Source organism: Curvibacter sp. T50 (assembly GCF_057219955.1).
The window spans coordinates 1766382-1824052 of sequence record NZ_JBXVVU010000001.1; the positions used below are offsets into that span (position 1 = coordinate 1766382).

Consider the following 57671-nt stretch of genomic DNA (forward strand, 5'->3'; position numbering starts at 1 on the left):
GCGGCTCCGGCGAAGAAGGCTGCGGCTCCGGCGAAGAAGGCTGCGGCTCCGGCGAAGAAGGCTGCGGCTCCGGCGAAGAAGGCTGCGGCTCCGGCGAAGAAGGCCGCGGCTCCGGCGAAGAAGGCCGCTGCTCCGGCGAAGAAGGCCGCGGCTCCGGCGAAGAAGGCCGCGGCTCCGGCGAAGAAGGCTGCGGCTCCGGCGAAGAAGGCTGCGGCTCCGGCGAAGAAGGCCGCGGCTCCGGCGAAGAAGGCTGCGGCTCCGGCGAAGAAGGCCGCGGCTCCCGCAAAGAAGGCTGCGGCTCCGGCAGCACAGACCACGCTCAATCCGCAGGCTGCCTGGCCGTTTCCGACAACCAACAAGCCCTGAGCGGTACCGGCCTGTCGTTATGACCAAACGGCGCCGAGAGGCGCCGTTTTCTCTGATTCGGCTTCAGGCTTTATCCATCCCTGTGCCGCCGCTCGAAGACCGTCATGTCGGCGGGACTGAGCTCCGAAGTGCATCCGGGATCGCATAGTTCTGGGGACCACGTTGGGCAATTTTCAGCGCGCCAACCTGATTGCCGAGTCGCGCACATTCCACCAGACTCCATCCACGCTCGAGGCCGAAGAGCAAGGCGCCGCGCCAGGCATCACCGCAACCCGTCGGATCGAGCACCCGCTCCGGTGCTACCGGTTCGACCATCCGCCTGTTGCCGCCCTCCCAGACCTCACAGCCCTCGCTACCCAGCGTGATGAACATGCCCTTAACCCGAAGGGACAATTCCGCCGGTTCCAACCCGGTTCGGTCACAGAGCATCTTTCCTTCGTAGTCATTGACTGTGACCCAGGTAGCGAGTTCGACAAAATGCCGCAATTCCTCGCCATTGAACATCGGTAAACCCTGTCCGGGATCGAACACGAAGGGAATACCTGCCCGGTGCAATTGCTCCGCATGCTCCAGCATGGCCTGCCGCCCGTCCGGTGCAACGATGGCCAGGGAGACCCGTCCATCGACCGGAACCGTCGTTCGATGGGCCAACGCCATGGCACCCGGGTGAAACGCCGTGATCTGGTTGTTGTCCCTATCGGTCATGATCATCGCCAACGCCGTATAGTTATCCGGCAGGACGCGAATCTGGTCACAACAGATCCCCAACGCCTCAAAGCGCGCCAGGTAATCCGCCCCATCGGCACCCACGGTCGCCATCGGAAGCGGCTCCCCGCCAAGCATTTTCAGGCTGTAGGCGATGTTGCCGGCACAGCCGCCAAAATCCCGGCGCAATGCCGGCACCAGAAACGAAACATTCAGGATGTGCAACTGGTCGGGAAGAATCTGCTCCGCGAACCGCCCCTCGAAACCCATGATCGTGTCATACGCCAGGGACCCGCATACCAATACCGCCATATCGTTCCATCTTTCCGTTGCAAGTAAGAAATTGTCGGCCGACCGAGATCCGAACACCGATCAGGGATAAAAGACCACGACCCGATAGCCACCGATCACCGTCCCTGGTGGTGGGTCAACCGCCAAGGTGAGCGAGACCGACTTCTCTGTGGCCGCTGGGAACTCCGTCGCCCAGCCAAGTTGAGTGGAGTCAATGACCTTGCGGATGACGGCGCGGTCCTGCAGGTCGGTCAGGGTCAACTCCACGGCCGGCGCAGCGACCGCGAAGGCCGAAACATTGCGCACGCCCACTGTCAGGCGGTAGATGTCTGATCGCAAACGACTGAAAGCCGATGCGTCAATGACCACCGAATCGATCCGGCGCCAAGGCCGGACGACACACCCGATGGGTGCGCAGAGCGCATCCAGCCCGGGCCGAAGTCCCGGCCACTGTGATGCCAGGCGGTCTCGCTCCTGAAGCGCAATCTGCAGGAACAAACCGGCAAACAAGAGTACCGCCGAAAGAACCATGCCCAGACGGACTGAGCGACGGCGCCAGAATTCCCGCTGCCGGGCCTGCCGAACAAACGATACATCCGCCGTCTCTTCGACCCCGGCTGGCGCAATTGCCGGCGCCGAGGCGACGGTGGCGCGCGCTGCGACAGGCGCAGGCTCCACCCGAGCGGCGGGCTGCGCATTGCCCCAATCAGCAAAATCGATATCGGGTGCTGCCGGAGCCGGGCGGCTCGCGGTGGTATCGGCCCGCGATGACGGTGCTGCAGTGGCAGTACCGGTCGGAACCGACCGGGTCGCAACCTGCGCCGGATCGGGCTGCTCACCGGGCGATACGGCAGGCCCGGGTGTGCGGCTCGGCTCCGGACTCACGGAGTCCTTCAGGTACAACCGGGCGTCGAATACATCGCCACAGTGCCCGCAGCGCACCCACCCTTCGGAGATGCGCAACTGGTCCGGAACGACCTTGAACATCGTCGCGCACGAGGGGCAGCGGGTGATCATGTTCATCGGCAACCCATTGTACGGAGCGCCCCGGCTCAATCAACACTGCGCCGCCATGAGAATCCAGCCTTCTTCCCGATCTGCGACGTGCAGGGCCGCCCAGGGTCGATAAGCCTCGATCAATTCGTCAGCCTGGCGCTCCAGAATGCCGGCAAGCACCAGCGCGCCGCCCGACGCGACGTGAGCACACAGCAGCGGCGCGAGCACCTTCAGCGGTGTTGCCAGTATGTTGGCCAGCACCAGATCGTAGTGACCGCTGGCCAGTTCCGGAGAACCCGCGCGCAACACAACTCCGTTCGCGTGGGCGTTTTGGCCCGTGGAGGTCACGGCAGCGGGATCGATATCGACCGCGTCTACGTCGGCGGCCCCCATCAGCGCCGCACCAATGGCCAAGATTCCCGATCCACATCCATAGTCGAGCACGCGGGGACCCGGCAAAGGCCGCGTGGCAATCCATCGCAGACACATGCGTGTTGTCGGATGGGTACCCGTCCCGAAGGCGAGCCCCGGGTCCAGTCGGATGACCTCGCGGGCTCCGGCGGGCGGCTCATGCCAGGTCGGAACAATCCAGAAACGGGGGGTGATCTCGACCGGCGAGAACTGCGACTGGGTCAACCGGACCCAATCCTGGTCGGGGACTTCGGCCACCGACACCACCTGGCACCCAACGAAAAAATCCTGGGCGGCCAGCAACTGCGCCGCGTCGCTGGCGGCAGCCGCCGAATGAAACAGCGCCCTCACCCGCGAGCGCTGCCAGCCATCGGCGGGCGCCGGCATACCCGGTTCTCCGAACAGGGCCAGTTCGGCATCCGTATCGGCGTCGGCGTCTTCCACCGAAACACTCAGGGCATCCAGCGCATCCAGCGCTTCGCCGATCGGCTCGACTCGGTCTTCGGGGCACTGTAGCGCGAGTTCAAACATGGGAGGATTTTCCAGAAGTGGGAACACGGCGACCGATACAACCCGAGCGTCGGACCGAGGTCCGTCGCCTCAGCAGCAGCGGTGCATCACCGTGCGCGGTGTTCGAGCCAGTGCTCCAGATAATGGATGTTGGTTCCACCCGCCATGAACTTGGCATCCACCATCAGGTCGCGGTGCAGGGGAATATTGGTCTTGATTCCTTCGACGACCGTCTCCGCCAGGGCGGTCTGCATGCGCGCCAGCGCCTGTTCGCGGGTGTCGCCGAAGACAATGATTTTGCCGATCATCGAATCGTAGTTCGGCGGAACAAAGTAATTGTGATAGGCGTGGGAGTCCACCCGCACCCCCGGACCGCCCGGCGCATGCCAGAGGGTGATCCGACCCGGAGAGGGTGTGAACTTGTAGGGATCCTCGGCATTCACCCGGCATTCGATGGCATGTCCGCGCATCTGGATCTGGCGCTGGGTGAAAGGAAGCTTTTCCCCGGCGGCGACCAGAATCTGTGTGCGGACAATGTCTACACCGGTGACCCATTCGGTCACGGGGTGTTCCACCTGGACCCGGGTGTTCATTTCGATGAAGTAGAACTCGCCGTCTTCGTAAAGAAACTCGAAGGTTCCCGCGCCGCGGTAGCCGATTTTCTTGCACGCCGCCACACACCGGTCGCCAATACGTTCGATCAGACGACGCGCGATGCCAGGGGCCGGTGCCTCTTCGATCACTTTCTGGTGGCGCCGTTGCATCGAACAGTCCCGCTCGCCCAGATAGACAGCGTTCTTGTACTTGTCGGCCAGAATCTGGATCTCGATATGGCGCGGGTTCTGCAGGAATTTTTCCATGTAGACCGCCGGATTGCCGAACGCCGCCCCTGCCTCGGAGCGTGTCATCTGGACTGCGTTGATGAGCGCCGCTTCGGTGTGCACTACCCGCATGCCGCGCCCGCCGCCACCGCCGGCGGCCTTGATGATGACCGGATATCCGATCGTCTTGGCAATCCGGCGGATCTGCACCGGGTCTTCCGGCAGTTCACCGTCTGAACCCGGGACACACGGTACGCCAGCACGAATCATGGCCTGCTTGGCAGCCACCTTGTCACCCATGATGCGGATGGACTCCGGGGTCGGCCCGATGAACTGAAAGCCGCTGCGCTCCACCCGTTCGGCAAAGTCGGCGTTTTCACTCAGGAATCCGTAGCCGGGGTGTATGGCCTCCGCATCCGTTACCTCCGCGGCGGAAATGATGGCCGGCATGTTCAGGTAGCTCAGCGACGACGCTGCGGGCCCGATACAGACCGCTTCGTCGGCCAGCTTGACGTATTTCGCGTCGCGGTCGGCCTCCGAATAGACCATGACCGCCTTGATTCCGAGCTCCCGGCAGGCACGCTGGATACGCAGTGCGATCTCGCCCCGGTTGGCGATCAGAATTTTCTTGAACATTGCGCTTTCGCGGACCGGGTTACTCGATGATGAAAAGGGGTTGACCATATTCGACCGCCTGACCGTTTTCGCCCAGAATCTTCGTCACCGTACCACTCTTGTCAGCCTCAATCTCGTTAAGGATCTTCATGGCCTCGATGATGCACAAGGTGTCACCTTCCTTCACGGCGCTGCCCAGTTCGACAAACGGGGCAGAACCCGGGCTGGCGCTGCGGTAGAAGGTGCCGACCATCGGCGACTTGACCAGGTGGCCTGCGACTTGCTCCGGCGCTGCGGCAACCGGCTCGGTCGGCAAGGGGCCGACGGCAGTCAGTGCTGACGCGACGGGAGCCGCTGGCAACACGGCCCCCGGTGCGGACGGGGCTGCTGCCATGACCACGGGTGCGCCTGCCGAAGGGACCGCCTTGACGATACGGACCTTCCCCTCGGCTTCGGTGATTTCCAGCTCGGATACGTTGGACTCCGAAACCAGATCGATCAGCGTTTTGAGCTTGCGTAAATCCATTGTGGTCTCCAAAAGATGACTTGCCTGGAATTTACATCAATTTCCGTCAATTTCAGACAATTCCCATGAAACGCAGTGATTTGCGCCCATCACGATGGCGATCAAGACGATGCGAGCGCCACCCAGGAGCGCAGGTCGTCTGCGGAAACCTTGCCCATTTTACGGTGCTGCACCCTTCCGTCCGCGCCAAAGACAACGGTAAACGGCAATCCGCCGGACAGATTGCCCAGCTGCTTGCCCAGTTCCGCACCGGACGATCCGGCTATGGCGACAGGAAACGCGAGCGGCTGGCGCGCGAGAAAAGCTGCAACCGCCTCGTCACGATCGACGGCGATACCAACAACTTGCCATCCTTTTGCGATGTTTTGACGATAAAAGTCGTTCAAAAGGGGAAGCTCCTCGATACAGGGCGGACACCACGTCGCCCAGAAGTTCACCACCAGCGGACGCCCCTGAAACCGGCGCAAATCCAGCAAGGCGCCGTCGGGTTGGGGAAGTTTGAGGGCCCAGACCAGTGAGGCAACACCCTCGTCGACGGCAGGCAATCGGTAGCGCCACCAGGCGAGGCCGGCGCCGGCGCCAGCGGCTGCCAATGCAACTCCGGACATCAGCCAGCGGCGGCGGGAACCGACTTCAGCCGGTATTGAGTGGGCGGGAGTGGTCACGGCGCGTCCTGACCCATTCGCTGGAGCAGCGCCGCACGATCACCCCGCGGCCGCCTCCCCTGACGGTCGGCGCGCAGCGCGCCACGAAGATCATCGTGGTCATGAATCATCAGATGTATCCCCACGTGTTGGGCCAGCGCGTCACAGCGCACCTGCAGACTGAGCGCGTCGACGGGATCGCCCTGGAATCCCGTCACCCGGGTGACCTGGTACGCCAGACCTTTGTCAATCAATGCGATTTCCGCCGATTTCGGATCATCACAGAACAATTGCAGATAAATGTCGCTATTTCTGGTGGCAATCCCAGACCACACCGCCCCACCGATATGAGGCCGAAACTCCTGCAGCCGCTCCATCCAGGTCAAGGCCAGCTCGCGCAGGCTCTGCAATTCCCGAGGCTGGGTGTCCGCACAGAACACGGCAATATAGTCGCGCACCGCGGCTTCGACCGTGTCGTTGTCCGGCAAGGCGGTTCGTGGCGGCAGGCGTAACTCCCGCAGGGCTTGCCGCTTCGCTGCGCCCATCCCGAGCCCGTCCTGCACCACCAGCCGCGCTGCGACATGAGCCAGTTCGCTTTGTGCGTTGTCCATGGGAGCGATTGTGCCCGCTGCCACGAATCCCCGGTCGCTTGCGGTCATGGGCAGCGGGTGAGCCCACAAACTGCACGCCGTTTCTTGATGACGGATCGCACCAACGAGGGCGAAATTCGCATTTCGGGCAGGAGGATATTCATCGACAGGCGCACGACAACTTTATTTTTCATAGCATCAGATGACCTTTCTACGCTGGGTACGACCTCAAAATGAACCAAAACGGCGATCGGGGGGCGGTTTGGCTGCCAGGGCGCGGCGCCGACCCGTCTGACGGTACCTGGCAACCCTAGAATCGGCCCATGCACATTCATATTCTTGGCATCTGTGGCACCTTCATGGGCGGGCTTGCCGCCCTCGCGCGGGAGGCTGGCCACACGGTCACCGGCTGTGACGCGGGCGTCTACCCCCCGATGAGCGACCAGTTGCGGGCTCTGGGCATCGAACTGATCGAAGGTTTTGATGCCGACCAGATGGCGCTGCGGCCCGACATGTTTGTGATCGGCAACGTCGTCAGCCGCAGCCGGCGTGCCGACGGCAAGCCGAAGTTTCCCCTCATGGAAGCCATCCTTGACGCGGGCGCGCCCTACACCAGTGGCCCCCAATGGCTGTCGGCGCAGGTTTTGCAAGGCCGCCACGTACTGGCAGTCGCCGGCACCCACGGCAAGACCACCACCACGTCCATGCTTGCCTGGATTCTCGAAGAGGCGGGCCTCCACCCCGGCTTCCTGGTCGGCGGCGTTCCACTCAACTTCGGCGTCTCCGCTCGCCTGGGTGGACCGCAGGCCCGCCCCCAGGACGGATCAGCCCCCTCGGGGGGCAGCGACCCGCGCAGCGGGGGAGCGTGGGGGCCCGGCGAGCCGGCGCCGGGCCGTCCCCAAGACGGATCAGCCCCCTCGGGGGGCAGCGACCAGCGCAGCGGCGGAACTTGGGGGCCCGCGTTCGTCATCGAAGCCGACGAGTACGACACCGCATTTTTCGACAAGCGCAGCAAGTTCGTCCACTATCGGCCCCGAACCACCATTTTGAACAATCTGGAGTTCGATCACGCGGACATCTTCCCTGATCTTGCCGCTATCGAACGGCAATTCCATCATTTGCTGCGAACCGTCCCATCCACCGGGCGCATCGTGGTCAACGGACTGGAAGAAAGCCTGGCCCGCGTGCTGAGCCAGGGTTGCTGGAGCGAGGTGCGCAGCTTCGGGGCGGCCGTCAGCGATTTTCAGGCCCATGGCGAACCGGGCCGGTTTGATGTGGTCCGCCACGGCGATCACGTGGGCACGGTGGCATGGCAACTCGGCGGGGTCCACAACCAGCTCAATGCGCTGGCCGCCATTGCCGCAGCCGAACATGTCGGCGTGCCACCCGCCGTTGCGGCCAACGCGCTGGGGCGTTTCCAGAACGTCCGCCGCCGCATGGAAGTGCGGGGCACCGTCCGTGGCATCACGGTTTATGACGACTTTGCCCACCATCCGACCGCGATCCGCACCACGGTGGACGGGTTGCGGCGGCAGATCGGGTCCCAAGGCCGCATCCTGGCGATCTTTGAGCCCCGCAGCAACACCATGAAACTGGGCACGATGAAATCCCAGCTACCCTGGAGCCTGGAGGGTGCCGATCTGGCGTTCTGCCACAGCGGCGGACTGGACTGGGACGCCCGCGCCGCCCTGGTGCCCATGGGGGACCGCGCCCATGTTGCCGACGATCTGAACCGACTGGTGGCCGAAATCACCCGCTGCGCCCGACCGGGCGACCACCTGCTGTGCATGAGCAACGGCGGGTTTGGCAGCATTCACGACCGCCTGCTCAAAGCACTACAAATTCAGTAGCAATAAAAGACCGTTTTACGCTGGGTAGTGCCTGAAATAGCCTGGAATCGCCTCTTTTGCGGCACCCAGGCACCTGCGAAGCGCCTGCGGGCGGGTCAGAAGGACACCGCCATGGTGGCCAGATCGACCGTGACCGCCGGCTTGGCCAATGCGCCGCTGACTGCGCGGGCAAACGCGCCTCCCCAGGTCGCATCGGCCAGTCGGGTGGGGCCGGCTGCCTGTGCAATGACCAGTACCTTGTCCGCCAGAAGGACTTTGCCACTGGCGCGAAGCGGCTCGCATTCCAGCGTTGTGAACTGCTGGTCCAGCCACAACCGCGCCGCCTCGTGGGGCATGGGCTGGACTTCTTCCAGATCAAAACGGTAGTCATGGTCGGCATCCACGAACACCCGGACAAAACTGTGCATCTTTACTCTCCTGCGTCACAAATCACTGTCCGGTACTGTAATGCCGCCATAGGGCAAAACGTCGGTTCGGCTGCGAGGCGGTGCGGTTTTCTTGATTTCGGGCAAGAAACACCGCCCCTGCCCACCGGGGTTCACTGCCCGCGGCGCGCCTTGACCCCCGCAGCAAGGATTTGCAAGGCGGTTTCCGAGTCTTCCCAGCCCAGGCAGGCATCCGTGATGCTCTTGCCGTATTCCAGAGCAGACACCTCGTCTTTGCCCGGGGTGAACTTCTGCGCGCCGGCACGAATGTGGCTCTCGATCATCACACCGAACACCTGGTGCGAGCCTGCGCTCAACTGACCGGCAATGTCACGGGCCACTTCCAGCTGGCGTTCGTGCTGCTTGCTGCTGTTGGCATGGCTGCAATCGACCATGAGCGAAGGTCGCAGGCGGGTTGCCTCCAGCTCCTTGCATGCCGCAGCCACACTGGCAGCGTCATAGTTGGTGCTCTTGCCGCCGCGCAGGATCACATGGCAATCCTTGTTGCCGTTGGTGCGCACGATGGCGACCTGCCCGTTTTTATGCACCGACAGGAAATGATGCCCCCGGGCTGCGGCCTGGATGGCATCGGTAGCAATCTTGATGTTGCCGTCGGTTCCGTTTTTGAAACCGATCGGCGCCGACAGGCCGGAAGCCAGTTCGCGATGCACCTGGCTTTCCGTGGTTCGCGCACCGATGGCGCCCCAGGCGATGAGGTCGCCAATGTACTGGGGGCTGATCACGTCGAGGAACTCACTGCCGGCCGGCAAGCCCAGGCGGTTGATCTCGATCAGCAACTGGCGCGCGATCCGCAAACCTTCGTCGATGCGGCAGCTTTCGTCCAGGTAGGGATCGTTGATCAGCCCCTTCCAGCCGACGGTCGTGCGGGGCTTTTCGAAGTAGACCCGCATCACCACTTCCAGGGTATCGGCATAGCGGTCACGCAAGGGTTTCAGGCGCCGGGCATATTCCAGCGCTGCCGCGGGGTCGTGAATGGAGCACGGCCCGATCACAACCAGCAAACGGTCGTCTTTTCCGGCCATGATCTTCTGGATATGGCGCCGGGTGTCGCCAATAAGCCTTTCAACGGCCGTGCCGCGAATGGGGAAGAAGCGGATGAGGTGTTCCGGAGGCGGCAGCACGGTGATGTCCTGAATACGTTGATCGTCGGTCTCGCTGGTTCGGTCGGCCGGATGCGATTGCCAGACATCGGTGGCTTTGGTCGGTTTGGTGCTCATGGGCTGCTCCTGGAACTGAAAAAACGATGGGTCAAAAAACAGAAAACCGCCGGGCCTGGTGGCTGCGGCGGTTGTCATCGAGGGGTCGGCAATCTACAGCTTCGCCTCTCGTCCGCCAAGGACAGAGAACCAAAAGTAAAAGTAGAAAGCGAAGCGACTCACCATGGCGTCAATGTAGCACAGGAGTGCCCATCGTTTCCTGACAGAGCGGCCTTCGCCGACAACACCGGGGCGTCCGGCCCACGGTCAGGCAGTTCCGCCCACCGTCAGTCCGTCGATGCGCAGCGTCGGCTGGCCCACACCGACGGGCACACTCTGGCCTTCCTTGCCGCAGGTTCCGACGCCGGTATCGAGTCGCAGGTCATTGCCGATCAACGAAACCTTCTTCAGCGACTCCGGGCCGCTGCCGACCAGGGTCGCTCCCTTGACCGGGTACTGAATTCGGCCGTTTTCTACCCAGAACGCCTCACTCGCACTGAAAACGAATTTGCCGCTGGTGATATCGACCTGGCCGCCGCCGAAGTTGGTGGCATACAGCCCGCGCTTGATACTGGCCAGAATCTCGGCCGGGTCCCGCTCGCCGCCCAGCATGTAGGTATTGGTCATGCGGGGCATCGGCAGATGGGCATAACTCTCCCGCCGCCCGTTTCCGGTCGGCGCCACCCCCATGAGGCGGGCGTTCATCGCATCCTGGATGTAGCCGCGCAAGATTCCGTCCTCAATCAGCACATTGCGCTGCGTCGGGCAGCCTTCGTCGTCCAGGTTGAGGCTGCCCCGTCGATCGGCGATGGTTCCGTCATCAAGCACGGTCACCCCTTTGGCCGCGACGCGTTGACCGATGCGTCCACTGAAGGCGCTGGAGCCCTTGCGGTTGAAGTCCCCTTCCAGACCGTGCCCGACGGCCTCATGCAGCAAAACCCCGGGCCAGCCGGGGCCCAGAACCACCGACATTTCACCCGCTGGCGCCGGCCGCGACTGCAGGTTGGTCAACGCCGCCTGAACAGCCGCATCCACGTACTCAGCCAGCCGCTGGTCATCGAACCAGGCCAGACCAAAGCGGCCGCCGCCACCGCCGGAACCCAGCTCGCGACGCCCCCCCTGCTCGGCAATTACCGTGACCGACAGGCGGACCAAGGGTCGTACGTCGGCACCCAGGGTGCCATTCGAACGCATGACCATCACCACGTCGTATTCGCTGGCGAGGCCAGCCATCACCTGGACAATGCGTGGATCCTTCGCCCGCGCCATCTGTTCAACCCGGCCCAGCAATGCGACCTTGGCCGTGCTGTCGAGCGTTGCGATCGGATCGCTGCCGTCATACAAGGTCCGGCTGGGGGCCACGCGGCGGGTTGGCGCCCTGACCCGGCCTCCCTGACCGGCGGCCGCGATCGTCCGCACCGTTCGGGCCGCATCCATCAACGAGGACTCCGAGATGTCATCCGAATAGGCGAAGGCGGTTTTCTCGCCACTGACGGCTCGGACACCGAATCCCTGGTCGATGCTGAAAGAGCCTGTCTTGACAATACCCTCCTCCAGGCTCCAGCCTTCGCTGCGGGTGTACTGAAAGTACAGGTCGGCATCGTCGACACGATGCGCCGCAATGGTGGCCAGCGCCTTGGCCAGATGGCGTTCGGTCAGACCAAACGGCTCCAGCAACAAGGTCCGGGCCTGGTCCAGGCGTTCAATGGTCGGTTCGCGCGAAATCATTCAGCGATTGTAGGCAGCGAAAGAAAAAAAGGCCGCAGTGCGGCCTTTCGCCATCGAGCACCGGGGCTCAGGCGGCGCTCTGGTCGTCCGTGACGGCACCGGGCCCGTTGGACTTGCAGGAGGCAATGCCGTCGTCGCGCGCCTTCTCACTGGCGTACATCTGGCTTTGGCCGATGACCTGCCCGTTGCCCGCCTTGAGCGTGAAATAGGGTGACCCGTCCTTGCCGTTCAGGCGAGCATATCGGGCGTCGTCGCCAGAATTTTTCTTGACGGACTCGATGCCGTTGAGCGCGCTGGCCTTGGCCTCGTACATCTCGCTGGTCAACAGCGTCTGGCCGTTGGACGCATTCAGGGTAAAAAAGAATTTGCTGTTCTTGGACTTCTTCAGAACGAACTTGCCTGCCATCGGTTTCTCCTGATTTCGCCAAGGCACAGTTGGCGCTTTCGCATTGTGGCGCGGCACGACGCAGCGGCGCAAGCGCCGCCCCATGCCGCGTGTGGCATTGCACGCCGCTGTGGCGGTTTGGCATCGCCAGTTCAGCTTTTTGCGATGTGCCGAAACAGCACCGAATCGTCTTCCCCGGCCAGGCCATCGTCACAGGCGCGCGCGAACACGGACGCCACAGCAGCACCCAGGGGGCCGTGAAAACCCGAACTTGTGGCCCCCTCCATGGCCAGGCGGGTGTCTTTGGCCAGCAGACTCAGGTGCGCGCGGGGCGCGGCGTCACCGGCCAGCACGCGCCGCAACCGGTCCCCACCGATCCAACTCTGGCCGCTGGATTGCTCGATCACATCCAGTGTGACCGACAGGTCCAGTCCCCAGGCCTGAGCCAGTGCCAGGGCTTCGCAGGCGGCCACCAGGTTGGTGCCGGCAAGCAGGTTGTTGACCAATTTGGTCCGGGCGCCATCACCCAGACGGCTCCCAACCCGAAAAACCCGTGACGACAAGGCCTGCAGCAGTGGTTGATGGGCGGAAAAAACGGGGTCGGAACAGGCCACCATCAGGCTCATGCTGCCTTCTCGCGCACGCGCCGGGCCACCCGACATCGGCGCGTCAATCACCGTCAGGCCGCGCTCCTGCAAGCGCAGGCCAATACGGACGACATCGTCCGCACCGATCGTCGGACACAGCAGCACCGCCGCGCCGGCCGCCAGACCTTCGGCGACCCCACCGGCACCGAACAGGACCTCCCGCGTCTGCGCTGCGTCAACGACCGCCACGATCACGGCGCCCGCGCCGTCAGCGACGGCAGCGCCGTTGGCACATGCTACGGCGCCTAGCGCCTGCAGCGGCTGAACGCGGGCATCGACAAGGTCACACACCCGCACCGTCCAACCCAGCTCCAGCAAGCGCCCGGCCATGGCCCCACCCATATTGCCCACCCCGACAATGCCTACGGGAATGGGTACTGACGCCGTGTTGTGGTCCGGTCTGCTGGCTGTCATCGTGCCCTCTCAGCTTTGCACCAGGCGTTTGGATTTGGCAATGGACATCAGAATCCCCAGGCACAGGCCCAGTGTCACCATCGCGGTACCGCCATAGCTGATGAAGGGCAATGGGACACCCACCACCGGCAGGATGCCGCTGACCATCCCCATGTTGACGAAAGCGTAGGAGAAAAAGATCATCGCGACCGCACCCGCCAGCAAGCGCGAAAAAAGGGTCGGCGCCTCCAGAGCAATCGTCAATGCCCGGACCACCAGGAAGATGAACAGGCCGATCAGCACCAGATTGCCCGCCAGTCCGAATTCCTCCGAATAGGCCGCAAAAATGAAATCGGTCGTACGCTCGGGAATGAACTCCAAGTGGGTCTGGGTACCTTGCATCAGCCCCTTGCCCAGCATTCCACCAGAGCCAATGGCGATCATGCCCTGGATGATATGAAAGCCCTTGCCCAGGGGATCACGCGTGGGATCGAGCAGCGTGCAGACACGGTTCTGCTGGTACTCCCGCAATACGGGCCAGCGAACGCCTTCGGCGCAGATCGAAGGCTCAAAGGCCACCAGAAGACCGATTCCCAACAGTCCCAGCACCACAGGGGGTATCACCAGGCGCCAACTGAGTCCGGCAAAAAATATCACCGACAGCCCGGCGCCGAGCACCAGCAGCGACGTTCCCAGGTCGGGCTGTTTCATGATCAAGGCCACCGGGACCGCCAGCAGCATCCCGGCCACCGCAAAATCCAGCGGCCTGAGCTGCCCCTCGCGCTTCTGGAACCACCAGGCCAGCACCAGTGGCACCGCAATTTTCAGGATCTCGCTGGGCTGTATGACGACGCCGATGTTGACCCAGCGTTTGGCCCCCTTCTTGGAGATGCCGAAAAGCACCACGGCGATCAGCAAAGCAACGCCCAGGGCGTACAGCGGCACCGCCAAGGTCATCAGGCGCTGAGGCGGGATCTGTGCCACCACAAACATCACCAGCGCGGCAATGAGCATGTTGCGGCCATGATCGACGAAGCGGGTCCCGTGGTCGTAGCCCGCCGAATACATGATCAGCAGGCCCGTGCAGCACAGCGCGAAGACAACGAAGGCCAGCGGGCCGTCATAGCCGCGCAAATGCGGGGCCAGCCGCTGCCAGAGAGACGGTTTGTCGATCACGATGGGCATTCCCGATTATCCTGCGCCAGCGCTCCGGTCACGCCTATCATGGACCCATGCGCACCACCCACCTGCTGTATCTGCACGGATTTCGCTCCTCGCCCCAGTCGATGAAAGCGCTCAAAGTCGGGCAACGGGTCCGCGAGACCCACCCCGAAGTGGTCTGGTCGTGTCCGCAACTGCCCCCGTCGCCGCAAGCGGCGATGGCCGGCGTACTCAGCGGGATTGCCACCTGGCCCAGGGAAACGATGGCAGTGATCGGCTCGTCCTTGGGCGGGTTCTACGCCGCCTGGGTCGCCCGTCAGACCGGCTGCCGGGCAGTGCTGCTGAACCCGGCGGTTCACCCGGCACGCGATCTGGCACGACATATCGGCGAGCAGACAGCGTGGCACAACAGCAAGGAGCGCTTCTTTTTCATGCCAGAGTATGTGGACGAACTGCGTTCGCTCGAGGCCGCCGCGGACCCCGACCCGCAACGGATTTTCCTGGTGGCTGCACAGGGCGATGAAGTACTGGACTGGCGCGAGATGGTCGCGCGCCACCCCTCAGCCCGCCGCAAGTTGCTGGCTGCCAGCGATCATGCGCTGTCCGATTTCGACGACCATATCGACGAAGTGCTGGAGTTCCTGGACTTGTGATGACCGGCGCGGTAACGGCCCCATGGGACAATCCTGGTCATGTATGTATTGTTTGAAGAAGCCGGGAAATTTCACGCCGGACGGGTGCTGTCGGAGGCCGACAGCAGCGCCCAGGTCGAGCTCGACAGTGGCAAACGGGTCAAAGTCAAGGCGGCGAATCTGCTGCTGCGGTTTGAAAAGCCGGCGCCGGCCGAACTGCTGACGCAGGCGCGTCAGGCTGCTGCGGAAGTCGAGCTGTCACTGGCCTGGGAATGCGCTCCACAGGAGGAGTTCGGATTCGCGGAACTGGCGCGCGACTACTTTGGCTCGACCGCTACGGCTACCGAGCAGGCGGCAGCGCTGCTGTGCCTTTTTGAGGCGCCACACTACTTCCGACGCGCCGGCAAGGGTCGGTTCCGCAAAGCTCCGGCCGAAATCGTGCAGCAAGCGCTGGCCGCCATAGAAAAGCGGCGCCTTGTCGCCCAGCAGGTCAGCGAATGGGCCGGCGCGCTGGCCGCCGGCACGTGCCCGGGCCCGGTACGCGAGCAGCTGTTCCGCATCCTGTTCCGTCCGGACAAGAACGCGCCCGAATACAAGGCCGTCGTGGAAGCCAGTCGTGCTACCCAGACGGCACCGCTGGCTCTGCTGCAGCGCGCTGGCGCCATCACATCGGCCTACGCTTTTCACTGGCAGCGCTTCCTGTTCGAGTTTTTCCCGCGTGGCGTCGGCTTTGCGCCGATGCGGGCGCCCGCGATCACTGAGGAACTGCCTCTGGCACCGGTGCAGGCCTATTCGATCGATGACTCCCACACCACGGAAATCGACGACGCCCTTTCGGTTCAGGGCCTGGGCAGCGGCACGGTGGTGCTCGGCATACACATTGCCGCGCCGGCCTTGGCCATTGCGGCCGGCAGCCCCATCGACCTTGTCTGTCGCCAGCGCCTGTCGACGGTTTACATGCCGGGCTACAAAATCACCATGTTGCCCGACGAGGTGGTTCAGGAATACACCCTTTCCGAGGGGCGCGCCGTCCCTGCGCTGTCGCTGTATGTCACCCTGGATGAAGCCACTCTCGAAATCACGGGATCGGAAACCCGCATCGAACGGGTGCCGATCGCGGCCAATCTGCGCCACGACCAGCTGGACGCGGTGGTAACAGCCGAATGGCTCGAAAATCCGCGCTTTGAGCATGAAAACGGTCAATACCCAGCGCAAATAGGTCGCGAAACGCTATCTTTTTTATATCGTCTGGCACAATCCCTGAAGGCCCGCCGCGAAGCGGTCCGCGGCAAGCCCGAGACGTTCAACCGCCCTGATTACACCTTCCGCCTTGAAGGCAACGAAGGCGAACCCACGGGTGAAGAGACCGTACGCATCACCACCCGCCGGCGCGGTGAACCGCTGGACCTGATCGTCGCCGAGGCCATGATCCTGGCCAACAGCACTTGGGGCAACTGGATGGCGGAGCTCGGGGTGCCGGCCATCTATCGCAGCCAGGCCAGTCTGGCGCCGGGCGTGAAGGTGCGCATGGGAACCAAGGCGTTGCCACATGCTGGCATTGGCGTCAGGAGCTACGCCTGGAGCACATCGCCCCTGCGCCGCTACACCGACCTGGTCAACCAGTGGCAGATACTTGCCTGCGTGCGTCATGGCCGGGCGGCAGCGCTCGCAGCGCCCTTCAAGCCCAAGGATGCCGAGCTCTTTTCGATCATCAGCGCTTTCGACGCGGCCTACACCGCCTACAACGCCTACCAGGCGGCGATGGAGCGCTTCTGGACGCTCAAATATGTGCAGCAGCAGGGTATTCGCGAACTGGATGCCAGCCTCGTCCGCGAGGCGCCCGGTGGTGCCTGGCTGGTCCGCGCCGATACGCTTCCACTCGTCTTTCCGGTGCTCGGCGGTCAGAACCTTTCGCGGGGCGCCCGGGTACGGGTGCAGCTGGGTGCGGCCGACGAGATCGCGCTGGACCTGTCCGGCACGGTCGTGGCCCTGCTGGACCATCCGATCGCTGCCGAGACGGGCGAAAGCGGCGAGGACGACGAGGTCGCCGGACCGCTGGCCATTGCCGTCGACTTGGACGAGGCACCGGTGCCACCGCAGGATAATCCGGCCCCGTGATCGTGCGAACTTTTCTCGGCCGCTTGAGCACCCTGCAGTGGGCGTTGACGTTTTCGGTTGCCCTCCATGCCGTGCTGCTGACGATCCGTTTCGTCGATCCGGAGGGCTTCAACCGGGTTTTTCAGGACACCCCGCTGGAGGTCATCCTCGTCAATGCCCAGACCCGGGAACGTCCCGAAAAGGCGCAAGCCATTGCCCAGGCCTCGCTGGCCGGTGGCGGTGACGCCGAGCGGGGTCGTGCGACAACGCCGTTACCCCCATCGGTGCAGCTGGAGGCGGGTGATTCCTTCGAGGACATGCAGCGCCGCATTGACGCCCTGCAGGAACAGCAGATGACCATGCTGGCCGACATCCGCCGTGAGCTGGCAACCCTGCCCCGTCAGGACGAACGCAAGAATCAGGAGAATCCCCAGGCCCAGGCGACCGAAGACAAGCGCCGGCAGCTTCAGAAAATGCTGGCCGAGATCGAGCGCCGCATCAACGAGGAGAATGCGCGGCCCAAGCGGCGCTACATCAGCCCGGCGACGCGCGAGGAGGTCTATGCCGTCTACTACGACAGCCTGCGTCGCAAGATCGAAGAGCGGGGAACCGAACAGTTTCCCGAGACTGCCGGCAGAAAACTCTACGGCGAGCTCACCATGATCGTGACCGTCAACCACGATGGGCGGGTGCTGGAAACCGAGGTGGTGGAGTCGTCAGGGAGCAAAACACTGGATCGGCGCGCCCAGGCTATCGCGCGGGGTGCAGCACCATTTGGTCCGTTCAATGCCGCCATGCGCCGCCGGGCAGACCAGATTGTGGTGGTGTCACGATTCAAGTTCACCCGGGATGACACCCTGGAAACCCGGCTGACATCCCGTTGAAAGCCGGTGAGGACGCTTCCATGGATTTCTACTGCGTCATGGGCAACCCGGTGGCACACAGCCGCTCGCCCTGGATTCACAGCCGGTTCGCCGAACTGACCGGCGAACCGGTACGCTACGACCGCATGCTGGTGCCCCTGGAAGGCTTTGCCCAAGCCATCGGGCAACTTCGTGCGCACGGTGGCCGCGGCTGCAACATCACGGTGCCTTTCAAACAGGAAGCTGCGGCCCTGGCGGACCAGGCCAGTGCGGCCGTCCGTCTGGCTGGCGCAGCCAACACGCTGCGATTCGACGCCGATGGCATTCACGCCGACAACACCGACGGGGTCGGTCTGGTCGCCGACATCACCCACAACGCTGGCTTTTCGCTCGCGGGCCGCTCTGTGCTGCTGATCGGTGCGGGCGGAGCCAGTGCCGGCGTGCTCGGCCCTTTGATCGAAGCGGGCGCTGTGCGCATCACGGTCACCAACCGCACCCCGGAGAAGGCCAGCATTCTGGTCAGGCGCCATCAGGATCTGGCCGACCAGCGCGGCGCAGCGTTGACGGCATGTGCCTTGCAAGACGCGTCATGGCGCGAGCCATTTGATGTGGTGATCAACGGTACCGCGAGCAGCCTGTCCGGCGGCGCCATTCCGGTTCCCTCACAAGTCCTGCAAACCGGAACCCTCGCCGTCGACATGATGTACGGCCCCCCCGCGCAGGGTTTTCTGTCGTGGGCGCAGCACCATGGCGCCATCGCCCGCGACGGACTGGGCATGCTGGTCGAACAGGCTGCCGAGGCTTTTGCCATCTGGCGCGGCGTGCGCCCGCCGTCAGGCCAGGTCCTGAGGGAGTTGCGTGCCCTGCTCGAAGGCGCGGCGCTCCCATGAAGACCCGTTCGCCATTGCGCCAGGCCGGATCGGTGACGCTCTGGCTGGTTCTTGCCTTCCTGTCGCTGCAGTTCTTTTTTGTCGGTCGAATCGCGGTCATGGCGGTCCTCGATCCACAGTCGACGAGCTTTCAACGGTCCGAAGCCTGGCGACTTGCGACCACGGGCAGCTTGCGCTGGCGCCAGCAGTGGGTACCGTATCACCAGATTTCGGACTCGCTCAAGCGCGCCGTCATCGCCTCGGAAGACGGTGATTTCACCAACCACGGCGGGGTGGAATGGGGGGCCATCGAACAGGCCTGGCAAAAAAACAGCCGCGCAGAAGAACAGGCTGCCCGCCGTGCCGCCCAGGCCCGTCCCGGACAGACGGTTCGCTCCGCCAAGCTGGTCGGCGGCTCGACCATCACCCAGCAGTTGGCCAAGAATCTGCTGCTTTCCGGCGAGCGCACCCTGCTCCGCAAAGGACAGGAGCTGGTGCTGACACTGGCACTGGAGGCGTTCCTGCCCAAATCCCGCATCCTGGAGATCTACCTCAACAGTGTTGAATGGGGCGAAGGGGTCTTCGGCGCCGAAGCGGCGGCCAGGCACTATTTCCGCAAGAGCGCCGCCCAACTGAACCACTGGGAGGCAGCCCGTCTGGCGGTCATGCTGCCCAGGCCGCGTTTTTTCGAAAAGACGCCGAACTCCCCCTATCTGAGCAGCCGGGCCGGCACCATCGTGGCCCGTATGGGTGACAGCCAGGTTCCGTAACCTGCACCGTCGTATCATGGCGGCCATGCTGGCCAAACTGATGAGCCTGTTTCTGCTGGGCCTGATCCGGGTGCTGACCGGCGCCCAGGCCCGTTGGGTGGGATGCCCGCCGAAGGCCGAGCAGCGGATCTACTTTGCCAACCACCAGAGTCACGCCGATCTGGTCATGATCTGGGCTGCGTTGCCCCAGGAGCTGCGCAGCATCACCCGCCCGATCGCCGCGCGCGACTATTGGACCCGGACACCGTTCAAGCAATGGATTACCACCGCCGTGTTCAACGCTGTCTACGTGGAACGCGAACGCAAGGGCGAAGAGGACCCGCTGCAGCCGCTGATCGATGCACTGGCCGGGGGTGATTCCCTCATCATTTTCCCCGAGGGAACCCGCGGCAATCAGGAAGAGCCGCAGCCGTTCAAGGCGGGCTTGTACAACCTGGCGCAGCGCTTTCCCGACATCGTCCTGGTGCCTGCATGGATTGCCAATGTGCAAAGGGTCATGCCCAAGGGCGAGGTGGTGCCGGTGCCGGTGCTGTGCTCCGTTACCTTTGGTGCGCCGATCCGTCTCGAGTCCGGCGAGGAGCGGCGTGCCTTCCTCGAACGTGCCCGGCTTGCGGTGATGGCGCTGCGGGATGTGTGACGAGGCGACGCGATGATCCGCATGCTGCGCGAGTTGACCGCAACCCAGCAGGTCGGGGCGTTGTTCGTGCTCGTCTTTGGACTGCTGACGCTGGCATCCATCGCCCTTTTCCTGCGGGCGCTGCGGGAACATCCGGAACCGGCGGCGCAGGCGGCGGCACGGTCACGCCAGAGGGAATATGCGGCTTTGATGCGTACCTCCTGGGGCATGGTCACGGTGTTCTGGCTGGCCTGGGCGACGGGCGATACCATGGCGAGCATCCTGTTCGCCCTTGTTGCGTTTCTGGCTCTGCGCGAATTCATGACCCTGTCGCCCACCCGGCGGGGCGACCACCGCAGTCTGGTGCTGGCCTTTTTCGTCGTCTTGCCCCTGCAATTCTGGCTCGCCGGCACACAGCATTTCGATCTTTTCACCGTGTTCATTCCGGTATACGTCTTCCTTGCGATCCCGGTGGTCAGTGCGATGGCGGACGATCCGCAACGTTTTCTCGAACGCAACGCCAAACTGCAGTGGGGCATCATGGTCTGCGTGTACGGGATGAGCCATGTGCCGGCACTGATGCTGCTCGAATTCCCGCGGTGGAAGGATCGGGGCGCTTTCCTGGTCTTTTTCCTGGTGCTGGTCGTGCAGACCAGCATGGTCGTTCAGCACCTGGTCGGGCGGCGTTGGCCGCGCGCCCCGTTGGCGCCCAACATCAGCAGCAGCTTTCATCTGCGCAGTTGGCTCATAGGTATCGTCAGTGGCGGTATCGTGGGCGGACTCATTTCCGGCATTACACCCTTCAAGCCAGGCCAGGCGCTGGGGATGGCCTTGATTGCCTGTATTGCGGGTTCTTTGGGCCATCTGGTGATGAAAGCTTTGCGCAGGGATCGAGGGGTTCCGTTGTGGGGCGCCCAAGGAAGGGGTCTTACCGGTGCGAGCGGTTTGCTGGTACGGGTGGACGCGCTGTGTTTCGCCGCACCGGTGTTTTTCCACTCGGTTCGTTGGTATTTTGGCCTTTAGCCACAGCAAAAAGGTCGTCGGATGCTACACTTAATATAGCAAATGCGGATTCTTGGTATTGACCCTGGTCTGCAGACAACCGGTTTCGGCCTGATCGACCGGGAGGGCGCGAACCTCCGTTATGTGGCCAGCGGCGTTGTCCAGACCACTCGCGAGGAATTGGGCAATCTGCCGGCACGCCTGAAGGTGCTGTACGACGGCATACGCGAGATTGCCGAGCGTTACCAGCCCGATGTGGCATCGGTAGAAATTGTGTTTGTCAATGTCAACCCGCAGGCGACATTGCTGCTCGGCCAGGCCCGAGGAGCCTGTCTGACGGCGCTGGTATCGTGTGACCTTCCGGTCGCCGAGTACACCGCGTTGCAGATGAAGCAGGCCGTCACCGGCCACGGTCGGGCGGCCAAAGCGCAGATCCAGGAGATGGTCCGCCGGTTGCTCGACTTGCCCGGCGTGCCCCGACAGGACGCGGCCGACGCGCTGGGGTTGGCCATTACCCACGCCCACGCCAGCACAGCCGTTCAGAGACTGGCGTCGGCCGGTGCGCTTGAACGGCGTACCAGCGGCATGTACCGACAACGACGCGTTCGCTGAGCAGGAGCCGGGATCTGGCTTGGCCGGCAGTCAGGCCAGGCGCTCGAGAATCAACACGCCGAAGAAGCCCAGGGCGGCCAGAACGGTCCATTTGAGAATCACCAGTCCGTACCGGCGATAACGAGCCTGACCGGTGCCTGCGTAAAACGCGAAACTGACCCCAGCCGCCAGAAGCAGCACCATAAGGAGCCAGCGAAACAACAACATGGCCGGGGTGCGAGACCTTACCAGGCCGGAGCCAGACCGAGAAACCCCGCCGGCGCCAGGCGTTCATCGTCGAAGGTGGCGATTTCCCACGCCTCCGGCTGGGCGAGCAACTGCCGCAGGAGGCGGTTGTTGAGCGCATGTCCCGATCGGAATGCACTGTAGGCGGCAAGCAGAGGCTTTCCGATCAGATAGAGATCTCCCATGGCATCGAGGATCTTGTGCTTTACAAACTCGTCGTCATAACGGAGACCTTCCGCATTGAGGACCTTGTAGTCATCCATCACGATCGCGTTGTCCAGTCCGCCGCCCAAAGCGAGCCCATTGGCCCGCATGGTCTCGACGTCGCGGGTGAACCCGAAGGTCCGGGCACGGGCAATGTCCCGTGCATACGATTGTTCGCCAAGGTCGAACACAACTTTCTGACCTGTTGCATCGACCGCCGGGTGCTGGAAATCGATCTCGAACTGGAGCCGGTAGCCGTGGTGCGGATCAAGTCGCGCCCACTTTGCGGCCGAGCCCAAGCCCTCGCTCACCTCGATAGGTCTGAGGACCCGGATGAAACGCCGCGGTGCATTCTGACGAACAATCCCTGCGCTCTGGAGCAGAAAAACGAACGACGCGGCTGAGCCATCCAGGATAGGCACTTCCTCCGCCGTAATGTCAACGTACAGGTTGTCCAGTGAAAGACCAGCACAGGCCGACATCAGGTGTTCGACCGTGTGGACCCGTGTATCGCCACTGGATATGGTCGATGCGAGGCGGGTGTCGGTGACGGCCAGCGCCGTCACCGGAATGTCGACCGGTTCCGGCAGATCAACACGCCGAAAAACAATCCCCGTGTCCACCGGTGCCGGACGCAGTGTCAGTTCCACACGCTGCCCACTGTGGAGCCCGACGCCCACGGCGCGGGTGATCGATTTGATGGTGCGTTGACTCAGCATCGCGGGATTTTAGTTTTTTTGGTCAACGACCACCTCGCCCGAGCGCATTCCAAAGCGCCCGGGGTTCGGGATTGCCGGGGTCAGTCCGCCTGTTTGCGCAGGAAGGCAGGAATGTCGAGGTCATCCATTCCGCTGGACGCCAGGGCATCGACCCGGGCCGCCGCCTGGGTTCGATTGGTACGCCAGACGCTAGGAACAGCCATGGTTCCGTAGTCCGGCCCGGCACCCACGGTCGCGGCGCCCGGTCCGCCAACTGCAGCATTGACCACCGGCACATTCATTGGCATGCCGGTCGTACCATCGCGGAGCCCCGAACGATCCTGGGCCGTTTCCTTGATCACCGTCAGCGGCTGCCGACGCGAGCCGGGCCGGGCCAGTCCTGTTGCGACTACCGTGACCCGGATACTGTCACCCAAGCTGTCGTCGTATGCCGCGCCATAGATGACGTGTGCGTCGGCGGATGCGTAGGCCCGGATGGTGTTCATCGCCTGCTTGGATTCGCTGAGCTTGAGCGATCCGCGGGCAGCGGTAACCAGAACAAGCACACCCCGTGCACCCGACAGATCAACCCCTTCGAGCAGAGGGCAGGCCACCGCCTGCTCGGCCGCGATCCGCGCCCGATCGGGTCCATTGGCGGAGGCCGTGCCCATCATGGCTTTGCCCGGTTCACCCATGACGGTACGAACATCTTCGAAGTCGACGTTGACGTGGCCGTATTCGTTGATGATTTCCGCAATGCCACCCACCGCGTTTTTCAGAACATCGTTGGCGTGCGCAAAGGCCTCGTCCTGCGTAATGTCATCCCCCAGAACTTCCAGCAACTTCTCGTTGAGCACAACGATCAGGGAGTCGACATTCGCTTCAAGCTCCGCCAATCCCTGGTCGGCATTGGTCATCCGACGCCCACCCTCCCAGTCGAACGGTTTGGTGACGACGCCGACCGTGAGAATCCCCATCTCTTTGGCAACACGCGCAATGACCGGCGCGGCGCCGGTACCCGTACCGCCACCCATGCCAGCGGTGATGAAAAGCATGTGGGCCCCGTCAATGGCAGCGCGAATATCCGCTACCGCCACTTCGGCTGCATCGCGCCCCTTCTCCGGTTTGCTGCCTGCCCCCAAGCCGCTGTTTCCCAGTTGGATAGTGCGGTGGGCAGCGCTGCGGGCAAGCGCCTGCGCATCGGTATTGGCACAGATGAACTCGACGCCCTGAACGCTGCGGCCGATCATGTGCTCGACCGCGTTGCCGCCGCCGCCGCCAACCCCGATTACCTTGATCTGGGTTCCTTGGTTGAATTCCTCGATTTCAATCATTTCGATGGGCATCGTTTTCTCCTGTCAATAAAGGGGTGGGGTCTGGATTTCGATAGGTGGTGGTGTGTTGCCGGCGACATCGCCAGGGTGGTCCGGTACCAATCGCCCGGCGACCGGATCCGGCCCTCGCCGGGGCTGCTGTGGTGTCCATGTCAGAAGTTCCCCACGATGAAGTCTTTGAACCGGCCAAAAGCGGTTTTCACGGAACCGTTCTTCTGCGCCACCTTGTAGCCCCGCACACGAGCCAGCCGAGCCTCTTCAAGCAACCCCATTACGGTCGCCGCCCGGGGCTGGGCAACCATGTCGGCCAAGGCGTTGGAGTACTTCGGCAAGCCGCGCCGAACCGGCTTCAAAAAAATGTCTTCGCCGAGCTCGACCATTCCGGGCATCACCGCGCTCCCGCCGGTCAGCACAATCCCCGACGAGAGAACTTCTTCATAGCCGGATTCACGGATCACCTGCAACACCAGAGCAAAAATCTCCTCGACCCTCGGCTCAATGACACCAGCGAGCGCCTGCTTGTTGAGCAGTCGCGGCGCCCGGTCCCCGAGACCGGGGACCTCCACCTGCTCGTTGGGGTCCGCCAACGCCTGTTTCGCATAACCGGCTTCGACCTTGATTTCCTCGGCATCCTTGGTCGGCGTTCGCAAGGCCATGGCAATGTCACTGGTAATGAGGTCGCCGGCTATCGGAATGACAGCTGTATGCCGAATCGCGCCGCCACTGAATATCGCGATGTCGGTTGTACCGGCCCCGATGTCAACACAGACAACGCCCAACTCCCGCTCGTCTTCGGTCAGCACCGAATGGCTGGACGCCAGTGGATTGAGCATGAGTTGGTCCACATCAAGTCCGCAGCGACGAACACATTTGATGATGTTCTCGGCCGCACTCTGGGCGCCCGTCACGATATGGACCTTGGCCTCCAGGCGGATACCACTCATCCCGATCGGTTCCTTGACGTCCTGGCCATCGATCACGAACTCCTGCGGCTCCACTAACAAAAGGCGCTGGTCGGTCGAAATGTTGATGGCTTTGGCAGTTTCAACCACCCGATAGACATCCGCCGCCGTGACCTCTTTATCCTTGACCGCGACCATTCCGCTGGAGTTGATCCCCCGAATATGGCTACCGGTTATGCCGGTATAGACGCGGGTAATCTTGCAGTCGGCCATCAACTCGGCCTCCTTGAGTGCCTGTTGAATGCTTTGCACCGTGGCATCAATGTTCACGACAACACCCCGTTTGAGACCATTGCCCGGCGCGACACCCAAGCCCGCCAACTTGAGTTCGCCTCCCGGCAAGACCTCCCCGACCACCGCCATGACCTTGGCGGTGCCGATGTCCAGGCCAACGACCAAGTCCTTGTAGTCTTTCGCCATATACGTCTTTCTTTCTTATCGCTGTTGTGTCCTGGCCGCTGCGGACGGCGTCGGGGCCGCTGCGGTGTCCACCCTGCCAACACCGCGGATACGCAGCGCATAACCATCGGCATATCGAAGGTCAACCGTCTCCACATCGGAAACGGACCGTCCGTAGCGGGATGTCACCGATTCGATGGTCCGTACAAAGCGCTCTATCCGCGCGCGAACCTCGGTGAGCTCGCCACGACCCAACTCCATCGATGCACCTTCAACCATTTGCACTCGCCAGCCACCACGAGCCGTAAGCTCAAGCGACTCGACATCCCAGTCGATCTTCGAGAACACCGGTGCAAGAACCTTGTGCATCTCGAAGACCCGAACTGCCTGACTCTCAGGTCCGATGAACCGAACCAATGCCGCGACATCGACATCGCCTGCATTGGCCTCGAAGACTTCGCCATGGGTATTGACCATGCGGTTTTCGCCCTCTTCGCCCCACAACGCAACCGGGACATGTTCTTCAAGCCGAACTCGAAGGCGGTTGGGAAACTCGCGTTGCACTACTGCCCGTCGAACCCAGGGGACCTGCTCGAACGACGCGCGGGCCGACTGCAAATCCATCGTGACGAAATTTCCCGAAAGTCGCGGCACGGCATTGGCTCTCAGTGAGAGCGCATTTACCTTTGCCATCCCACTTTCAATGGTGATTCCAGCCACAGCACCCGCCGGGCTTCGCAAGACTTCTCGCACCAATCCCACCACGAATGCGACTGCGACACCGACAAAAAGTATGGCGGCGCAGAGGTTCATCAGGCGGACGTCCAAGGGAATCATGCGGCGCTCGTTCACACCCTTGCCTCCCTGATTCGAGCGGAATCAAGCGCCGCACGCTCCAACAGGTGAACACACAATGCGGAGTAGCTCATACCTGCCGCTCGGGCCGACATTGGCACAAGGGAATGCGAGGTCATGCCGGGACTGGTGTTCATTTCCAGCAAAAACGGCTTGCGGTCGCTGGCTCGAATCATCAAATCAGCACGCCCCCAGCCTCTGCACCCCAGCGACCGATAGGCCTGGACCACCATTTTCTGGATTTCGGTTTCCTCAGCGGCTGGCAACCCACTGGGAACCAGGTAATGGGTATCGTCGGAAAAGTACTTGTGCTGGTAGTCGTAAGCACCATCCGGCGCCACAATGCGAATGACCGGCAGGGCGCGTGATGAAGCACCCTCGCCGACCACCGGACAAGTGACCTCATCCCCGTCTATGAACTCTTCGCAGAGCACAACCGGGTCCATCCGCGAGGCCAAGGCAACCGCATCGGCCATTTCCGAGTAGCGAACAACCTTGGTCACACCAATGGAAGACCCCTCATGGGGCGGCTTCACGATCAAGGGAAACCCCAACTCATCCGGAACCCGCATGACACGCTCGCGCGTCTGCTCTCCCGGTACCAGCGCAACATAGCGGGGGGTTGCGAGTCCTTCAGCGAGCCAGAGTCGCTTGGTCATGACCTTGTCCATCGCGATCGCCGACGCCATAACCCCCGAACCGGTATACGGAATCCCGAGCAACTCGAGAGCCCCCTGGACCGTTCCATCCTCTCCGTGGCGACCGTGAAGTGCGATGAACACCCGGTCAAATCTCTCCCGCTTCAGGTCAGCCAGATCGCGATCCGCCGGATCGAAGGAATAGGCTTCAACCCCTTCCTGTCGAAGCGCATTTAAAACCCCCCCGCCGGACATAAGCGAAACCTCACGTTCCGCGGAGTCCCCGCCCATCAAGACCGCGACCTTACCCAGTTGCGTTGCGTTTCGCATCACCCTGCTTCTCCCGTTTGAGTTACATCCGCAGCGCACCCCAGCATTTCGACAATCCTGGCCGGCACTGACCCGATGGAACCGGCACCCATACAGAGGACCACATCGCCCGCACGCGCAGTGGTGACGACCACCCCGGGCAGATCATCTATTCGGTCAACGAAAACGGGCTCGACTTTGCCGGCGACTCTCAAGGCCCTGGCCAGAGTGCGACCATCGGCTGCGACAATCGGCGACTCCCCAGCCGCATAGACCTCCGACAGCAAAACAAGGTCCGCGGCTCCCAATACCTTCACGAAGTCCTCGAAACAATCACGGGTGCGGGTGTAGCGATGCGGCTGAAACGCCAGCACGATGCGCCGTCCGGGAAACGCCCCACGCGCGGCGGCCAAGGTCGCCGCCATCTCGACGGGGTGATGGCCATAGTCGTCTATCAATGTCCAGTGCCCTCCCTGGACCGGGTGATCGCCGTACCGCTGAAAGCGCCTGCCGACCCCCTTGAATTCGGCCAGCGCTCGCACGACGGCAGTGTCAGGAACGCTGAGCTCCGCCGCAATCGCGATTGCGGCCAATGCATTCAGCACATTGTGCTCGCCCGCCAGATTGAGCACGACGTCAAGGTCGGGAAGGGTCACTCCGTTGCGCCGTTGGGCAGTGAACCGCATGGCTCCGCCATCGGCGCGCACGTTGACCGCACGCACCTGGGCATCGTCGCTGAAACCGTACGTGGTGATCGGACACGAAACGTCGGGCATGATCTGCCGGATGACCGGATCGTCCACGCATAACACCGCAGCGCCATAGAAGGGCATTCGGTGCAGGAAATCGACAAAGGCACGCTTCAGCCGAGAAAAGTCATGACCATAGGTTTCCATATGGTCCTGATCGATATTCGTCACCACCGCCATCACCGGCAGCAGGTTCAGGAACGAAGCATCAGACTCATCGGCCTCAACGACGATGTAGTCACCGCTACCCAATCGGGCGTTCGCTCCGGCGCTGTTCAAGCGCCCCCCAATGACAAAAGTCGGGTCCAGACCTGCTTCGGCCAGGACACTGGCGACAAGACTGGTGGTCGTGGTCTTGCCATGGGTTCCGGCGATGGCAATCCCCTGTTTCAGGCGCATGAGTTCCGCCAGCATCACAGCACGGGGAACAATGGGAATCTGCTTGCGGCGAGCGGCCACGACTTCTGGGTTTTCGGCCTGCACTGCCGTTGACGTGACCACCGCATCGGCACCTTCGACGTTGCCCTCGGCGTGACCCACATAGGTTCGAATTCCCAGATTCTGCAGCCTTTGCAAGGTTGGACTGTCAGACAGGTCCGACCCCGTGACCCGATAGCCCAAATTGTGCAAAACCTCGGCGATTCCGCTCATTCCGGAGCCACCAATACCCACAAAATGAAGTTGTCTGACCGCATGCTTCATTGCACCAACTCCTCACATGCCGCGACCATCTCGTCGCAAGCGTCCAGCTTTCTTTTCGTCCACGCAGCCTGAGCCTTTGCCCGCAAATCGTCACGGCTCAGCGCCTGCAGCGTCGCGGCCAGTCTGTCCGGTGTCAGATCACTTTGCTGCTCCAGCCATGCTGCGCCGCCTTCGCTGAGAAAACGGGCATTCGCTGTTTGGTGGTCATCGACCGCAAACGGAAATGGCACAAACAGGGCCGCCGCGCCAACGGCTGCGATCTCGGTGACCGTGCTGGCGCCGGCCCGGCAGACAATCAGATCAGCCTTCGCGAAGGCCGACGCCATGTCATCAATGAATGGCACCAGTTCGGCCTCTACCCCCGCTGCCTCATAACTCGAGCGCAAGTTCTCGATCTGCTTGCTCCCACTTTGGTGAACAACGATCGGTCGCTCCTGGGCAGGGATCAACGCCAGTGCGGCGGGCACCAGATCGTTCAAGGCCTTGGCACCGAGACTGCCACCGACAACCAACAAGCGCAGCGGCCCGGAACGCCCGTCAAAGCGCGCCGAAGGCATGCCCTGCTTGTGAAAGTCTTCCCGCAGAGGATTGCCAACCCACCGCGCTTTGGGCAGTACACCGGGAAAGGCGGAAAAGACTTTGTCGGCGATACCCGAAAGAACCCGATTGCTCAGCCCCGCGATAGCGTTCTGCTCATGAAGCAGCAAAGGCTTTCCGAGTAAAACACCCATCATCGCACCCGGAAAAGTCACGTAACCGCCCATGCCGATCAAAATGTCTGGACGAACCCTTCTGATGATCCGGACGCTTTCAAAGAAGGCCCGCAACAGTCGAAACGGGAGCAGTAGAAAGCTGGTTCCTCCCTTGCCCCGCACGCCTGACATCTCGATCGTCTCCAGCGGGAATCCCTTTGCTGGAACAATGCGGGCCTCCATGCTTTCGGCATTGCCCAGCCAGTGGACCCGCCATCCCCGCTGCCGCAGCATTTCCGCGACAGCCAAGCCGGGGAATATATGGCCACCCGTCCCGCCCGCCATCATGAGTGCGCAGGGTTTTCTCATGCCCGCCCACCACGCATCAATTGCCGGTTCTCCGCATCCACACGCAGAACCACCGAGATCGCAATCAGATTCATGAGCACGGCTGATCCGCCGTAGCTCATGAACGGAAGGGTCAGCCCTTTGGTTGGCAGGGCCCCGAGATTCACGCCCATGTTGATGAACGCCTGAAAGCCAATCCAGATGCCAACGCCCTGCGCAACCAGACCGGAGAACACCCGTTCCAGCGCGACCGCCTGCCGGCCGATGTGCATGATCCGTCGGGTCAACCAAAAGAAGGAAACAAGCACCGCCAGAAGACCGACCAAGCCGAACTCCTCACCGATTACGGCAAGCAGAAAATCAGTATGCGCTTCTGGCAGCCAATGCAGTTTCTCGACACTTCCTCCCAACCCGACCCCGAAAACTTCACCGCGGCCGATAGCGATCAGAGAATGGGATAGCTGGTAGCCCTTTCCAAGGGAGTGCTTCTCGCTCCACGGATCAAGGTAAGCAAATATTCGCTCCCTCCGCCATTCGGAAAGGGCGATCATGAGAGCGAAGGCAATAACCAGTACTGCGGCGATGAGGAAGAACATCCGCGCGTTGACACCACCCAGGAAAAGTATTCCCATCGCGATGACCGCAATCACAAGGAAGGCTCCCATATCGGGTTCGGCAAGCAAGAGCAATCCGACGATGGCGACCGCTGCCGCCATGGGAAGTACTGCACGAAAAAAGCGCTCCTTGACCGCCATGCGGCGCACCATGTATCCGGATGCGTAAAGAAGGACGGCGAACTTGGCCATTTCGGATGGCTGGAAGCCCATGAATCCCAGCGAGATCCAGCGCCGGGCGCCATTCACCACGACGCCGATGCCCGGGATGAGCACCAGGATGAGCAATACGATCGATCCGACGAAGAGCCAAGGGGATACACCCTCCCATGTCCGCAGCGGAATTTGAAAAACCAGCAATGCAGCAACAAACGCGACGGCCAGAGAGATCAGGTGACGTACAAGAAAATGGGTCGATGAGTACCGAGCGAAGCGTGGGCTATCGGGCAAAGCGATCGATGCCGAATACACCATGATGACGCCTGCAACCAGAAGTCCGACAACAACCCAGACCAGTGCCTGGTCGATACCCGGGGCATGGGTCATCTCGTCGCCAAAACGGGGAGGCTGGGCTGCGCCACTGGCACGAGAGAAACGTTTCATACCGGCCGAATCTTGCAAACGCAGACCCAACGCAGAGAAATTGGAAGCCCATTGAGTCATGGCACTGACCCCTGCGCTTGCCCTTCATCCAAGGCAATCGCCCTGACTTCATTGAGAAAAACGTTCGCTCGGTGCTCGTAGTTTCGGAACATGTCCAGGCTCGCGCAGGCCGGAGACAAAAGAACAGCATCACCCGGTTGCGCCGCTCGCCGAGCAGCCCGAACCGCCTCTTCCAGGGATGGATGCTGATTGAGCGAAACACCAGTCGGTTGAAGCGTGCGTTCGATGACGGCTGCGTCACGCCCGATCAGATGAACACTGCGCGCGAACCGGGACACTGGACCCACCAGTGGCGAGAAGTCTTGACCTTTACCATCTCCACCGAGGATGACAACAAGCTTGCGATCACCACCCAGCCCGATGAGGGCTGCGACGGTCGCGCCGACATTGGTCCCTTTGCTGTCATCAAAGAACTCGACTCCGTCAATCAGGCCAATCGGCTCCACACGGTGGGGCTCACCACGGTATTCGCGAAGTCCATGCAACAACATCGCGAGGGGGCAGCCCGCCGAAGTCGCGAGTGCCAGTGCCGCCAGAGCATTGCCTGCATTGTGTCGCCCGCGAATTCGCAAGGCATCGACGGGCATCAGTCGCTGTATGTGCACGGGCGCCTCGCCCCCCCCCCCTCGCCGCCTCACCGGCTCTTCCCCCGCTACGGCACGGCAAAGCCAGGTCATGCCGTTTACGCTTTCGAGCCCCCAATCTCCCACCGCCGACGGAGTATCGAGGCCAAAACTGCTCCAACTCCTTACCGGCCGCCCTTTCGAAGCGGTTGGTTTCATGGCCCAAACCCGGGAATCATCCCGGTTGAGAATCATCAGCCCATTGGCACCGAATATCTTGGCCTTCGCGGCTGCATAGTCCTCCATATCGCTGTGCCAATCCAGATGGTCTTCGGATACGTTTAGCAACACTGCCGCCGAGGGTTCGAAGCTTCGCGCATAAGCAAGTTGAAAACTCGACAACTCCAGCACCCAGACTTCGGGAAGGTCGCCGCTATCGAGTTTCCGGGCTAGGGTATCGAGCAATGTTGGCCCGATGTTCCCCGCCACGGCCACCGACAGACCCGCCCGTTCGATCAACTGCCCTGTCAACGACGTGACGGTCGTTTTCCCGTTGGTTCCGGTAACCGCCAGGACAGCCGGGCGATACGCACGCTCTGCGTACAGTTGCGCAAGGGCATCACCGAACAAATCCAGTTCACCGCTGAGAACAATTCCCTCGCTTCGTGCCGCGGCAGCCAGTGGGGCAAGAGCCGCCGGCGAGAGACCAGGGCTGCGCAGTATCAGATCAAAAGGCCCATGACGCAGGAGCCCCTCATCAAGTGCTCCGCCCACCCTTTCAACTGTCGGCAACTCGGACTCGAGTGTCGCGAACCCAGGTGCATCCACACGCGAATCGGCCACCACAACCGAGGCGCCCTGTCGACAACACCAGCGGGCCATGGCGAGGCCGGAGGCCCCCGACCCCAGTACGAGAACATGACGGTCTTTCAGAGTCATCGTGCTCATCGAAGTTTCAAGGTCGACAGACCGGCCAGGCACAACAACATGGTCACGATCCAGAACCGAACCACGACTTGAGTCTCTTTCCAACCACTCTTTTCGAAGTGGTGGTGTAGCGGCGCCATCTTCAGCAGGCGTCTGCCTTGACCATGCTTCCGTTTGGTGTACTTGAACCAGGTAACCTGAAGCATCACAGAGACGGCCTCTGCGACAAAAATGCCTCCCATGATGGCCAGGACGATCTCCTGGCGAACGATCACCGCAACCGTTCCGAGCGCAGCGCCCAAAGAAAGCGCACCGACATCGCCCATGAAGACCTGTGCCGGATGGGTGTTGAACCACAGGAAGGCCAATCCGGCACCGGCCATGGCAGTGCAGAAGATCAAGAGTTCGCCAGAACCCGGAATGTGGGGAAGAAAGAGGTATCGGGAAAAAACAGCGTTGCCCGTGACATAGGCGAAAACACCCAAGGCGGAACCCACCATGACGACCGGCATGATGGCCAGGCCATCCAGCCCGTCGGTCAGGTTCACCGCGTTGCTTGATCCGACGATCACCAGGTAGGTGAGGATCACGAAGCCGAACACACCAAGTGGATAGCTGATTTCCTTGAAAAATGGCACCAGCAGTCCCGCCTTCGGGGGCAAATCAACTGAAAAGCCTGACCTGACCCAGTTCAGGAACAACTCCACAACTCGGGAGTTTGAGCTTTCCGAGATGCTGAAAACCAGGTAAAGAGCCGCCAGCAAGCCGATCGCGGATTGCCAAAAGTATTTCTCGCCGGAGCGCATCCCTTCTGGGTCCTTGTTGACGACCTTTCGCCAGTCATCGACCCAGCCGATCGCGCCGAACCCCAAGGTTACAAGCAAGACGATCCAAACGAACCGATTGGACAGATCGGCCCACAGCAGGGTCGACGCTGTGATCGACAACAGGATGAGAACGCCCCCCATTGTTGGGGTTCCTGACTTGCTCAGATGGGTTTCCATCGCATACCCGCGAATGGGTTGACCGATCTTCAGTTCCCGCAAACGACGAATGACCATGGGTCCGGCAAAGAGCCCGATCAGCAAGGCCGTTACCGCGCCCATGACCGCCCGAAAAGTCAGATACTGAAATACCCTGAAAAAGCCGAACTCAGGAGAAATGCTCTGCAACCATTGGGCAAGGTTAAGCAACACAGGCAACCCCTTTCTCGCACTGCCCCTGAACCCAAGTTCGGGCCAGTTCGACAGCCCTCTCCATCTTCATGAAGCGCGACCCCTTGACCAGCACACTGCGAGCCGATGGAAGCGCCTCCGTCAGGGCGTGTTGGAATTCGTCCCATGAACGGAAATGAGTCGCCTGAGGACATTCCTTGGCGACTTCGGCGGACAGACTGCCCAAAGTCAGCACCCGGTCGACTCCACACTGAGCGGCGTAGCGGCCAATTTCCGCATGCATCGCGGCCCCTTCGACACCCACCTCGCCCATATCGCCCAGCACCAGGAGACGTGGACCGGGGAAACTGCACAACAAATCAACCGCAGCAAGCACCGAATCGGGGTTCGCGTTGTAGGTGTCATCCACCAGGGTCCACTCGACGCCGGCGACAAGCCAGGCCGCCGCCATGGAGCGGCCCTTGACAGGAACAAACCGGTTGAGGCCGATTTCAATTTCCGCCAGAGGCACTCCGGCCGATACGGCACAGGCTACAGCGGCCAGCGCGTTGCGAACGTTGTGCAGACCAGCAATAGCCAATCGGAGATTCACCACCCCTTCGGGCGCATCCACCGACAATTTCCATGTACCGCGCTCCCAGATCGGCGGCTCCGACAGACAGACGTCGGCATTGGGCGCATGCCCTCGATCCAACGCAAACGTGCACATACGACGCCCGGCGACCATTTCACGCCAAAGCCGGGTGAAGCCGTCATCTGCGGGGAAAACAGCTACACCGTTCGCGCCCAATGCATCAAAAACACTGCCGTTCTCTCGCGCCACAGCTTCGACGGAATGCATGTATTCCTGATGTTCGCGCTGGGCATTGTTGACGAGGGCGACCGTAGGCGAGGCCATGTTTGCAAGGCAGGCAATCTCACCTGGATGGTTCATTCCCAACTCTACGACGGCCACCTCATGACTTTGCCGCAGGTTCATCAACGTCAGCGGGACTCCAATATCGTTGTTCAGGTTTCCCTGCGTCACCAATGCCTGGTCCGCTTTCCATGCCCGCAAGATGGCACCGATCATCTGGGTAACCGTCGTTTTGCCGTTGCTGCCAGTCACCGCAATCAGCGGAATCGCAAACTGGTCCCGCCACCGAGTCGCCATCTGTCCCAATGAAATACGTGCGTCATCTACCAACAAACCGGACAGCCCCGATTCGATCAATCGAACACGTTCCAGACGACTGCACAGGGCGGCACTGGCTCCGGCGGCCTTTGCCTGTACGAGGAACTCGGATCCATCAAATCGATCCCCTTTCAATGCGACGAAAAGGTCGCCAGGTCGCAGGTTTCGGGAGTCAGTTGATACCCTGGACCAGCGGACCGATCCTTCGCCGACAAGTTCGCTTCCTGGGAGCCAGTCCCGCACCGTCATCAGATCGCAGTTGTCATTCATTCTGAAACCTGTCCTGGATTGAAGCGCGAGAGCGGGACTTCAGAGCTATACGCGCATGCGCTCTGTCGGAGAACGGAACGCGCAAACCGCACGACTCCTGGTAAGTCTCGTGGCCTTTTCCCGCAAGAAGAATCACATCCTGCTTGTCTGCCGCGTTGATGGTTTGCGCAATCGCCCGGGCTCGGTCAAGTTCCACGACCACCGATTCAGGACCAGAGAATCCTGCTCGAATGGCGTTCACAATCGCCATGGGATCTTCGGACCTCGGGTTGTCACTGGTAATAACGACGCGATCAGCCCCAGCCTCGGCGACCGCGCCCATGATCGGCCGCTTGATCGGGTCGCGGTCACCACCACAACCGAATACGCACCACAGGCGTCCGCCGCGAAGCGTCGCAATGGACCTTGCGGTGGCGAGGGACTTGTCCAAAGCGTCCGGCGTGTGCGCGTAATCGACCAGCACGGTCGGAGAAAGCGCTGCGTCGACCACTTCCATCCGGCCCGGTACGGGTGGAAGGCTGGAACACGCCTCGGCCGCCTCAAAAAGTGAGTGGCCCTGAGACCTCATCGCAGCAATCACCGCCATCAGATTGCTGACGTTGAAAGTCCCAAACGCTTTGGAGATCACTCGTGTGCGTTCGACACCCTCCTGAACCGAGAAAGTGACGCCGGAAGGCAGCAAGCGAATATCGACCGCCACAAGACGGGCGTCACAAGCGTCAACGCCATAGGTCCACAGATCAAGCCCGCGGTCGGTAGCGAGACGACACAACTCGCGCCCTTTGGGATCATCCAGATTGATAACCGCGGCGCCAAGATCAGGCCACTCGAAAAGCGCCCGCTTCGCGGACCAGTAGGCTTCCATCGTGCCGTGGTAGTCGAGGTGGTCCTGAGTGAAATTGGTAAACACACCAACCTGAATCGCGCTTCCCGCCAGGCGCTCTTCGGCTATCCCGATCGAGGAAGCTTCGATGGCACATCGCGTACATCCCCGGTCAACGAAATCGCGAAAGCTTTCCTGAAGGACGACAGGGTCAGGAGTGGTCAGGCCGGTTGATGACAACTGGCCTGCACGCCCAATACCCAAGGTGCCAACGACGCCGCAGGCACCCGCCACACCCGCGACCCGGTCGAATGCGTGCGCCAACCACCAGGTTGTCGACGTTTTTCCATTGGTTCCGGTCACTGCGATCACTTTCAAGGACCGCGACGGATGTTCATGGAAAGCCGCAGCAATCCGGCCCGACGCCGCCTTCAACGAAGGAATGGCGGCAATCCGCGCATCCTCCAGGTCGAACGCTTCTACTCCGTCTTGCTCAATCAGACAGGCTGCAGCCCCATCGGCCAAAGCCCGCAAGACAAAGGCCCGCGAATCGGTAGTTCCTCCTGGCCATGCGAGAAATCCATCGCCTGGTCGAATCCTTCGGCTGTCGGTGAGCAGACGTTCAACCCCAAGGCTGCGCAGCCATTGGGCAGCATCGTCGGCAGAGAGATGCTTGAGCATCAGAACGACTCCTCGACGGAACGCGCAACGATCTGCGGCTTGACAGCCATGTCAGGCTGAACGCCGAGCAGACGGAGGGTATGCTGGACAGTTTCACTGAAAACCGGCGCAGCCACATCGCCACCGTAGAACTTCCCGTTGCTAGGCTCATCGATCATCACGGCGACGACAATCCGAGGGTTCTCAATCGGGGCCATGCCGACAAAGAAGCCGCGGTATTTCTTCGCGGCGTAGCCCTTTCCTTCCTGTTTTCGCGCCGTACCGGTTTTTCCGCCAACCGAATAGCCAATGGTTTGTGCTTTCTGTGCCGTGCCTCCAGGCCCGGCCGCCATGTGCAGCATCTTGCGTGTAGCTGCGGCCTCCTGGGCGCTGATCACGCGCAAACCCGCAACAGGATCGGCCTGCCGGAGCAGCGAAACCGGCATCAGTTCGCCATCCCGCGCGAAAACACTGTACGCCCTGGCAAGCTGGAACAGACTGGCCGATAGTCCGTAGCCGTAACTCATCGTTGCCTGCTCGATGGGACGCCAGGTCTTGTAGGGACGCAGTCGGCCGCCGACAGCCCCCGGGAACGGTACCTGAGGCTTTTGGCCGAAACCGACCTGACTGTAAAACTCCCACATGTCGCGTGGCGCCATCTGCATCGCGATCTTGACCGTGCCAACATTGCTCGACTTCTGAATGATCTCGTTGACCGTTAGAACTCCCTGGGGATGGGCATCGGTAATTGTTGCTCCGCCAAGGGTCAAACGACCTGGTGCTGTCTGAATCAGGGTCTCGGGTCGAACCAGCCCTTTCTGCAGGGCCAGCGCAACAACGAAAGGCTTCATCGTCGACCCAGGCTCGAAGGTGTCGGTAAGGGCCCGATTGCGCAACTGTTCACCAGTCAGGTTCTGTCGACGCCCGGGCTGATAGCTGGGGAAATTGGCCAAAGCCAGAACTTCACCGGAGGCAACGTCCAGCACCACCACACTCCCCGCCTTGGCCCCGTGGGTCTGAACAGCATCGCGCAACTTTTGCCACGCAAAAAACTGGGTCTTGCTGTCAATGCTGAGCACAATGTCCCGTCCGTCCAGGGGCGGTACGTCATCACCCACCGACTCGACCACCCGCCCCAAACGATCCTTGATCACGCGCCGGCTACCCGCACGTCCGGAAAGCTCCCGATCGAACGCCTTTTCAATCCCGTCGATCCCTTTTCCCTCGACATCGGTAAACCCCACAACATGGGCCGCAAATTCGCCCTCAGGATACTGGCGCCGGTACTCGCTTCGCTGGTGGATACCTTTGATTCCCAGCGCATCAATCTGCTTTGCGGTGGACTCGTCGACCTGACGCTTGATCCAGACAAACGACTTGTCTTCATCTTGCAGTTTTCGAACCAGATCCTCTTCGGACATTTCAAGCAACGAGGCCAGCTTGCGCAGGCTGGGCTTGTCGGCATCCACGTCCTCCGGGATGGCCCAGATGCTGCGGGCAGGAACATTCGAGGCAAGGATCAAACCGTTGCGGTCCAGAATCCGTCCGCGGCTCGCCGGCATTTCCAAGGTACGAGCGAAACGCACTTGCCCCTGCTTCTGGAAGAAGTCGTTTCCGATCACCTGGATGTAAGCGGCGCGCCCGGCCAGAACGCCAAATCCCAAGGCAAGACAGGCCACAACGAATTTGCTCCTCCAGACAGGCGTCGGACTGGCCAGCAGGGGGCTGGAGGTGTAGCTGACCCCGCGATTCACTGCTTCCCCCCGGCAGGGGCCGCCACATATTGGGTCACGGCCGGCGAGGCGTGGCGCATTGCCAGTTGCTGGCGGGCCAGCCCCTCAACCCGCTGGGGCGTGGCCTGTGCCCTACGCTCCACTTGCAGTTGTTCTTGCTTGGTCTGCAAACGAGCACCCTCAGCTCTTGCGCGCTCCAGTTCCGATATCAGGCGCCGGGACTGGTACTGAACCTGAACAAGGTAAAGGGCGCTGGCAATGACCGCCAAAAGCAAGACGACGTTCACCCGGGTCATGTGACTGCCCCCGTGGCTGCCGTACGCGAGGCCACCCGCATGATCGCACTGCGGGCGCGAGGGTTCGCAGCGCGCTCATTGTCGCCAGGGCGAACCCGACCCAAAGCCTCCAAAAGCAGGGGCAAAGGAGGCGCAAATGGCGCCCGCCGGTCAAAAGTGCTGGTCGAATGACGGGCAATGAACTGCTTCACCATTCGGTCTTCAAGCGAGTGAAAACTGATGACGACCAGACGTCCACCCGATCGCAGCACCGTCAGACATGCTTCTAACGCCTGTTGCAATTCCTCAAGCTCGGCGTTGATGAAAATCCGAAGAGCCTGAAATGTGCGCGTTGCAGGGTTCTGGCCCGGCTCGCGGGTTTTGACCGCGCCAGCCACGAGTTGGGCCAATTCGGCGGTGGTTGAAACAGGGCCCCGCTCCTGTCGGCGAGCAACAATCGCCTTTGCAATCGGAAAAGCAAACCGTTCTTCGCCATAGTCACGTATCACCTCCGCGATCTCTCGGATGTCGGCTTCTGCAAGCCATTCGGACACACTGATGCCCCGCGTCGGGTCCATCCGCATATCCAAAGGGCCGTCGAAGCGAAAAGAAAAACCCCGTTCGGGGCTGTCAATCTGGGGAGAACTGACACCCAGGTCCATCAGAACCCCCGCCGCCGCTCCTGGCGGAAGTTCAGCAATCTGTTTGAATCCGTCGTGCCGAATCGAGAACCGCGGATCGACGATCTCGGCAGCTGCCATCACCGCCTGGGGGTCCTTGTCGAATGCCAGCACTCGTCCCCCCGGGGCCAGCGTCTCCAGTATTCGCCGGGAATGCCCCCCACGCCCGAACGTCGCATCGACATACAGGCCTTCACGGTCCCAGACCAGGGCCTCAACGGCCTCGTCCAGCAACACGGTGGTATGGGCGGAATCGCTATGCACGTCTGCCTCTCAGAACGCCAGGTCCCGGAAGGCAGCAGGCATCTCCCGCTTCATGGCTTCCGCCTCCTGGGCGTCATAGCTTGCCTTGTCCCAGAGTTCGAAGTGATCACCCATCCCCAACAACATCACATCGCGGGAAATGCCTGCTGCCGCTCGCAACTCCGGGGAAACCAAGACCCGCCCCGTTGCATCCATTTCCACATCACTGGCGTGGCCCAGGAAGACCCTTTTCCACCACTGCGCATCCATCGGCACTGCAGCGATGCGCTCCCGAAACTGGACCCATCCGGGACGAGGGAAAACCATCAGGCAGCCATGGGGGTGTTTGGTGATGGTCAACTGCCCCCCAGCGCAAGCCATCAACAGGTCGCGGTGACGCGTCGGGACCGACAAACGCCCCTTTCCGTCCAAACTCAACGACGACCCGCCTTGAAACACCGCAGAGAACCCTCTTGTTTCGATGAAATGACCCACCAAGGGCACAATTCACCACATTCCACCACTTTTTTGCACTGTAGCAGGAAATACTCCGCCTGCAAGCACGCCTGCAACACTTTTTTTCAATGAAATCAAGTACTTAGCCCATTCAGGCGGGTCGCGAAGCGAGAAAACTCGTTCTAAAGCAAGTACTTAGAGGGCACTATGAAAGTAACGAATGAAACAGCGCGGGCAACGGGCCCTCGCCCGGTGCCCGCGAGCTTTCCGATCAAAGTACGTATCGGGATTGGTCTTCATCCAGGGAAAGCGCCCCCAGTCGATGATCGACATAGTCGGCATCCACGCGAATCACTTCTCCCTGACGGGCGCAAGCATCGAAGCTGACCTCTTCGAGCAGTCGCTCCATGACTGTCGCCAGTCGGCGGGCACCAATGTTTTCCGTGCGATTGTTGACCTCGAAGGCAACCCGCGCAAGCCGGTTGACGCCCTCAGGCATGAACTCCAGCGCCACCCCTTCCGTCGCGAGCAAAGCCTGATACTGGCGGACCAGAGACGCCTGGGTATTGACAAGAATCGCCTCGAAGTCCTGGACGGTCAAAGACTGCAGTTCAACGCGGATCGGGAAACGCCCCTGAAGTTCCGGTATCAGATCGCTCGGGCGACTGAGGTGAAATGCGCCGGACGCGATGAAAAGAATGTGGTCCGTACGAATCATGCCGTAACGGGTAGACACGGTGGTTCCCTCGACCAAGGGGAGCAGGTCACGCTGAACACCCTGACGGGAAACATCGGCACCGGCGGTATCCTGTCGCGCGGCAACCTTGTCGATCTCATCGATGAAAACAATGCCATTTTGCTCGGCGCTGTGCAGCGCCTCGGTCCGGATATCGTCCTCATTGACCAGTTTGCCAGCCTCCTCGTCCACAAGCAGCTTGAACGCCTCCGAGACCCCCATTCGGCGGCTCTTGCGCCTCTGGTTGCCCGCCTGGCTGAACAAGGTCCGCAGCTGCTCGGCCATTTCCTCCATGGCGGGTGGCGCCATGATGTCAACGGAAGTTCGTGCCTCCGCGACCTCGATTTCGATCTCCCGGTCGTCCAACAGGCCCTCCCGGAGCTTCTTGCGGAAAACCTGGCGGGCACCGCTTTCAGCGGTTGGGGTCGCATCGGCCGATGGCCCATGGCGCGGCGGTGGAAGCAGGACGTCCAACAGGCGTTCTTCGGCGGCATCTTCGGCGCGCGTGCGCATCTTGCGCATTTCACGTGCCCGGGTCTGTGTGACAGCAATTTCGACCAGGTCCCGGATGATGGTATCGACGTCTTTTCCCACATAGCCCACTTCCGTGAACTTGGTTGCTTCGACCTTTACAAACGGCGCATCAGCCAGCCGCGCGAGGCGGCGGGCGATTTCGGTCTTGCCGACACCCGTCGGACCAATCATCAGAATGTTCTTCGGCGTGATTTCCGGACGCAGTGCGGGCTCGACCATTTGACGGCGCCACCGATTGCGCAAAGCGATCGCAACCGCGCGCTTGGCCGCGTCCTGTCCGACGATGTGACGGTCCAGCTCGGAGACGATTTCGCGGGGAGTCATGGCTGACATGCGGGTTTCCGTTCAGTCCAGGGTTTCAATGGTGTGGTGTTGATTCGTGTAGATGCAGATGTCACCGGCGATCGTCAACGCGGTGGCAACCATGTCGCGCGCGCTCAGCTCCGAATGAACGACAAGCGCCCGCGCCGCCGCCTGGGCAAAGGCACCACCCGACCCGATCGCGACGATGCCGTGTTCCGGCTCCAGCACATCACCGTTGCCGGTGATGACCAGGCTGGTTTCCCGATCCGCCACGGCCAGCATCGCCTCCAGGCGCCGCAGGACGCGATCCGTTCGCCAATCTCTTGTCAGCTCAACCGCGGCACGGGTCAGATGGCCCTGGTGTTTCTCCAGTTTGGCTTCGAATCGCTCGAACAGGGTGAACGCATCAGCGGTTGCGCCGGCGAAACCGGCCAGAACCTTGCCGTGATAGATCCGGCGAACCTTGCGCGCCGACCCTTTGATGATCACGGAGCCCAAAGTCACCTGGCCATCGCCGCCCATTGCAACCTGCCAGCCTTGTGCGGTGTGGCGTCGAATGCTGACAATCGTCGTTCCGTGGTAGGAGTCCATAGGAATTTAGGGAGTAGGAGAGACACGCGGGCACAAGATGTGGCCTGCGGCGGGTGTCAGCCCGGTCAATCACGCCGAAGGGAAATGGCCGCGTGTTCGCTGATGCCGATCACATTGAAAAACAAAGCCACCAGCCGGTGCACATCGACAAAACGGACATGCCGCCCTTGGGCGTGATGAGCAGTCACCCAGTTGAGCATATCTCCCGCCGCCAGAAAGTCGACACGAATCAGGCCGGCGCAACTGATCTGAACACCCCCTGCTCCAGCAACCCCATTGTCCAGACGGGCCAGCTTCGAGCCGATATCACCCTGAATGTCCCCACTCAGTTCCAACGTGGGCAAGGCCGACATCATCGAATCCATTGACGTAGCGCGGAAGTCCGTTCCCTGGGCATCAAAACTGGAGACTCCGGCGTCAAGCAGTGCGAAGCTGCCTTTGCCCTGCTGCGGTTGCGCCGGCGCAGAGACTTCGGCCTGATTGACCCGTGCCAGGGGCTCATCCCAGGACGGCGGTGAAACTTCGTATGTCACGCAGTAGTTCAGCGCCGTCAGCTCGAAATCATCCATCCGCCGCATCAGGCGCAAGAACGCCATTCGCAGGTGCCACCAATCGACCGGCACGGAGGGGTCGGAGGGCGGGGTACAAGCCTCCAGCACACGGTCCAGCACTTCGACGCCAAGGAGCTGCAGGTCACCCCGGGCGCTTGCCCAAGACTGGAACAGTTTTTCCAGGGTACGCGCAGCGTCCGGATCAATCGTCGACAACCGCGACCAATCGAGCCGCCATGGGCGCTCCGCCTTGGCCAGTGAATCCTGCAGAAGCTGGAGGCCCTTGGCGTTGAGCAACGGGGCACAAGACCAGTGGGCATTTTTCTGAACAGCCACTGGCGCTGCGGCGGGGGACGCTTCCGGCGATCCGTAGCGTTGTGGCATCGAGAACCATTGCGGAGCCGAGCGCTGGAAGCGGCCGACGAACTCCATGGACGCCTGGTCATACTGGTTTTGCATGCCCGCTGCGCGGTACAGGTCAAACAGGGTCAGCCAGGTCTCTTCATGCATTTCCCGGGCGGCACCTGCGCGCAGCAACTCCATCAGCCCCGCTTCCGCCGCCAATGGGTCGCCGTTGGCGAATCGAATGGCCGCCTCTTCCAGTTCCGGGTCGTGGACAAATTCCCCCACCTCGATCAGGCCTGCTGCCGTTGTGTGGAAACCACTTTGCTCGGACGACGACCTCGGCAATTCCTTGTTCGCCGGAGGCTGGGCCGCCACAGCGGGCCTTTGCGGCACCAGCGGCGAGCGCACCGTGTCGTCCAGCGGGGTGAGGTTCGAGATCAGCGGCGGCGACGCCATCGCCGCATCCCGGTGACCGATCAATGACGGGGGCCGACTTGCTGATGAGGAACCGGTCGGCTGAGGCCCGGCGCTCTCCGGTGAAAGCGTACTGGTCACGCTCTGGATCGTGGAATCCCGGTTCTTGGTTTTCCACCAGTGCATGGACATCTGCGCTTCGATCTCGTCGATCTTCTTCAGCGTCTGGGCCCGTTCGTCGGGGCGCGAGGGCAAGCTGCTCTGGAAGAACGACGGCCGCGCGGCCGCCGGCTGATTGGTCGCCAGTTCACGCCGGCGCAGCTTGCGCAGCATCTCGAATTCACGCTTGCGCACGAAATCGTTGCGCTTCTTGCGCTCAATGAGCTCCTTGAGCATCTGTTTGCTGTGCTGACTGTCCCGATCAGTCTCCGGCTGATCAAGATCAGCCCAGCTGGTCGCCGGGTTCCGAACGAACCGGGCAACCTTGGAAAGCAGACCTCCGCTGTCGTCTTTGGCCATTCGATTAGTGTCGCATGAACCGGAGCGTCAGTAAAAGCGGATCAGTCGCCGAACATTTTTTGTTTCAACTCGCGCCGCTGCTGTGCTTCGAGTGACAGCGTTGCCGTCGGACGCGCAAGCAGACGACCGACGCCAATGGGCTCTCCGGTTTCGTCACAGTAGCCATAATCCCCGGAGTCGATACGGGAAATGGATTGCTCGATCTTCTTGAGCAGCTTGCGTTCACGGTCGCGGGTGCGCAGCTCCAGTGCGTGCTCTTCCTCGATGGTCGCCCGGTCCGCGGGATCGGGAACCACCACCGTGTCTTCACGCAGATGCTCGGTGGTTTCACCCGCGTTGTTCAGGATGTCCTGCTTCAGTTGAGACAGTTTGAGCCGGAAAAACGCCAGTTGCAGATCGCTCATGTACTCGGCGTCGGGCATGGCGAGCACTTCGGCGTCACTCAGCTGGTCAGCCGTCTTGGACTTCCAGTTGTTGAGCAGGGCGGGGTCCTTGCGGGGAGCGGTGAAGATAGGCGTCGGATGGGCGATGGAGGGCATGGCAGGGGAATAACTCGCTTTGGCCGCGGTCGATGCGACCGCCGGTGCCGGTGCCGGCGTTGCCGCAGGCGCTGATTTACGGGATGAGGCGCGTACCGCCGGAGCGGCAACGGGTGCCGGCGCCGGCAGCGGCGCAGTCAATGCCTTGGCGGGCGCCGCTGCGGGCTTTTTCTTCGCAACAGCCGCTGGCGCAGCCGCCACAGGCATTACGGGCACCGGGGCGACCTTGACGGAAGCCTTGGTCGCCTTGGCCGGCGCAGCAAGGGGGGGCGTAGGCGCCTGGGCGGGCGCGCGCACCGGCGCAACACCGCGGGTCACCGGCGGTGCCGTTTTTTTCGTTGGGACCGTTGGGGTTTTCACGGACTGTCTCCTCAACACACGGTCATTCGCAGAACCCTCCCCGGCGTCGGCGACCGCGGGCGTTGTGCGCGTCGTGGCCCCTTTTCCGGGTCGGGATGAGCCCTTCTTGCCGCGAGGCGAGGGCTTGGCGTCCGAATTGGCCGGCTCGGCCGATTCGGCGCGCGATTGTATCGGCTTGCCCAGCGCCATGCCCATGAGTTGCAGAATCGAGACAAACATCGGTTTTCGTTGGCTTCGGTTGCGGCGAAATGCTCAGGCCAGACTCTGGTCCAGCCCCTGCACCAGAATGTCGCGGGGCAGATCAATTCCTATGAAGACCATTTTGCTCACCCGGGCCTCACCAGAACCCCACTGGGGACCCAGGTCGCTGCCCATCAATTGGTGTACGCCCTGGAAAATGACTTTGCGATCGGTCCCTTTCATCGACAGGACCCCCTTGTAGCGCAACATCCGCGGCCCGTAGACATTGACGATGGCACCGAGAAAATCTTCCAGCTTGGCCGGGTCGAACGGCCGCTCGGAGCGGTAGACGAAGCTCTTGACGTCGTCCTCATGGTGGTGGTGGTGACCATGTGCATGCTGGTGCGAAGGATGGTCGCACGCTTCATCATGGACGTGATCGTGACCGTGGTCATGCGCGCCATGCTCGTCGTCAAGAAAGTCCGGGGCGATGTCGAGCTTGGCATTGAGGTTGAACCCCCGCAGGTCCAACACCTCCGACAAGGCCACCGAACCAAAATGAACCACTTTCTGCGGCGCGCGCGGGTTCATGTGCCGCAGCCGATGCTGCAAAGCGTCCAGGGCCTCGGCGGGCACCAGGTCAGCTTTGCTGATGAACAGCTGGTCCGCGAACCCGACCTGCCGGCGGGCCTCCTGGCGATCGTTGAGCTGGCCGGCGGCGTGTTTGGCGTCAACCAGAGTCAGGATGGAGTCGAGCAGGTAGCTCTCGGCGACCTCATCGTCCATGAAAAATGTCTGTGCCACCGGCCCCGGGTCTGCCAGGCCCGTGGTCTCGATGATGACCCGGTCGAACACCAGTTCACCCTTGCGCCGCTGCGCGGCCAGCCGCTGCAAGGTGTTGCGCAGATCATCGCGGATGGTGCAGCAGATACAGCCGTTGCTCATCTGGATGATTTGCTCCTGCGTATCGGCCACCAGGATTTCGTTGTCGATGTTTTCTTCGCCGAATTCGTTTTCAATGACGGCGATCTTCTGTCCATGGGCTTCGGACAGGATCCGCTTGAGCAACGTGGTTTTGCCGGATCCGAGAAATCCGGTCAGGATGGTGGCGGGAATCAGGCTCATGGTGTTCGTGGTACGGGCAATCGGGGGGCGGCGGCAGACGCCGGGCGCTCAGATGCGGGAGTGTAGCGGCCAAACCAAGGCCCCATGGGCGAAAAAGGCGGGATAACGAACCGCTTTCGAGACCCCGATCAGTTCGATATTTATAGCAACATATCACCTTTTTGCGCTGGGTATTGCCACTTTTCAATGAAAATCAGGCCCCGGCAGGCTTTTTCAGCACGATCAGGCCCTTGAGGTATTCGCCCTCGGGAAAATGCAGCGTCCAGGGATGATCGGGCGCACCCTGCAGGCGGGCCAGGATGCCGGCCTGCACCCCGGCGTCAATCCCGGCAGCCGCCACGATCTTGTGGAACAGATCGGCACTGATTCCCCCGGAGCAGGAGTAGGTGAACAAGCTTCCCCCCGGTTCAAGCAGTTGCAGGGCCAGGCGGTTGATGTCTTTGTAGGCCCGCGCCGCACGCTCCGCATGGGCCGCGGTCGGCGCAAATTTGGGCGGGTCCAGCACGATGGCGTCAAAGCGCCGGCCCTCGTCCAGAAAGCTCCGCAGGCTGGCATTGACGTCGGCGTCCAGAAACTGTGCCCGCCCGGCGTCAAAGCCGTTGAGCGCGACATTGGCCCGGGCGCGCTCCAGCGCCGGCCCGGAAGAGTCGATGGACGTCACGGCCGCCGCGCCGCCCGCCAGTGCCGCCACGGTGAAGCCGCCCGTATAACAGTAACAGTTGAGCACCCGCTGCGCACCCCGCTGGCGCACATGCGCCGCAAACAGGTGGCGGCTGTCGCGCTGGTCCAGATAGAAACCCGTCTTGTGGCCTTGGGCAATATCCAGCGTCAGGCGCCAGTCGTGCTCGCGAATGGTCAGTTCGGTGGGGCCGTCCCCGTGGAGCCAGCCGCAGGCCTGGGGCAGCCCCTCCAAGGTCCGCACACTGGCATCCGAGCGCTCATACAGGCGCGCCAGCCCGGTCGCCGCCAGCAAGGTGTCGACGATCACGCCTTTCCAGCGCTCGACGCCACAGGCGGTGAACTGCGCCACCAGGGTGTCCCCGTACCGGTCGACGATCAGGCCGGGCAGGCCGTCCGATTCGCCATGGATCAGCCGCACCCCGTCACTGGCCACGCCCAGCAGTGCCCGATACTGCAGCGCCAAGCCAACCCGCCGGGCAAAGAAGCCGGCGTCGATCCGTTCGGCCGCATCAAAACTCCACACCCGCAGCCGGATGCGCGACGTGGGACTGAACGCCGCCCACGCCAGGAAGCGGCCGTCGGCGGCTTCCACCCGCACGGTTTCGCCCGAATCGGCGCCCCCACGCTGGATTGCCCCGTCAAACACCCACGGGTGCCCCCGCAACAGGGCGCGTTCCTTGCCGTCCTTGAGCCGTATGGTTTTCATGGCCCCTATTGTCGTCCGCGCCCAGCGCAGCCCCCGCGGCCATGCCGTTCAGGATGCCGGTTTCTTGCGCGCGCGAGGATGGGCGGCGTCGTAAACGCGCGCCAGATGCTGAAAATCCAGGCGGGTGTAGATCTGGGTGGTACTGATGTTTGCGTGGCCCAACAACTCCTGCACCGCCCGCAGATCGCCGCTGGACTGCAACAGATGGCTGGCAAACGAATGCCGCAGCATGTGCGGATGCACCGGCGTCGCCAGGCCCGCCAGGGCGCTGCGGCGGCGAACCCGCTGCCAGACGGCTTGCGGCGTCAGACGGGTGCCGCCGCGCCCGATGAACAGCGCGCGCCCGGCATCCTCATCCGCCGCCCCGGCTGCCGCGGTGGTGCCCCGAAGCTCCAGCCACTTTCCCAGCGCCCGGGCTGCCGCGGCACCCAGCGGCACGGTGCGCCGTTTGGCGCCCTTGCCCTGCACCTGCACCTGGGTGGACTCCGGCTCGACCCAGCCCCGGCCGGCGGCCAGGGCCGCCGCACTCGCGCGGCAGTCCAGCCCGACCAGCTCGCCCACGCGCAATCCGCAGCCGTACAGCAACTCGACCATGGCGTCATCCCGGGCCCGCAGCCAGGGATCGTCGTCCGCGGCCAGATGGTCGGCCAGCAACACCGCCTCGTCCACCGCCAGCGCCTTGGGCAACGGGCGGGGAGCGCGCGGCGCCCGCACGTCCTGCACCGGGTTCGCGGTGACCAGTCCCTCGCGCCCCAGCCAACGGTAGAAACCGCGCCAGCCGGACAGGATCAGGGCGATGCCGCGCCCGCTGCGGCCGCCTGCGTGCATGCGGGCGACCCAGCGCCGTACCTGTTGGGTGGTGACCCCGGTCAGCGCCACCGGCCACTCGGTCGCCAGCGTCTGCAGTCGCTGCAGATCCAGCCGGTACAGCTCGACCGTGCGCGCAGCCAGCCGCCGCTCCACCCGCACATGGTCCAGATAGCGGGCGATCAGCGCCGCGTCGCCGCCCGCAGGGGCATCGGCCGGGCCGCAAGGGGCTGCCATGGCGACGGCCGGTTGTCGCCTACAGCCGCAGGCGCGACAGCGACGCCGCTGCGGTATCGGCCAGGCGCTCCAGGAACTCGGTGCCCATGCCGGCATGGAACCGCTGCGAGTCGGGCGAGGCCAGCACCAGCATGCCGAACGCCAGCGGGGAGGACTCGTCGCGCAAAGCCAGCAGCGCCACCGAGGCAACCGCCTCCGGATGGTCCAGCCAGCCCACCGCATCAAACCCGGCATTGACGCCGCAATACGGAACCACCAGTGACGAGGCCAGGTTGCGAACGTCTTCGCCTGCACCCTGGGCGAAGGGGCTGTCCGCGTGGTCCGGATGCAAGTCCCACAGCTTCAGTGCCACCTGCGGCACCTGGAACTGGGTCTGGATCTCCTCGACGATGGTCGCGGGCAACAGCTCGGGCGCACGCACCCGGAACAGGCACCGGGCCCAACGCTGCAGGCGGTCGGCAATGACCATGTTTTCGTTGCCATGGCGAATCATGTCCATCATGCGCCGCTCCAGCGCCCGAATCTTGTCGCGCAGCATCTCGGCCTGGCGCTCCTGCAGGCCGACCGCGCGCTTGCCGTGCGGGCTGGTGAGCTGCACCGAGGCCAGCAACTCGGCATGCCGCTCGAAAAAGTCGGGCGTATTGACCAGAAAGTCGGCAATGTCGTCCTCAGTGATAGGGGTCATGGACGGATGGTTCATGCAAGCTCCGGAAGTTCAATTTCACCCTCAAACACCCTGGTCGCCGGCCCGGTCATGCGCACAGGATCGCGCTCCCCGCCGGCCCATTCGATGGTCAGCACACCACCCCGGGTGTGGACGTCGACGCGCGGGTCCAGCAGTCCCAGACGGATCCCGGCCACCACGGCGGCGCAGGCGCCCGTGCCACAGGCCAGGGTTTCGCCGGCGCCGCGCTCGTACACCCGCAACCGCACCTGCGCCCGGTCGACAACCTGCAGGAAGCCGGCGTTCACCCGCCGCGGAAAGGCCGGGTGAGCCTCGATCTGCGGACCGATGTGCGCCACCGGCGCGGTATCCACATCGTCCACCAGAGTGACGGCATGCGGATTGCCCATGGACAAAACCACTACCGAAACCAGAGCATCAGAGGACCATTTAACGCTGGGTAGTGGCCATTTTTGCGTCAAACCGGCCAATTCGGGACGCAAACCGGCCGGATCGAAGGGGATCGCGGCCAGTTCAAACACCGGCGCGCCCATGTCGACTGTCACACGCCCATCGGGGTTGTCGATCAGTTCGATCACGCCACCGACCACCCGGACTTTGACCCGCGACTGGGTGGTCAGGCCTTTTTCCCGCACATAGCGCACAAAGCAGCGGGCGCCATTGCCGCAATGTTCCACCTCACCGCCATCGGCGTTGTGGATGACATATTCGAAATCGACCCCGGCGGCAGGCGACGGGCGCACGGACAGAATCTGGTCGGCACCGATGCCGAAATGCCGATCGGCCAGAAAGCGGTACTGCGCGGGCGACAGGCCCAGTGGACCGCGGGTCTCGTCGAGAACGACAAAATCGTTGCCGGCGCCCTGCATCTTGGTAAAGCGAATTCGCATGGCCGGATTATCCGCCGGCCGCGGCGGTGGTGCCGGTGTGACGGAGCCCGATGGCAGTGCTGTCGATAATGGCGCATGGTCCGCCCTACCCAACTGCTCCACCCGCAGCGCGAGCCCGCTCCGCTGCGCCCCGCCGCTACCGTCCTGCTGCTGCGTGACACGCCACAGGGGATTGAAGTGCTCATGACCCGCCGCTCCCTCACCGCCAGCTTCGCGCCCGGCGCCTATGTGTTTCCCGGCGGCGGTATCGATGCCGCCGACGCCGGCGCGCACGGCCAGGCCACACGACGCCCCACGCAAAGCGAGCAGCACCTCACGCAGGCGATCGCTGCCATCCGCGAAAGCTTCGAAGAACTGGGCGTCCTCCTCGCCCGCCACAGCGACGGGCGGTACGCCGATGGCGACGACATTGCCGCCCTGGATCGCCGCGCCCCGCTGACCGCGCAATGCGCCGCCCGTGGCCTGACCCTGACGGCGGCCGAGGTGTTTGTGCTGGCGCACTGGATGACCGACCGCGACCTGCCGCGCCGCTTCGACGTGCCCTTCCTGGTGGCGCGCATGCCCGAGGGCCAGACGCCCGTGGCCGACGAGTCAGAGCAGTTCGAGCCGGTCTGGGTGCGCCCGGCCGAAGCCCTGACCCGCCACAGGGCGGGGCAGTTCTTCATCATCTTTCCCACCATCCGCACCCTGGAGCGCCTGCAAGCCTATCCCAGCGTCGACGCCGTTCTGGCCGCCTGCGCCGAAAACGAACAGCCCCTGTGGACCAGTTGCCCCCGCGCCGGCTGGCTCGACGGGCACGAAGCCCGCTACATGGAGCACGAGCCACCCTACGGCGAATTGCACCTGGTCAGCCCCGACGGCCAGATCGTGCACCACCTGGACTGGCGCAATGACGAGCCGGTGCGCCTGCTCAACAACGTCATGCGGCTGACGGCGCCCAACCCCGGCGTGATGACCGGACCCGGCACCAACAGTTACCTGGTCGGCGACCCCGACACCGGCTACATCGCCATCGACCCCGGTCCGGCCGACGAAGAGCACCTGCGCCGGATCTGGCAGGCCGCCGGCGGGCGGATCACGGCGATTGTCTGCACCCACTCCCATCCGGACCATTCGCCCGGCGCCCGGCCGTTGCAGGCCCTGTGCCACGGCAAACCGCTGGTGCTGGGACTGGCCTCGGCCCCGACCGCCCGGGCCGCCAGCCACTTCGTCCCCGACCGGGACCTGGTTGACGGCGAGCGGCTGCGCCTGGGCCGCGGCGACACGGGCCACACCCTGCGGGTGGTCCATACCCCTGGCCACGCGGCCAACCACCTGTGCCTGGTGCTGGAAGAAGACGGCCTGCTGTTCAGCGGCGACCATGTCCTCAACGGCAGCACGACCGTCATCGACCCGCCGGACGGCAACATGGCGGCGTACCTTGATTCGCTCGACCGTCTGCTGGCCGCGTGCCGCGACGGCGGGATCGGCTTCATCCTGCCGGCCCATGGCTATGTGCTGGGACAGGCGGCCGAGGTCATCGCGCAGCTGCGGGCGCACCGGCTGCGCCGGGAAGCCAAAGTGCTGGCCGCGATGCAAGCCCGCCCGGACGGCAGCGTCGACGACTGGGTGCAACTGGCCTACGACGACGTACCGCCCCGCCTGTGGCCCGTGGCCAAACGGTCCCTGCTTGCCCACATCGAACACATCGAAAGCCTCGGCGCATTCAACGCCCGGGGGTAGGCTCAGCCCGGACTGAACAGACTGGCACGGGCCTCGCGGGTAATCGCCACCACACAGGGATGGGTGATGCGGCGCTCCACCGAAACGGCGTAGAAAGATTCCAGCAACTCGTCCGTGCGCCCGAGCACCTCGACCCCGTGCAACGCAACGGTCTCGGCCTCCAGCACGGACGGATACAGAAACACCCCTTTGCCCTGGCGACCGAAGGCGGTCATCAGGGCGCCGTCGTCGAATTCGCCCACGATGCGCGGATGCAACTGGCGCGCAATCAACCAACCGTCCAGCTGTTGCCGCACCGACGATGAAGCTCCCTGGATCAGCATGGGCGCACCGTTCAGACACAGCGGAAACTCCCCCGGCAGCTGCTCGCGCAGGCCGCGGGTACAGAAAAAGCTCATGGGCGTGGTGCCCAGCGGGTGGTTGAACGCCCGCACACTGAGACGGCGGGACAAGGGCTCATCGGCCACCACCAGGTCCAGGCGGTGCATTGCCAGTTGGGCCAGCAGGTCGGCAAACTTGCCCTCGCTGCCAATGAGTCGCACCGGCTGATCCAGTGAGAGCGCGGGCTCCAGCAGGTGGTATGCCACCGATTTGGCGACCGAATCTGCCACGCCGACCCGAAACTCCAGCGTCCGGCCGGCCGCATTGCCCTGTCGCAAGCTGCTTTCCAGTTCCGCCCCCAGCGTGAAGATCTGGTCGGCGTAGGACAGCGCCGTGCGGCCATCGTCCGTCAGCTCCAGCTGGCGCCCGCTCTTGCGCAGCAAACGCCGGCCCAGACGGTCTTCAAGCAGCTTGATCTGGCCGGAAACCGTCTGGGGAGTCGTGTGAAGCTGCTCGCCGGCACGCACCACGCCGCCCGAGCGGGCGGTCACCCAGAAATAGTGCAGGTGCTTGTAGTTGATGATGGCCATGGCGCAAACAGTTCGGTTTAATCTACATGATTGTCACGTTATTTCGAATTTATTTTATCGTCACGAACTCCTACATTACAAAGGCGTCAGAAGATTTACCTGCCGCTTCATCCACGAAGGAGCACACCATGCGTTTGAGCACCAAGGGTCGTTTTGCCGTTACCGCCATGATTGACGTCGCCCTGCGGGAAAGCCGGGGTCCGGTGTCCCTGTCGGCCATCAGCGTCCGCTACCAGCTCTCGCTGTCCTATCTGGAGCAATTGTTCAGTCGCCTGCGGGCGGCTGGCCTGGTGGACAGCACCCGTGGCCCTGGCGGCGGCTACACCCTCGCCCGCCGCGCCGAAGCGATCAGTGTGGCCGACATCATCGCCGCCGTGGAGGGCCAGGGCGAGGAGTCCGTCGCAGCCGCCGATGCCATGACCCAGGATTTGTGGAACAGCCTCAGCGACCGCCTGACCGACCACATGCGCTCGATTTCTCTGCGCAGCCTGGTCGATGCCCAGCGCGCCCGCGAACCCCAGGCCGAGGCCGACAAGCCGGTGTTGCGCCGGGGCGTCTACAACCGCCCCAACCGCGCCGCCCCCGCGCGTTCGGCGATTCCGAACTCGGTTTTTGCGCTTGGCGCAGCCCTGTCGCCACGGGGTTGAAGACACCGACGCGGCAGGCTGCCGCAGTGCCGGCGCGGAAAAAGTGTGAAGCCCGCCGGTACGCCGGATTCTGTGCACCCCGGTCGCCCGGGGCGTGACCGCCATTACTCTGGGCCGGGGGTCGCCCACCCGGCTCGATGCCACCTACCCGCCAGCTCTGCGGAGCCACATCAACGCTGGCCTACTTGGTGTTGCTGCGCGTAGAGATTGCCCGTTTCACCCGCACTGAAGCGGCTCGTCTCTGTTGCTCTGATCCTCACCTCACGGTGGAGAGCCGTTAGCTCCTACGCTGCCCTGCGCAGTCCGGACGTTCCTCCAGTGCACCCTTTCGGGCCTTGCACCAGCGGCGGTCTGGCAGGCTTCACCGGGGGATTATCGCCTTTGGCATATCCATATGCCGGAATCCGTCGAACGTCTGCGCCAGAATGCCCGCTCGACTGGACAACACCGGAGACCCGACCATGAAAGCCCGCACCATCCTCGACACCATCGGAAACACCCCGCACGTGCGCATCCAGCGCCTGTTCGGCACCAGCCACTCGGTCTGGGTGAAAAGCGAGCGCAGCAACCCCGGCGGCTCGATCAAGGACCGCATCGCGCTGGCCATGGTGGAAGACGCCGAGCGCTCCGGCGCCCTGCAGCCCGGCGGCACCATCATCGAGCCCACCTCGGGCAACACCGGCATCGGCCTGGCCATGGTGGCGGCGGTGAAGGGCTACAAGCTGATCCTGGTGATGCCCGACAGCATGAGCATCGAGCGCCGCCGCTTGATGCTGGCCTACGGCGCCAGTTTTGACCTGACACCGCGCGAAAAGGGCATGAAGGGCGCCATCGCCCGCGCCGAAGAGCTCAAGGCTGCCACGCCCGGCGCCTGGATTCCGCAGCAGTTCGAAAACCCCGCCAATATCGACGTGCACGTGCGAACGACTGCGCAGGAAATCCTGGCCGACTTTCCTGACGGCATCGACGTGCTGATCACCGGCGTGGGCACGGGCGGCCACCTGACCGGCACCGCCCGCGTGCTCAAGGCCGCCTGGCCGAGACTCAAGGTCTACGCGGTGGAGCCGGCCGCGTCGCCGGTCATCAGCGGCGGCGCGCCGTCACCGCACCCGATCCAGGGCATCGGCGCCGGCTTCGTGCCGAAGAACCTCGACACCAGCCTGCTCGATGGCGTGATCCAGGTGGACGCCGAACCCGCGCGCGAGATGGCGCGGCGCTGCGCGCGCGAAGAGGGCCTGCTGGTGGGCATCTCCTCGGGCGCCACACTGGCCGCGATCGCCCAGAAGCTGCCCGACATCGCCGCCGGCGCCACCGTGCTGGGCTTCAACTACGACACCGGCGAGCGTTACCTGTCGGTCGAGGGGTTCCTGCCGACGCCGTAACCGGGTTTGGCGCCGTATCATCGGCCTCCCCCTGCTTGATGACCACAAGCCCCGAGGCCCTCCATGATCCGCATTGCCGAACTCAAGCTGCCGCTGGCTGACCTGCCGGTGGCGCACCGCCGCCCCGCTGACGCGCCGGCCGAAACCGAGCACGACCGCGTCCCCCCGCCCCACCCAGAGGCCGCACTGCGCCGCCTGGCCGCCCAGGCGCTGGGCATCCCGGAGGCCGCCATCGCCGCGCTGGACGTGGCCAAACGCAGCTTCGACGCCCGCAAGGCCGAGCTGGTGGCGGTGTTCATCGTCGACGTGACGCTGGCCGACCCCGCGCAGGAGGCCGCGCTGCTGGCGCGCCACGCCGGCCACCCGCACATCCAGCCCACGCCCGACACCACCTGGCACGCGCCGGTCCACGCGCCTGAAGGCCTGGCCAGCCGCCCGGTGGTGGTCGGCTTCGGTCCGTGTGGCATGTTTGCCGCGCTGGTGCTGGCGCAGATGGGGTTCCGGCCCCTCGTGCTGGAGCGCGGCCGCACCGTGCGCCAGCGCACCAAAGACACCTGGGGCCTGTGGCGCAAGAAGACGCTGTTGCCCGAATCGAACGTGCAGTTCGGCGAAGGCGGGGCCGGCACCTTCTCGGACGGCAAGCTCTACAGCCAGATCCGCGACCCGCGCCACCTGGGCCGCAAGGTGATGCAGGAATTCGTCGCCGCCGGCGCACCGTCCGAAATCCTCTACGTGGCGCATCCGCACATCGGCACCTTCAAGCTGGTGAAGGTGGTGGAACACCTCCGCGAGCAGATCGTCGCGCTTGGCGGCGAAATCCGCTTCGAGCAGCGCGTGACCGATCTGCTGACCGACACCGCCCCGGACGGCACGCGCCGCCTGCGCGGCCTGCAGGTGCTCGACCTGCCGACCGGCGAGACCCGGACGCTCGCCGCCGACCACGCGGTGCTGGCGCTGGGCCACAGCGCGCGCGACACCTTCGCCATGCTGCACGCGCGCGGCGTGTTCCTGGAGGCCAAGCCGTTTTCGATCGGCGTGCGCATCGAGCATCCGCAAGGCGTCATCGACAAAGCCCGCTGGGGCCGCCACGCCGGCCACCCGCTGTTGGGCGCGGCCGACTACAAGCTGGTGCATCACGCGGCCAACGGCCGCACCGTCTACAGCTTCTGCATGTGCCCCGGCGGCACCGTGGTGGCCGCCACCAGCGAACCGGGCCGGGTGGTGACCAACGGCATGAGCCAGTACTCGCGCAACGAACGCAACGCCAACGCCGGCCTGGTGGTGGGTATCGATGCCGCCGACTTTCCGCTGGAACTGGCGGCCTGGCAGGCCGCGTTCGGCGAGGAAGACGGCGCGATGCTGGCCGCCGAGGCCACCGCGCTGGCCGCGCAGACGCCGCCGCAGCCCCACCCGCTGGCCGGCATCGTGCTGCAGCGCGCGCTCGAATCGCGCGCCTTCGAAGCCGGCGGCGCCAGCTACGAAGCGCCGGGGCAGCTGGTGGGCGACTTCCTGGCTGCCCGGCCGTCCACCGCCTTCGGCACCGTGGCCCCGTCATACAAGCCCGGCGTGAAACTGGGCGACCTGGCCACCGTGCTGCCGGCCTATGCGGTGAAAGCGATGCGCGAGGCGCTGCCAGTGTTCGGCCGCAAGATTCGCGGCTACGACCGCGCCGACGCGGTGATGACCGGCGTCGAGACCCGCACCTCCTCGCCGTTGCGCATCACGCGCGGCGACGACTTCCAGAGCCTGAACCTGCGCGGCCTGTTCCCGGCCGGCGAAGGCGCGGGCTATGCCGGCGGCATCCTGTCGGCGGGGGTGGACGGCATCAAGGTGGGCGAGGCGGTGGCGATCAGCCTGGTGGATTGAGGCATCCTAAGGGACGAACGGCCCCCCGGAGACTGCGTGGCCGCAAGCCGCCAGGCGACCCGCAAGGCCTCGCCCCCGAGGCGGTCGAACAGGCGCTCCTTTACTATGCTAAAGATAGCAACAGTCGGCCTTTTTACGATGGGTACAGCCTGAAAAGCGCCGAAATTCGCGCTCACAGAACTTCGGCGGCCACGCCACAATGCGCAAAAAAAAGCAGCGTCGAAACGCTGCTTTTTTCATAGCGTCCCAGCACCTTTTCGCGCTGGGTATGGGCAGGAATCACCGATATTTCAGCCTTGGGACTGCTGCAGGCGGGCGATACGCTCTTCAATCGGCGGGTGGGTGCTGAACAGCTGGCCGATGCCACCGGCAATGCCCATCGCGGCCATGCTCTTGGGCAGTTCGGCGGTGTGCAGTCCGCCCAGGCGGGCCAGGGCGTTGATCATGGGCTGCTTGCGGCCCATCAGGTCGGCGGCGCCCGCATCGGCGCGGAATTCGCGCTGGCGCGAGAACCAGGCCACGATGATGGCGGCCAGGAAGCCCAGCAGGATGTCCATCACGATGGTGGTGATCAGGTAGCCGATGCCGGGGCCGGAGTTTTCCGAATCACCGCGGCGCAGGAAGCTGTCCACCGCGTAGCCGACCACGCGGCTCAGGAACACCACGAAGGTATTCATCACGCCCTGGATCAGGGTCATGGTGACCATGTCGCCGTTGGCGATGTGCGCCACCTCGTGGCCGATGACGGCCTCGACTTCTTCGTGGGTCATGTTCTGCAGCAGGCCGGTGGACACCGCCACCAGGGCGGAGTTCTTGAAGGCGCCGGT

Annotated in this window: 54 protein-coding genes, 1 other RNA gene and 1 pseudogene (1 of these 56 only partly in view); 14 read left to right on the forward strand and 42 right to left on the reverse strand. The window is 63.1% G+C overall.

Annotated features, from left to right (window positions below; genetic code table 11):
• Positions 1-366 (forward strand): annotated as a pseudogene (locus AC2EBU_RS08405) (hypothetical protein); the annotation flags it as partial.
• A gap of 102 nt (positions 367-468) precedes the next feature.
• Here the strand turns inward: AC2EBU_RS08405 and AC2EBU_RS08410 are convergent.
• The 7 genes from AC2EBU_RS08410 to AC2EBU_RS08440 all read right to left on the reverse strand — a co-directional run bounded on the left by AC2EBU_RS08410 (position 469) and on the right by AC2EBU_RS08440 (position 6496).
• Complete coding sequence (locus AC2EBU_RS08410) at positions 469-1383, reverse strand: carbohydrate kinase family protein (RefSeq protein ID WP_484609904.1); 915 nt, start codon at positions 1381-1383, stop codon at positions 469-471.
• Between the two features lie 60 nt (positions 1384-1443).
• A complete protein-coding gene (locus tag AC2EBU_RS08415) occupies positions 1444-2385 on the reverse strand; it encodes a DUF3426 domain-containing protein (RefSeq protein ID WP_484609905.1) in 942 nt (313 codons plus the stop codon).
• A 33-nt stretch (positions 2386-2418) separates the two neighbouring features.
• On the reverse strand, positions 2419-3300 hold the full coding sequence (prmA, locus tag AC2EBU_RS08420) for a 50S ribosomal protein L11 methyltransferase (protein ID WP_484609906.1): 882 nt from the start codon (positions 3298-3300) through the stop codon (positions 2419-2421).
• Between the two features lie 86 nt (positions 3301-3386).
• Entirely contained in the window at positions 3387-4736 is a 1350-nt protein-coding gene (accC, locus tag AC2EBU_RS08425) for an acetyl-CoA carboxylase biotin carboxylase subunit (RefSeq protein WP_484609907.1), read from the reverse strand.
• A 19-nt stretch (positions 4737-4755) separates the two neighbouring features.
• The gene (gene accB, locus AC2EBU_RS08430; RefSeq protein ID WP_484609908.1) at positions 4756-5241 is read right to left on the reverse strand and encodes an acetyl-CoA carboxylase biotin carboxyl carrier protein; all 486 of its coding nucleotides are present in this window, start codon (positions 5239-5241) and stop codon (positions 4756-4758) included.
• Positions 5242-5342: 101 nt separating this feature from the next.
• Positions 5343-5906 carry a TlpA family protein disulfide reductase gene (locus AC2EBU_RS08435; RefSeq protein ID WP_484609909.1) on the reverse strand — a complete coding sequence of 188 codons (564 nt, stop codon included), beginning with the start codon at positions 5904-5906 and terminating at the stop codon, positions 5343-5345.
• Entirely contained in the window at positions 5903-6496 is a 594-nt protein-coding gene (locus AC2EBU_RS08440; RefSeq protein WP_484609910.1) for a hypothetical protein, read from the reverse strand. The genes AC2EBU_RS08435 and AC2EBU_RS08440 overlap by 4 nt, the downstream gene beginning before the upstream one ends.
• 302 nt (positions 6497-6798) lie before the next feature.
• Here AC2EBU_RS08440 and mpl point away from each other — a divergent pair, with 302 nt between their 5' ends.
• Entirely contained in the window at positions 6799-8325 is a 1527-nt protein-coding gene (gene mpl, locus AC2EBU_RS08445) for a UDP-N-acetylmuramate:L-alanyl-gamma-D-glutamyl-meso-diaminopimelate ligase (RefSeq protein ID WP_484609911.1), read from the forward strand.
• 95 nt (positions 8326-8420) lie between these two features.
• Here the strand turns inward: mpl and AC2EBU_RS08450 are convergent, their stop codons facing one another.
• The 6 genes from AC2EBU_RS08450 to rodA all read right to left on the reverse strand — a co-directional run bounded on the left by AC2EBU_RS08450 (position 8421) and on the right by rodA (position 14305).
• Positions 8421-8732 carry a hypothetical protein gene (locus AC2EBU_RS08450; protein WP_484609912.1) on the reverse strand — a complete coding sequence of 104 codons (312 nt, stop codon included), beginning with the start codon at positions 8730-8732 and terminating at the stop codon, positions 8421-8423.
• A 131-nt stretch (positions 8733-8863) separates the two neighbouring features.
• Complete coding sequence (locus AC2EBU_RS08455) at positions 8864-9988, reverse strand: 3-deoxy-7-phosphoheptulonate synthase (protein WP_484609913.1); 1125 nt, start codon at positions 9986-9988, stop codon at positions 8864-8866.
• Positions 9989-10234: 246 nt separating this feature from the next.
• On the reverse strand, positions 10235-11695 hold the full coding sequence (gene tldD, locus AC2EBU_RS08460) for a metalloprotease TldD (RefSeq protein ID WP_484609914.1): 1461 nt from the start codon (positions 11693-11695) through the stop codon (positions 10235-10237).
• Between the two features lie 67 nt (positions 11696-11762).
• A complete protein-coding gene (locus tag AC2EBU_RS08465; protein ID WP_484609915.1) occupies positions 11763-12101 on the reverse strand; it encodes a YegP family protein in 339 nt (112 codons plus the stop codon).
• 131 nt (positions 12102-12232) lie between these two features.
• Positions 12233-13141, reverse strand: coding sequence for an NAD(P)-dependent oxidoreductase (locus AC2EBU_RS08470; RefSeq protein ID WP_484609916.1), 909 nt, complete (start codon positions 13139-13141; stop codon positions 12233-12235).
• 9 nt (positions 13142-13150) lie between these two features.
• Positions 13151-14305, reverse strand: a complete 1155-nt coding sequence (rodA, locus tag AC2EBU_RS08475; RefSeq protein WP_484609917.1) for a rod shape-determining protein RodA — start codon at positions 14303-14305, stop codon at positions 13151-13153.
• A 47-nt stretch (positions 14306-14352) separates the two neighbouring features.
• On the opposite strand from rodA, the gene AC2EBU_RS08480 reads away from it, so the two are divergent.
• Genes AC2EBU_RS08480 through ruvC form a run of 8 tightly spaced genes read left to right on the forward strand, consistent with a single transcriptional unit; the run spans position 14353 to position 21742 of the window.
• Entirely contained in the window at positions 14353-14934 is a 582-nt protein-coding gene (locus AC2EBU_RS08480; RefSeq protein WP_484609918.1) for a YqiA/YcfP family alpha/beta fold hydrolase, read from the forward strand.
• A 39-nt stretch (positions 14935-14973) separates the two neighbouring features.
• Positions 14974-17031: a ribonuclease catalytic domain-containing protein gene (locus tag AC2EBU_RS08485; RefSeq protein WP_484609919.1), complete on the forward strand. Its 2058-nt coding sequence runs from the start codon at positions 14974-14976 to the stop codon at positions 17029-17031.
• A complete protein-coding gene (locus AC2EBU_RS08490) occupies positions 17028-17894 on the forward strand; it encodes an energy transducer TonB (RefSeq protein WP_484609920.1) in 867 nt (288 codons plus the stop codon). The genes AC2EBU_RS08485 and AC2EBU_RS08490 overlap by 4 nt, the downstream gene beginning before the upstream one ends.
• Positions 17895-17914: 20 nt before the next feature.
• Positions 17915-18763 carry a shikimate dehydrogenase gene (gene aroE, locus AC2EBU_RS08495; protein WP_484609921.1) on the forward strand — a complete coding sequence of 283 codons (849 nt, stop codon included), beginning with the start codon at positions 17915-17917 and terminating at the stop codon, positions 18761-18763.
• A complete protein-coding gene (gene mtgA, locus AC2EBU_RS08500) occupies positions 18760-19512 on the forward strand; it encodes a monofunctional biosynthetic peptidoglycan transglycosylase (protein WP_484609922.1) in 753 nt (250 codons plus the stop codon). Before aroE ends, mtgA begins: the two co-directional genes overlap by 4 nt.
• 25 nt (positions 19513-19537) lie before the next feature.
• Positions 19538-20149, forward strand: a complete 612-nt coding sequence (locus AC2EBU_RS08505) for a lysophospholipid acyltransferase family protein (protein WP_484609923.1) — start codon at positions 19538-19540, stop codon at positions 20147-20149.
• Between the two features lie 12 nt (positions 20150-20161).
• Positions 20162-21151, forward strand: a complete 990-nt coding sequence (locus tag AC2EBU_RS08510; RefSeq protein ID WP_484609924.1) for a phosphatidate cytidylyltransferase — start codon at positions 20162-20164, stop codon at positions 21149-21151.
• A gap of 42 nt (positions 21152-21193) precedes the next feature.
• Positions 21194-21742 carry a crossover junction endodeoxyribonuclease RuvC gene (gene ruvC / locus AC2EBU_RS08515; RefSeq protein ID WP_484609925.1) on the forward strand — a complete coding sequence of 183 codons (549 nt, stop codon included), beginning with the start codon at positions 21194-21196 and terminating at the stop codon, positions 21740-21742.
• Positions 21743-21772: 30 nt separating this feature from the next.
• On the opposite strand, the gene AC2EBU_RS08520 is transcribed toward ruvC, so the two are convergent.
• From AC2EBU_RS08520 to dapF, 26 genes are all read right to left on the reverse strand, one after another.
• The gene (locus AC2EBU_RS08520; protein WP_484609926.1) at positions 21773-21949 is read right to left on the reverse strand and encodes a hypothetical protein; all 177 of its coding nucleotides are present in this window, start codon (positions 21947-21949) and stop codon (positions 21773-21775) included.
• 17 nt (positions 21950-21966) lie between these two features.
• The gene (gene lpxC / locus AC2EBU_RS08525; protein ID WP_484609927.1) at positions 21967-22890 is read right to left on the reverse strand and encodes a UDP-3-O-acyl-N-acetylglucosamine deacetylase; all 924 of its coding nucleotides are present in this window, start codon (positions 22888-22890) and stop codon (positions 21967-21969) included.
• Positions 22891-22970: 80 nt separating this feature from the next.
• Entirely contained in the window at positions 22971-24215 is a 1245-nt protein-coding gene (gene ftsZ / locus AC2EBU_RS08530) for a cell division protein FtsZ (protein WP_484609928.1), read from the reverse strand.
• 140 nt (positions 24216-24355) lie between these two features.
• On the reverse strand, positions 24356-25585 hold the full coding sequence (gene ftsA / locus AC2EBU_RS08535) for a cell division protein FtsA (RefSeq protein ID WP_484609929.1): 1230 nt from the start codon (positions 25583-25585) through the stop codon (positions 24356-24358).
• 15 nt (positions 25586-25600) lie between these two features.
• Entirely contained in the window at positions 25601-26416 is an 816-nt protein-coding gene (locus AC2EBU_RS08540) for a cell division protein FtsQ/DivIB (RefSeq protein WP_484609930.1), read from the reverse strand.
• Positions 26413-27387 carry a D-alanine--D-alanine ligase gene (locus tag AC2EBU_RS08545; RefSeq protein WP_484609931.1) on the reverse strand — a complete coding sequence of 325 codons (975 nt, stop codon included), beginning with the start codon at positions 27385-27387 and terminating at the stop codon, positions 26413-26415. Before AC2EBU_RS08545 ends, AC2EBU_RS08540 begins: the two co-directional genes overlap by 4 nt.
• Complete coding sequence (gene murC / locus AC2EBU_RS08550) at positions 27387-28817, reverse strand: UDP-N-acetylmuramate--L-alanine ligase (RefSeq protein WP_484609932.1); 1431 nt, start codon at positions 28815-28817, stop codon at positions 27387-27389. The genes AC2EBU_RS08545 and murC overlap by 1 nt, the downstream gene beginning before the upstream one ends.
• On the reverse strand, positions 28814-29878 hold the full coding sequence (murG, locus tag AC2EBU_RS08555) for an undecaprenyldiphospho-muramoylpentapeptide beta-N-acetylglucosaminyltransferase (protein ID WP_484609933.1): 1065 nt from the start codon (positions 29876-29878) through the stop codon (positions 28814-28816). Before murG ends, murC begins: the two co-directional genes overlap by 4 nt.
• Positions 29875-31134: a putative lipid II flippase FtsW gene (gene ftsW, locus AC2EBU_RS08560; RefSeq protein ID WP_484609934.1), complete on the reverse strand. Its 1260-nt coding sequence runs from the start codon at positions 31132-31134 to the stop codon at positions 29875-29877. The genes murG and ftsW overlap by 4 nt, the downstream gene beginning before the upstream one ends.
• Entirely contained in the window at positions 31131-32645 is a 1515-nt protein-coding gene (murD, locus tag AC2EBU_RS08565) for a UDP-N-acetylmuramoyl-L-alanine--D-glutamate ligase (protein ID WP_484609935.1), read from the reverse strand. Before murD ends, ftsW begins: the two co-directional genes overlap by 4 nt.
• Positions 32642-33820: a phospho-N-acetylmuramoyl-pentapeptide-transferase gene (mraY, locus tag AC2EBU_RS08570; RefSeq protein WP_484609936.1), complete on the reverse strand. Its 1179-nt coding sequence runs from the start codon at positions 33818-33820 to the stop codon at positions 32642-32644. Before mraY ends, murD begins: the two co-directional genes overlap by 4 nt.
• Positions 33810-35243, reverse strand: coding sequence for a UDP-N-acetylmuramoyl-tripeptide--D-alanyl-D-alanine ligase (locus AC2EBU_RS08575; RefSeq protein ID WP_484609937.1), 1434 nt, complete (start codon positions 35241-35243; stop codon positions 33810-33812). The genes mraY and AC2EBU_RS08575 overlap by 11 nt, the downstream gene beginning before the upstream one ends.
• Positions 35236-36747 (reverse strand): UDP-N-acetylmuramoyl-L-alanyl-D-glutamate--2,6-diaminopimelate ligase, encoded by a 1512-nt coding sequence (locus tag AC2EBU_RS08580; protein WP_484609938.1) that lies wholly within the window; start codon positions 36745-36747, stop codon positions 35236-35238. Before AC2EBU_RS08580 ends, AC2EBU_RS08575 begins: the two co-directional genes overlap by 8 nt.
• Entirely contained in the window at positions 36747-38480 is a 1734-nt protein-coding gene (locus tag AC2EBU_RS08585) for a peptidoglycan D,D-transpeptidase FtsI family protein (RefSeq protein ID WP_484609939.1), read from the reverse strand. Before AC2EBU_RS08585 ends, AC2EBU_RS08580 begins: the two co-directional genes overlap by 1 nt.
• Positions 38477-38755 (reverse strand): cell division protein FtsL, encoded by a 279-nt coding sequence (gene ftsL, locus AC2EBU_RS08590; protein ID WP_484609940.1) that lies wholly within the window; start codon positions 38753-38755, stop codon positions 38477-38479. Before ftsL ends, AC2EBU_RS08585 begins: the two co-directional genes overlap by 4 nt.
• Positions 38752-39678: a 16S rRNA (cytosine(1402)-N(4))-methyltransferase RsmH gene (rsmH, locus tag AC2EBU_RS08595; RefSeq protein WP_484609941.1), complete on the reverse strand. Its 927-nt coding sequence runs from the start codon at positions 39676-39678 to the stop codon at positions 38752-38754. The genes ftsL and rsmH overlap by 4 nt, the downstream gene beginning before the upstream one ends.
• A gap of 9 nt (positions 39679-39687) precedes the next feature.
• Positions 39688-40116, reverse strand: coding sequence for a division/cell wall cluster transcriptional repressor MraZ (mraZ, locus tag AC2EBU_RS08600; protein WP_484610148.1), 429 nt, complete (start codon positions 40114-40116; stop codon positions 39688-39690).
• A gap of 268 nt (positions 40117-40384) precedes the next feature.
• Entirely contained in the window at positions 40385-41716 is a 1332-nt protein-coding gene (gene hslU, locus AC2EBU_RS08605) for an ATP-dependent protease ATPase subunit HslU (RefSeq protein ID WP_484609942.1), read from the reverse strand.
• A 12-nt stretch (positions 41717-41728) separates the two neighbouring features.
• The gene (hslV, locus tag AC2EBU_RS08610; protein ID WP_484609943.1) at positions 41729-42277 is read right to left on the reverse strand and encodes an ATP-dependent protease subunit HslV; all 549 of its coding nucleotides are present in this window, start codon (positions 42275-42277) and stop codon (positions 41729-41731) included.
• Positions 42278-42342: 65 nt separating this feature from the next.
• The gene (locus AC2EBU_RS08615; RefSeq protein WP_484609944.1) at positions 42343-44106 is read right to left on the reverse strand and encodes an STAS domain-containing protein; all 1764 of its coding nucleotides are present in this window, start codon (positions 44104-44106) and stop codon (positions 42343-42345) included.
• Between the two features lie 41 nt (positions 44107-44147).
• Positions 44148-44963, reverse strand: coding sequence for an RNA polymerase-binding protein DksA (dksA, locus tag AC2EBU_RS08620; protein ID WP_484610149.1), 816 nt, complete (start codon positions 44961-44963; stop codon positions 44148-44150).
• A 294-nt stretch (positions 44964-45257) separates the two neighbouring features.
• Positions 45258-46310: a CobW family GTP-binding protein gene (locus AC2EBU_RS08625; RefSeq protein WP_484609945.1), complete on the reverse strand. Its 1053-nt coding sequence runs from the start codon at positions 46308-46310 to the stop codon at positions 45258-45260.
• A 193-nt stretch (positions 46311-46503) separates the two neighbouring features.
• Positions 46504-47697 (reverse strand): class I SAM-dependent rRNA methyltransferase, encoded by a 1194-nt coding sequence (locus tag AC2EBU_RS08630; RefSeq protein WP_484609946.1) that lies wholly within the window; start codon positions 47695-47697, stop codon positions 46504-46506.
• Between the two features lie 48 nt (positions 47698-47745).
• Positions 47746-48741 (reverse strand): tyrosine recombinase XerC, encoded by a 996-nt coding sequence (locus AC2EBU_RS08635; RefSeq protein WP_484609947.1) that lies wholly within the window; start codon positions 48739-48741, stop codon positions 47746-47748.
• Between the two features lie 19 nt (positions 48742-48760).
• Entirely contained in the window at positions 48761-49426 is a 666-nt protein-coding gene (locus AC2EBU_RS08640) for a DUF484 family protein (RefSeq protein WP_484609948.1), read from the reverse strand.
• A gap of 11 nt (positions 49427-49437) precedes the next feature.
• Complete coding sequence (dapF, locus tag AC2EBU_RS08645) at positions 49438-50316, reverse strand: diaminopimelate epimerase (protein ID WP_484609949.1); 879 nt, start codon at positions 50314-50316, stop codon at positions 49438-49440.
• A 75-nt stretch (positions 50317-50391) separates the two neighbouring features.
• Between dapF and AC2EBU_RS08650 the strand changes: the two genes are divergently transcribed.
• Complete coding sequence (locus AC2EBU_RS08650; RefSeq protein WP_484609950.1) at positions 50392-52038, forward strand: MBL fold metallo-hydrolase; 1647 nt, start codon at positions 50392-50394, stop codon at positions 52036-52038.
• 2 nt (positions 52039-52040) lie between these two features.
• Here AC2EBU_RS08650 and nhaR read toward each other — a convergent pair whose 3' ends face one another.
• A complete protein-coding gene (nhaR, locus tag AC2EBU_RS08655; RefSeq protein ID WP_484610150.1) occupies positions 52041-52940 on the reverse strand; it encodes a transcriptional activator NhaR in 900 nt (299 codons plus the stop codon).
• Between the two features lie 137 nt (positions 52941-53077).
• On the opposite strand from nhaR, the gene AC2EBU_RS08660 reads away from it, so the two are divergent.
• Positions 53078-53596, forward strand: a complete 519-nt coding sequence (locus AC2EBU_RS08660; RefSeq protein WP_484609951.1) for an Rrf2 family transcriptional regulator — start codon at positions 53078-53080, stop codon at positions 53594-53596.
• Between the two features lie 43 nt (positions 53597-53639).
• On the opposite strand, the gene rnpB is transcribed toward AC2EBU_RS08660, so the two are convergent.
• Positions 53640-53959, reverse strand: an RNA gene (gene rnpB / locus AC2EBU_RS08665) — RNase P RNA component class A.
• Between the two features lie 98 nt (positions 53960-54057).
• Between rnpB and cysK the strand changes: the two genes are divergently transcribed.
• Positions 54058-54978, forward strand: coding sequence for a cysteine synthase A (gene cysK / locus AC2EBU_RS08670; protein WP_484609952.1), 921 nt, complete (start codon positions 54058-54060; stop codon positions 54976-54978).
• 63 nt (positions 54979-55041) lie between these two features.
• Positions 55042-56844 (forward strand): NAD(P)/FAD-dependent oxidoreductase, encoded by a 1803-nt coding sequence (locus tag AC2EBU_RS08675; RefSeq protein WP_484609953.1) that lies wholly within the window; start codon positions 55042-55044, stop codon positions 56842-56844.
• 290 nt (positions 56845-57134) lie between these two features.
• Here the strand turns inward: AC2EBU_RS08675 and htpX are convergent, their stop codons facing one another.
• Positions 57135-57671, reverse strand: partial view of a protease HtpX gene (gene htpX, locus AC2EBU_RS08680; RefSeq protein ID WP_484609954.1) — the 3' portion only. It continues 339 nt past the right edge of the window; only the last 537 of its 876 coding nucleotides appear in the window; the start codon falls outside the window, past its right edge; it ends in the stop codon at positions 57135-57137.

Coding starts and splice junctions, on each gene's coding strand:
- ftsZ (WP_484609928.1), bottom strand. CDS start 24,215: ATGCCCATCGAAATGATTGAAATCGAGGAATTCAACCAAGGAACCCAG.
- rodA (WP_484609917.1), bottom strand. CDS start 14,305: ATGCCCATCGTGATCGACAAACCGTCTCTCTGGCAGCGGCTGGCCCCG.
- ruvC (WP_484609925.1), top strand. CDS start 21,194: ATGCGGATTCTTGGTATTGACCCTGGTCTGCAGACAACCGGTTTCGGC.
- prmA (WP_484609906.1), bottom strand. CDS start 3,300: ATGTTTGAACTCGCGCTACAGTGCCCCGAAGACCGAGTCGAGCCGATC.
- AC2EBU_RS08470 (WP_484609916.1), bottom strand. CDS start 13,141: ATGACAGCCAGCAGACCGGACCACAACACGGCGTCAGTACCCATTCCC.
- AC2EBU_RS08415 (WP_484609905.1), bottom strand. CDS start 2,385: ATGAACATGATCACCCGCTGCCCCTCGTGCGCGACGATGTTCAAGGTC.
- AC2EBU_RS08660 (WP_484609951.1), top strand. CDS start 53,078: ATGCGTTTGAGCACCAAGGGTCGTTTTGCCGTTACCGCCATGATTGAC.
- AC2EBU_RS08485 (WP_484609919.1), top strand. CDS start 14,974: ATGTATGTATTGTTTGAAGAAGCCGGGAAATTTCACGCCGGACGGGTG.
- murD (WP_484609935.1), bottom strand. CDS start 32,645: ATGAGCACGATGACTCTGAAAGACCGTCATGTTCTCGTACTGGGGTCG.
- AC2EBU_RS08580 (WP_484609938.1), bottom strand. CDS start 36,747: ATGCTCAAGCATCTCTCTGCCGACGATGCTGCCCAATGGCTGCGCAGC.
- murC (WP_484609932.1), bottom strand. CDS start 28,817: ATGAAGCATGCGGTCAGACAACTTCATTTTGTGGGTATTGGTGGCTCC.
- AC2EBU_RS08520 (WP_484609926.1), bottom strand. CDS start 21,949: ATGTTGTTGTTTCGCTGGCTCCTTATGGTGCTGCTTCTGGCGGCTGGG.
- accC (WP_484609907.1), bottom strand. CDS start 4,736: ATGTTCAAGAAAATTCTGATCGCCAACCGGGGCGAGATCGCACTGCGT.
- AC2EBU_RS08575 (WP_484609937.1), bottom strand. CDS start 35,243: ATGAATGACAACTGCGATCTGATGACGGTGCGGGACTGGCTCCCAGGA.
- AC2EBU_RS08675 (WP_484609953.1), top strand. CDS start 55,042: ATGATCCGCATTGCCGAACTCAAGCTGCCGCTGGCTGACCTGCCGGTG.
- AC2EBU_RS08640 (WP_484609948.1), bottom strand. CDS start 49,426: ATGACCCCTATCACTGAGGACGACATTGCCGACTTTCTGGTCAATACG.
- AC2EBU_RS08480 (WP_484609918.1), top strand. CDS start 14,353: ATGCGCACCACCCACCTGCTGTATCTGCACGGATTTCGCTCCTCGCCC.
- cysK (WP_484609952.1), top strand. CDS start 54,058: ATGAAAGCCCGCACCATCCTCGACACCATCGGAAACACCCCGCACGTG.
- murG (WP_484609933.1), bottom strand. CDS start 29,878: ATGAGAAAACCCTGCGCACTCATGATGGCGGGCGGGACGGGTGGCCAT.
- ftsW (WP_484609934.1), bottom strand. CDS start 31,134: ATGACTCAATGGGCTTCCAATTTCTCTGCGTTGGGTCTGCGTTTGCAA.
- AC2EBU_RS08455 (WP_484609913.1), bottom strand. CDS start 9,988: ATGAGCACCAAACCGACCAAAGCCACCGATGTCTGGCAATCGCATCCG.
- AC2EBU_RS08545 (WP_484609931.1), bottom strand. CDS start 27,387: ATGCGAAACGCAACGCAACTGGGTAAGGTCGCGGTCTTGATGGGCGGG.
- AC2EBU_RS08440 (WP_484609910.1), bottom strand. CDS start 6,496: ATGGACAACGCACAAAGCGAACTGGCTCATGTCGCAGCGCGGCTGGTG.
- AC2EBU_RS08410 (WP_484609904.1), bottom strand. CDS start 1,383: ATGGCGGTATTGGTATGCGGGTCCCTGGCGTATGACACGATCATGGGT.
- hslU (WP_484609942.1), bottom strand. CDS start 41,716: ATGTCAGCCATGACTCCCCGCGAAATCGTCTCCGAGCTGGACCGTCAC.
- ftsL (WP_484609940.1), bottom strand. CDS start 38,755: ATGACCCGGGTGAACGTCGTCTTGCTTTTGGCGGTCATTGCCAGCGCC.
- aroE (WP_484609921.1), top strand. CDS start 17,915: ATGGATTTCTACTGCGTCATGGGCAACCCGGTGGCACACAGCCGCTCG.
- lpxC (WP_484609927.1), bottom strand. CDS start 22,890: ATGCTGAGTCAACGCACCATCAAATCGATCACCCGCGCCGTGGGCGTC.
- AC2EBU_RS08650 (WP_484609950.1), top strand. CDS start 50,392: ATGGTCCGCCCTACCCAACTGCTCCACCCGCAGCGCGAGCCCGCTCCG.
- accB (WP_484609908.1), bottom strand. CDS start 5,241: ATGGATTTACGCAAGCTCAAAACGCTGATCGATCTGGTTTCGGAGTCC.
- AC2EBU_RS08635 (WP_484609947.1), bottom strand. CDS start 48,741: ATGGCAGCCCCTTGCGGCCCGGCCGATGCCCCTGCGGGCGGCGACGCG.
- AC2EBU_RS08625 (WP_484609945.1), bottom strand. CDS start 46,310: ATGAGCCTGATTCCCGCCACCATCCTGACCGGATTTCTCGGATCCGGC.
- tldD (WP_484609914.1), bottom strand. CDS start 11,695: ATGATTTCGCGCGAACCGACCATTGAACGCCTGGACCAGGCCCGGACC.
- AC2EBU_RS08615 (WP_484609944.1), bottom strand. CDS start 44,106: ATGGCCAAAGACGACAGCGGAGGTCTGCTTTCCAAGGTTGCCCGGTTC.
- hslV (WP_484609943.1), bottom strand. CDS start 42,277: ATGGACTCCTACCACGGAACGACGATTGTCAGCATTCGACGCCACACC.
- AC2EBU_RS08630 (WP_484609946.1), bottom strand. CDS start 47,697: ATGAAAACCATACGGCTCAAGGACGGCAAGGAACGCGCCCTGTTGCGG.
- dapF (WP_484609949.1), bottom strand. CDS start 50,316: ATGCGAATTCGCTTTACCAAGATGCAGGGCGCCGGCAACGATTTTGTC.
- mtgA (WP_484609922.1), top strand. CDS start 18,760: ATGAAGACCCGTTCGCCATTGCGCCAGGCCGGATCGGTGACGCTCTGG.
- mpl (WP_484609911.1), top strand. CDS start 6,799: ATGCACATTCATATTCTTGGCATCTGTGGCACCTTCATGGGCGGGCTT.
- AC2EBU_RS08450 (WP_484609912.1), bottom strand. CDS start 8,732: ATGCACAGTTTTGTCCGGGTGTTCGTGGATGCCGACCATGACTACCGT.
- ftsA (WP_484609929.1), bottom strand. CDS start 25,585: ATGGCGAAAGACTACAAGGACTTGGTCGTTGGCCTGGACATCGGCACC.
- AC2EBU_RS08465 (WP_484609915.1), bottom strand. CDS start 12,101: ATGGCAGGCAAGTTCGTTCTGAAGAAGTCCAAGAACAGCAAATTCTTT.
- AC2EBU_RS08510 (WP_484609924.1), top strand. CDS start 20,162: ATGATCCGCATGCTGCGCGAGTTGACCGCAACCCAGCAGGTCGGGGCG.
- AC2EBU_RS08505 (WP_484609923.1), top strand. CDS start 19,538: ATGCTGGCCAAACTGATGAGCCTGTTTCTGCTGGGCCTGATCCGGGTG.